54 protein-coding genes (2 of these 54 cut by a window edge) are annotated in these 57,671 nt (G+C 60.0%); 30 read left to right on the top strand and 24 right to left on the bottom strand.

What is annotated here, in order from left to right:
• Window positions 1-53: the 5' portion of a LysR family transcriptional regulator gene (locus FP026_RS07075; RefSeq protein WP_149633912.1), read on the bottom strand. Its footprint begins 850 nt before the window's first position; the window shows 53 of its 903 coding nt (coding positions 1-53); its start codon is at window positions 51-53; the stop codon falls past the left edge of the window.
• A 137-nt stretch (window positions 54-190) separates the two neighbouring features.
• Here FP026_RS07075 and FP026_RS07070 point away from each other — a divergent pair, with 137 nt between their 5' ends.
• The 6 genes from FP026_RS07070 to FP026_RS07045 all read left to right on the top strand — a co-directional run bounded on the left by FP026_RS07070 (window position 191) and on the right by FP026_RS07045 (window position 9,134).
• On the top strand, window positions 191-1,417 hold the full coding sequence (locus FP026_RS07070) for an HlyD family secretion protein (RefSeq protein WP_149633911.1): 1,227 nt from the start codon (window positions 191-193) through the stop codon (window positions 1,415-1,417).
• Window positions 1,418-1,494: 77 nt separating this feature from the next.
• Window positions 1,495-3,117, top strand: coding sequence for an MDR family MFS transporter (locus FP026_RS07065; RefSeq protein WP_149633910.1), 1,623 nt, complete (start codon window positions 1,495-1,497; stop codon window positions 3,115-3,117).
• A gap of 57 nt (window positions 3,118-3,174) precedes the next feature.
• On the top strand, window positions 3,175-4,359 hold the full coding sequence (locus tag FP026_RS07060; protein ID WP_246665286.1) for an adenylate/guanylate cyclase domain-containing protein: 1,185 nt from the start codon (window positions 3,175-3,177) through the stop codon (window positions 4,357-4,359).
• Between the two features lie 319 nt (window positions 4,360-4,678).
• Entirely contained in the window at window positions 4,679-6,241 is a 1,563-nt protein-coding gene (locus FP026_RS07055; protein WP_149633908.1) for a glycosyltransferase family 39 protein, read from the top strand.
• 791 nt (window positions 6,242-7,032) lie between these two features.
• The gene (locus tag FP026_RS07050) at window positions 7,033-8,082 is read left to right on the top strand and encodes a porin (RefSeq protein ID WP_149633907.1); all 1,050 of its coding nucleotides are present in this window, start codon (window positions 7,033-7,035) and stop codon (window positions 8,080-8,082) included.
• A 254-nt stretch (window positions 8,083-8,336) separates the two neighbouring features.
• Entirely contained in the window at window positions 8,337-9,134 is a 798-nt protein-coding gene (locus FP026_RS07045; RefSeq protein WP_149633906.1) for a creatininase family protein, read from the top strand.
• Here FP026_RS07045 and FP026_RS07040 read toward each other — a convergent pair.
• On the bottom strand, window positions 9,122-10,090 hold the full coding sequence (locus FP026_RS07040; protein ID WP_149633905.1) for a LysR substrate-binding domain-containing protein: 969 nt from the start codon (window positions 10,088-10,090) through the stop codon (window positions 9,122-9,124). The two genes, FP026_RS07045 and FP026_RS07040, sit on opposite strands and share 13 nt — an antisense overlap.
• A gap of 185 nt (window positions 10,091-10,275) precedes the next feature.
• On the opposite strand from FP026_RS07040, the gene FP026_RS07035 reads away from it, so the two are divergent.
• From FP026_RS07035 to FP026_RS07010, 6 genes are all read left to right on the top strand, one after another.
• Window positions 10,276-11,292, top strand: coding sequence for an ABC transporter substrate-binding protein (locus tag FP026_RS07035; RefSeq protein WP_149633904.1), 1,017 nt, complete (start codon window positions 10,276-10,278; stop codon window positions 11,290-11,292).
• 144 nt (window positions 11,293-11,436) lie between these two features.
• On the top strand, window positions 11,437-12,261 hold the full coding sequence (locus FP026_RS07030) for an ABC transporter ATP-binding protein (protein WP_149633903.1): 825 nt from the start codon (window positions 11,437-11,439) through the stop codon (window positions 12,259-12,261).
• The gene (locus tag FP026_RS07025; protein ID WP_246665276.1) at window positions 12,261-13,127 is read left to right on the top strand and encodes an ABC transporter permease; all 867 of its coding nucleotides are present in this window, start codon (window positions 12,261-12,263) and stop codon (window positions 13,125-13,127) included. The genes FP026_RS07030 and FP026_RS07025 overlap by 1 nt, the downstream gene beginning before the upstream one ends.
• The gene (locus FP026_RS07020) at window positions 13,127-14,440 is read left to right on the top strand and encodes a cytosine deaminase (RefSeq protein ID WP_149633902.1); all 1,314 of its coding nucleotides are present in this window, start codon (window positions 13,127-13,129) and stop codon (window positions 14,438-14,440) included. Before FP026_RS07025 ends, FP026_RS07020 begins: the two co-directional genes overlap by 1 nt.
• Before the next feature lies 1 nt (window position 14,441).
• Entirely contained in the window at window positions 14,442-15,851 is a 1,410-nt protein-coding gene (locus FP026_RS07015; protein ID WP_149633901.1) for an FAD-binding oxidoreductase, read from the top strand.
• Entirely contained in the window at window positions 15,848-16,429 is a 582-nt protein-coding gene (locus FP026_RS07010) for an NAD(P)H-dependent oxidoreductase (protein ID WP_149633900.1), read from the top strand. Before FP026_RS07015 ends, FP026_RS07010 begins: the two co-directional genes overlap by 4 nt.
• Window positions 16,430-16,445: 16 nt before the next feature.
• Here FP026_RS07010 and FP026_RS07005 read toward each other — a convergent pair whose 3' ends face one another.
• The 8 genes from FP026_RS07005 to FP026_RS30160 all read right to left on the bottom strand — a co-directional run bounded on the left by FP026_RS07005 (window position 16,446) and on the right by FP026_RS30160 (window position 21,001).
• Window positions 16,446-16,757: a type II toxin-antitoxin system RelE/ParE family toxin gene (locus FP026_RS07005; protein ID WP_149633899.1), complete on the bottom strand. Its 312-nt coding sequence runs from the start codon at window positions 16,755-16,757 to the stop codon at window positions 16,446-16,448.
• Between the two features lie 3 nt (window positions 16,758-16,760).
• On the bottom strand, window positions 16,761-17,030 hold the full coding sequence (locus FP026_RS07000) for a type II toxin-antitoxin system ParD family antitoxin (RefSeq protein WP_149633898.1): 270 nt from the start codon (window positions 17,028-17,030) through the stop codon (window positions 16,761-16,763).
• 130 nt (window positions 17,031-17,160) lie between these two features.
• Window positions 17,161-17,442 (bottom strand): type II toxin-antitoxin system ParD family antitoxin, encoded by a 282-nt coding sequence (locus FP026_RS06995; protein WP_149633897.1) that lies wholly within the window; start codon window positions 17,440-17,442, stop codon window positions 17,161-17,163.
• 183 nt (window positions 17,443-17,625) lie between these two features.
• The gene (locus FP026_RS06990; protein WP_149633896.1) at window positions 17,626-18,615 is read right to left on the bottom strand and encodes an NAD-dependent epimerase/dehydratase family protein; all 990 of its coding nucleotides are present in this window, start codon (window positions 18,613-18,615) and stop codon (window positions 17,626-17,628) included.
• A gap of 15 nt (window positions 18,616-18,630) precedes the next feature.
• Window positions 18,631-19,842, bottom strand: a complete 1,212-nt coding sequence (locus tag FP026_RS06985; protein WP_149633895.1) for a glycosyltransferase family 4 protein — start codon at window positions 19,840-19,842, stop codon at window positions 18,631-18,633.
• A 492-nt stretch (window positions 19,843-20,334) separates the two neighbouring features.
• Window positions 20,335-20,529 (bottom strand): hypothetical protein, encoded by a 195-nt coding sequence (locus tag FP026_RS06975; protein WP_149633894.1) that lies wholly within the window; start codon window positions 20,527-20,529, stop codon window positions 20,335-20,337.
• Window positions 20,530-20,589: 60 nt separating this feature from the next.
• Window positions 20,590-20,826 carry a 30S ribosomal protein S21 gene (rpsU, locus tag FP026_RS06970; protein ID WP_149633893.1) on the bottom strand — a complete coding sequence of 79 codons (237 nt, stop codon included), beginning with the start codon at window positions 20,824-20,826 and terminating at the stop codon, window positions 20,590-20,592.
• A 28-nt stretch (window positions 20,827-20,854) separates the two neighbouring features.
• Window positions 20,855-21,001 (bottom strand): hypothetical protein, encoded by a 147-nt coding sequence (locus FP026_RS30160; RefSeq protein WP_188112523.1) that lies wholly within the window; start codon window positions 20,999-21,001, stop codon window positions 20,855-20,857.
• Window positions 21,002-21,437: 436 nt separating this feature from the next.
• Between FP026_RS30160 and FP026_RS06965 the strand changes: the two genes are divergently transcribed.
• Together FP026_RS06965 and FP026_RS06960 are read left to right on the top strand one after the other, a co-directional pair.
• Complete coding sequence (locus FP026_RS06965) at window positions 21,438-22,340, top strand: alanine--tRNA ligase-related protein (RefSeq protein WP_149634110.1); 903 nt, start codon at window positions 21,438-21,440, stop codon at window positions 22,338-22,340.
• A 227-nt stretch (window positions 22,341-22,567) separates the two neighbouring features.
• Window positions 22,568-23,725 carry an MFS transporter gene (locus FP026_RS06960; protein ID WP_149633892.1) on the top strand — a complete coding sequence of 386 codons (1,158 nt, stop codon included), beginning with the start codon at window positions 22,568-22,570 and terminating at the stop codon, window positions 23,723-23,725.
• A 158-nt stretch (window positions 23,726-23,883) separates the two neighbouring features.
• Here FP026_RS06960 and FP026_RS06955 read toward each other — a convergent pair whose 3' ends face one another.
• Window positions 23,884-25,167: an epoxide hydrolase family protein gene (locus FP026_RS06955; protein WP_149633891.1), complete on the bottom strand. Its 1,284-nt coding sequence runs from the start codon at window positions 25,165-25,167 to the stop codon at window positions 23,884-23,886.
• Window positions 25,168-25,683: 516 nt separating this feature from the next.
• Window positions 25,684-26,193, bottom strand: a complete 510-nt coding sequence (locus tag FP026_RS06950) for a cytochrome P460 family protein (RefSeq protein WP_149633890.1) — start codon at window positions 26,191-26,193, stop codon at window positions 25,684-25,686.
• Between the two features lie 234 nt (window positions 26,194-26,427).
• Between FP026_RS06950 and FP026_RS06945 the strand changes: the two genes are divergently transcribed.
• Complete coding sequence (locus FP026_RS06945) at window positions 26,428-27,177, top strand: 2OG-Fe(II) oxygenase (protein ID WP_149633889.1); 750 nt, start codon at window positions 26,428-26,430, stop codon at window positions 27,175-27,177.
• A 21-nt stretch (window positions 27,178-27,198) separates the two neighbouring features.
• Here the strand turns inward: FP026_RS06945 and FP026_RS06940 are convergent, their stop codons facing one another.
• Window positions 27,199-27,960, bottom strand: a complete 762-nt coding sequence (locus FP026_RS06940) for a helix-turn-helix domain-containing protein (RefSeq protein WP_149633888.1) — start codon at window positions 27,958-27,960, stop codon at window positions 27,199-27,201.
• Between the two features lie 169 nt (window positions 27,961-28,129).
• On the opposite strand from FP026_RS06940, the gene FP026_RS06935 reads away from it, so the two are divergent.
• Both FP026_RS06935 and FP026_RS06930 read left to right on the top strand, forming a co-directional pair.
• Window positions 28,130-30,388, top strand: a complete 2,259-nt coding sequence (locus tag FP026_RS06935; RefSeq protein WP_149633887.1) for a marine proteobacterial sortase target protein — start codon at window positions 28,130-28,132, stop codon at window positions 30,386-30,388.
• A complete protein-coding gene (locus FP026_RS06930) occupies window positions 30,385-31,005 on the top strand; it encodes a class GN sortase (RefSeq protein ID WP_149633886.1) in 621 nt (206 codons plus the stop codon). The genes FP026_RS06935 and FP026_RS06930 overlap by 4 nt, the downstream gene beginning before the upstream one ends.
• A 396-nt stretch (window positions 31,006-31,401) precedes the next feature.
• On the opposite strand, the gene FP026_RS06925 is transcribed toward FP026_RS06930, so the two are convergent.
• Window positions 31,402-32,877 (bottom strand): mannitol dehydrogenase family protein, encoded by a 1,476-nt coding sequence (locus FP026_RS06925; protein WP_149633885.1) that lies wholly within the window; start codon window positions 32,875-32,877, stop codon window positions 31,402-31,404.
• The gene (uxuA, locus tag FP026_RS06920) at window positions 32,874-34,091 is read right to left on the bottom strand and encodes a mannonate dehydratase (protein ID WP_149633884.1); all 1,218 of its coding nucleotides are present in this window, start codon (window positions 34,089-34,091) and stop codon (window positions 32,874-32,876) included. Before uxuA ends, FP026_RS06925 begins: the two co-directional genes overlap by 4 nt.
• 190 nt (window positions 34,092-34,281) lie before the next feature.
• Between uxuA and FP026_RS06915 the strand changes: the two genes are divergently transcribed.
• The 8 genes from FP026_RS06915 (at window position 34,282) to FP026_RS06880 (ending at window position 43,012) form a co-directional block, all read left to right on the top strand.
• Window positions 34,282-34,929: a GntR family transcriptional regulator gene (locus tag FP026_RS06915; RefSeq protein WP_281408581.1), complete on the top strand. Its 648-nt coding sequence runs from the start codon at window positions 34,282-34,284 to the stop codon at window positions 34,927-34,929.
• A gap of 99 nt (window positions 34,930-35,028) precedes the next feature.
• Window positions 35,029-36,066, top strand: a complete 1,038-nt coding sequence (locus FP026_RS06910; protein WP_149633883.1) for an L-idonate 5-dehydrogenase — start codon at window positions 35,029-35,031, stop codon at window positions 36,064-36,066.
• 41 nt (window positions 36,067-36,107) lie between these two features.
• Entirely contained in the window at window positions 36,108-37,544 is a 1,437-nt protein-coding gene (locus FP026_RS06905; protein ID WP_149633882.1) for an MFS transporter, read from the top strand.
• A 185-nt stretch (window positions 37,545-37,729) separates the two neighbouring features.
• Window positions 37,730-39,202, top strand: coding sequence for a nucleobase:cation symporter-2 family protein (locus tag FP026_RS06900; RefSeq protein WP_149633881.1), 1,473 nt, complete (start codon window positions 37,730-37,732; stop codon window positions 39,200-39,202).
• A gap of 243 nt (window positions 39,203-39,445) precedes the next feature.
• The gene (locus FP026_RS06895) at window positions 39,446-39,742 is read left to right on the top strand and encodes a type II toxin-antitoxin system HigB family toxin (RefSeq protein ID WP_149634108.1); all 297 of its coding nucleotides are present in this window, start codon (window positions 39,446-39,448) and stop codon (window positions 39,740-39,742) included.
• Window positions 39,742-40,128 carry a helix-turn-helix domain-containing protein gene (locus FP026_RS06890; RefSeq protein WP_149633880.1) on the top strand — a complete coding sequence of 129 codons (387 nt, stop codon included), beginning with the start codon at window positions 39,742-39,744 and terminating at the stop codon, window positions 40,126-40,128. Before FP026_RS06895 ends, FP026_RS06890 begins: the two co-directional genes overlap by 1 nt.
• A 142-nt stretch (window positions 40,129-40,270) precedes the next feature.
• The gene (locus FP026_RS06885) at window positions 40,271-40,651 is read left to right on the top strand and encodes a hypothetical protein (protein ID WP_149633879.1); all 381 of its coding nucleotides are present in this window, start codon (window positions 40,271-40,273) and stop codon (window positions 40,649-40,651) included.
• A 264-nt stretch (window positions 40,652-40,915) separates the two neighbouring features.
• Entirely contained in the window at window positions 40,916-43,012 is a 2,097-nt protein-coding gene (locus FP026_RS06880; RefSeq protein ID WP_149633878.1) for a carboxy terminal-processing peptidase, read from the top strand.
• Window positions 43,013-43,049: 37 nt separating this feature from the next.
• On the opposite strand, the gene FP026_RS06875 is transcribed toward FP026_RS06880, so the two are convergent.
• A complete protein-coding gene (locus FP026_RS06875; protein WP_149633877.1) occupies window positions 43,050-43,925 on the bottom strand; it encodes a helix-turn-helix transcriptional regulator in 876 nt (291 codons plus the stop codon).
• Between the two features lie 112 nt (window positions 43,926-44,037).
• Here FP026_RS06875 and FP026_RS06870 point away from each other — a divergent pair, with 112 nt between their 5' ends.
• The 5 genes from FP026_RS06870 (at window position 44,038) to FP026_RS06850 (ending at window position 50,765) form a co-directional block, all read left to right on the top strand.
• The gene (locus FP026_RS06870; RefSeq protein ID WP_149633876.1) at window positions 44,038-45,492 is read left to right on the top strand and encodes an MFS transporter; all 1,455 of its coding nucleotides are present in this window, start codon (window positions 44,038-44,040) and stop codon (window positions 45,490-45,492) included.
• A 181-nt stretch (window positions 45,493-45,673) separates the two neighbouring features.
• A complete protein-coding gene (locus FP026_RS06865) occupies window positions 45,674-46,168 on the top strand; it encodes an Lrp/AsnC family transcriptional regulator (protein ID WP_149633875.1) in 495 nt (164 codons plus the stop codon).
• A gap of 120 nt (window positions 46,169-46,288) precedes the next feature.
• On the top strand, window positions 46,289-47,785 hold the full coding sequence (locus FP026_RS06860) for an NAD-dependent succinate-semialdehyde dehydrogenase (protein ID WP_149633874.1): 1,497 nt from the start codon (window positions 46,289-46,291) through the stop codon (window positions 47,783-47,785).
• A 31-nt stretch (window positions 47,786-47,816) separates the two neighbouring features.
• Window positions 47,817-49,196 carry an aspartate aminotransferase family protein gene (locus FP026_RS06855; RefSeq protein ID WP_149633873.1) on the top strand — a complete coding sequence of 460 codons (1,380 nt, stop codon included), beginning with the start codon at window positions 47,817-47,819 and terminating at the stop codon, window positions 49,194-49,196.
• A 138-nt stretch (window positions 49,197-49,334) separates the two neighbouring features.
• Window positions 49,335-50,765 (top strand): PLP-dependent aminotransferase family protein, encoded by a 1,431-nt coding sequence (locus FP026_RS06850; protein ID WP_149633872.1) that lies wholly within the window; start codon window positions 49,335-49,337, stop codon window positions 50,763-50,765.
• Between the two features lie 118 nt (window positions 50,766-50,883).
• On the opposite strand, the gene ehuA is transcribed toward FP026_RS06850, so the two are convergent.
• The 8 genes from ehuA to eutB all read right to left on the bottom strand — a co-directional run.
• A complete protein-coding gene (gene ehuA, locus FP026_RS06845; RefSeq protein ID WP_149633871.1) occupies window positions 50,884-51,648 on the bottom strand; it encodes an ectoine/hydroxyectoine ABC transporter ATP-binding protein EhuA in 765 nt (254 codons plus the stop codon).
• Window positions 51,645-52,337: an ectoine/hydroxyectoine ABC transporter permease subunit EhuD gene (gene ehuD / locus FP026_RS06840; RefSeq protein WP_149633870.1), complete on the bottom strand. Its 693-nt coding sequence runs from the start codon at window positions 52,335-52,337 to the stop codon at window positions 51,645-51,647. The genes ehuA and ehuD overlap by 4 nt, the downstream gene beginning before the upstream one ends.
• On the bottom strand, window positions 52,334-52,999 hold the full coding sequence (gene ehuC, locus FP026_RS06835; RefSeq protein WP_149633869.1) for an ectoine/hydroxyectoine ABC transporter permease subunit EhuC: 666 nt from the start codon (window positions 52,997-52,999) through the stop codon (window positions 52,334-52,336). Before ehuC ends, ehuD begins: the two co-directional genes overlap by 4 nt.
• 93 nt (window positions 53,000-53,092) lie before the next feature.
• Window positions 53,093-53,950 carry an ectoine/hydroxyectoine ABC transporter substrate-binding protein EhuB gene (gene ehuB, locus FP026_RS06830; protein ID WP_149633868.1) on the bottom strand — a complete coding sequence of 286 codons (858 nt, stop codon included), beginning with the start codon at window positions 53,948-53,950 and terminating at the stop codon, window positions 53,093-53,095.
• A gap of 103 nt (window positions 53,951-54,053) precedes the next feature.
• Entirely contained in the window at window positions 54,054-55,073 is a 1,020-nt protein-coding gene (doeB, locus tag FP026_RS06825; RefSeq protein WP_149633867.1) for a N(2)-acetyl-L-2,4-diaminobutanoate deacetylase DoeB, read from the bottom strand.
• A 9-nt stretch (window positions 55,074-55,082) separates the two neighbouring features.
• Entirely contained in the window at window positions 55,083-56,261 is a 1,179-nt protein-coding gene (gene doeA, locus FP026_RS06820) for an ectoine hydrolase DoeA (RefSeq protein ID WP_149633866.1), read from the bottom strand.
• On the bottom strand, window positions 56,258-57,274 hold the full coding sequence (eutC, locus tag FP026_RS06815; RefSeq protein WP_149633865.1) for an ectoine utilization protein EutC: 1,017 nt from the start codon (window positions 57,272-57,274) through the stop codon (window positions 56,258-56,260). Before eutC ends, doeA begins: the two co-directional genes overlap by 4 nt.
• Window positions 57,271-57,671 carry the 3' end of a hydroxyectoine utilization dehydratase EutB gene (gene eutB / locus FP026_RS06810; RefSeq protein WP_188112522.1) on the bottom strand. 586 nt of this gene lie beyond the right edge of the window, so the window shows 401 of its 987 coding nt (coding positions 587-987); its start codon lies beyond the right edge, outside the window; its stop codon occupies window positions 57,271-57,273. Before eutB ends, eutC begins: the two co-directional genes overlap by 4 nt.

Here is a 57,671-nt window from a genome sequence, read left to right as displayed (position 1 = left end):
CCGCCGCAATCCACCACCCGGCCAAAGACTATCAGGCTGGTCAGCCGATCCATATCGTCCTCGGATTATCCGCTGTGAGTTGATGATCCTTCAAGATTTGGGGAGATTATCAGAAGGACCGTTCGGACGCATCTTCATCGCATCAAAAAGGGGCCTATGCAAACGGGCTCGATGCTGAAGGAAACGGACAATGGTCGAACTACCCCGCAACGAGGCGTTCAGAAACGCTAGCCAGGCCGATGCCGCACCGGCCGGCGAAGTGGCAAAGTCTCCAGCCGCGGAGGCGCCGCAAGGCCCGGCCGTCGGCGCCCCTGCCACCGCCGCTGCCCCCAAGGCGAGCCGCAAGCTGGTCAAGCGCGGCATACTTGCTGCTGCGCTGCTGGCCGGCGTCGCCTTCGGCGCCGATTTCGGCTATCGCTACTGGACAGTCGGACGCTTCATCGAATCGACCGACGACGCCTACGTGAAGGCTGACTACACGACCATCGCACCGAAGGTCGCCGGCTACATCAAGGAAGTGCTCGTCAACGACAATGATACGGTCAAGACCGGCCAGGTGCTTGCCCGCATCGACGACCGCGATTTCCAGGCTGCTCTTTCCCAGGCGAAGGCGGATCTCAAAGCTGCCGATGCGGCGATTACCAATATCGATGCGCAGATCCTGCTGCAGCAATCGCTGATCGGGCAGGCCAAGGCAACGCTCGACGCTTCGCAGGCTTCCCTGGACTATGCCCAATCCGATGCTGCCCGTCAGGCGCGGCTAATCAGCAATGGCGCCGGCACGCAATCGCGGGCCGAAGAGACACAATCGGCCAGCAAGCAGGCGGCCGCTGCCGTCGAACGCGACCAGGCAGCACTTGTCGCCGCCCAGAACAAGGTACCGGTGCTGCAGACGCAACGCGATCAAGCCGTCGCCCAGCGCGACCGTGCCGCTGCCGCGGTCCAGCAGGCGGAACTCAACCTCTCCTATACGAACATCGTCGCGGCCGTCGACGGCACGGTCGGCGCCCGTTCGATCCGCGTCGGGCAATACGTCACCTCGGGCACGCAGCTGATGGCGGTGGTGCCGCTGCACTCTGTCTATGTCGTCGCGAATTTCAAGGAAACCCAGCTGACCTATGTGCGCCCCGGCCAATCGGTCGAGATCAAGGTCGACAGCTTCCCCGATATCAATATCAAGGGTCACGTCGATAGCCTCTCGCCGGCAAGCGGGCTGGAATTCTCGCTGCTGCCGCCGGACAATGCGACGGGCAATTTCACCAAGATCGTCCAGCGCATTCCGGTGAAGATCGTCATCGATGATGAGCACCTGGCGGGGTTGCTGCGCTCCGGCATGTCGGTCGAGCCTGAAATCGATACCAAGGCGGTCCAATCCTCGACGGCCAATGCCGAGAAATTATCCAGTGACGCCGGATAACCCTTCCCTTCCTTTGTCGATTATCGCCTCAACACTGTCATGAGATTGTTCCGGCATCAGCCGGACGGAGAAACATCGTGGCCACTCTTCAGATCGCCGCAAACAGCAATTCCGCCGTACCCGCGAGCACCGTCGCCGCTCCGGCTGCCCGGCCCGCCATGAGCCCGCTGCGCATGTGGACCGCCGTGATCGGCTCCACGCTCGGCGCCTTCATGGCCGTTCTCAACATCCAGATCGTCAATGCCTCGCTTGCCGATATCCAGGGTGCGATCGGCGCCGGAACCGATGACGGCGGCTGGATCTCGACCTCCTACCTGATCGCCGAGATCGTCGTCATTCCCCTTAGCGCCTGGCTGGCGCGCGTCTTTTCGGTTCGCATTTATCTGCTGACCAATGCCATCCTCTTTCTCATCTTCTCGGTCGGCTGTGCCTTTGCCGCAAACCTGCAGCAGATGATCATCCTGCGCGCCATACAGGGCTTTTCCGGCGGCGTGCTGATCCCCATGGCCTTTACCATCATCATCACGCTGCTGCCGAAGCCCAAGCAGCCGATGGGTCTTGCCCTCTTTGCCCTTTCCGCAACTTTCGCGCCAGCCATCGGCCCGACCATCGGCGGCTATCTCACCGAAAACTGGGGCTGGGAATACATCTTCTATGTCAACCTCGTGCCCGGCATGCTGATGGTCGGCATGCTCTGGGCCTCGCTCGACCGCGCGCCGATGAACCTCTCGCTGCTCGCCAAGGGCGACTGGCCCGGCATCGTCACCATGGCCGTTGGCCTTGCCGCGCTGCAGACCGTGCTTGAAGAAGGCAACAAGGATGACTGGTTCGGTTCCCCGTTCATCGTCCGCCTCTCCGTCATCGCCGCCGTCTCTTTGACGCTCTTTCTCGTCATCGAGCTGCGCGCCGCCCATCCGCTCCTCAACCTGCGCCTGCTGGCGCGCCGCAATTTCGGCTTCGGTATCGTCGCCAACTTCCTGATGGGCGTCGCCCTCTATGGCTCGGTCTTCATCTTGCCGATCTATCTGACCCGCATCCAGGGCTATAATTCCGAGCAGATCGGCATGGTGCTTGCCTGGACCGGCATTCCGCAGCTCATCCTCATTCCGCTCGTGCCGCGGCTGATGAAGCGCATCGATGCCCGACTGCTGATCATCGCCGGCTTCGCGCTCTTTGCCGCTTCGAACTTCATGAACATCTACATGACGAGCAACTATGCCAGCGATCAGCTGTTCTGGCCGAACATCGTGCGTGCCGTTGGCCAGGCACTCGCCTTCACACCGCTGACGGCAATCGCCACCGCCGGCATCGAGCAGGAAAATGCCGGTTCCGCCTCGGCGCTCTTCAACATGATGCGCAATCTCGGCGGTGCGGTCGGCATTGCCGCGCTGCAGACCTTCCTCACCAAGCGCGAGCAGTTCCACTCCAACATCCTCACGAATTCGGTCTCGGTATTCGAAGAGGCTACCCGCGCCCGTGTTGCCAATCTCACCAATTATTTCATGAACCATGGGGTCAGCGACCAGGCGCTTGCCGCGCACAAGGCAATCGTCGCGGTGGCAGGCAGCCTTCGCAAGCAGGCCAACATCATGGCTTTCAGCGACACGTTCTTCCTGCTCGGCGCAGCACTGGTCATTGCCCTCGCCGCCAGCCTGCTTCTCAAGAAACCCGGTCAACTTTCCGGCGGCGGCGCGCACTGAGCGCCGCCTCTCGAAGAGGAGGAGATAATCATGACCTTGCTGCACGACATGCCGAAGATGGTAACCGCAGCCCCCGGAACGGCGCGCAGCGGCATCAATACCGGGGCAACCCTGAACCTCATCGAATGGCTGACCGGCGACGAATGCCACGCCCTCGATGAAGCGGGCCTTGTCGCAGGTCTTGGGCGCCGCCTGCAGGCGCTTGGTCTTCCCGTCGACCGGCTGACGCTGCATCTGACGACGCTGCATCCTGAATTCATCGGCCGCACCTTTGCCTGGGCGCCGGGTGAGCCGGTCGAGATACATGATCGAGAGCATGGCGCACGCCTCGCCTTGGCCAATACGCCGCTCGTGAAGGCGCAGGACATGCGCGAAACGCTGGTCGTCGGCCCGGGCGAGAGCCCGCATGGGCGCTGGCAGCATATCGATATCTTTTACGGTCGCGGATTGGTTCAACTCATCGTGGCGCCGCTCTGCAATGCGGACGGGCCGATCAGCACCGCCGTCTTCGGCACGCGCCGCCCCGGCGGTTTCACATCGGCCGAGCAGGACTTTATCGAACGCATTCTGCCGGCATTGCGCAACACCTGCGAGCTGCGTGTTCTCCGGCAATGCGAACTCAGCCTTCTCGATACTTATATCGGCCCGATGACGGCAAGCCGGATCCTTGCCGGACATATCCGCCGCGGCGAGATCGAATCCATGGAGGCGGCGCTGCTCCTCTGCGATCTGCGCGGCTTCACCGAACTTTCCAACCGGCTGCCCGGCAGCACCGTCCTCGGTCTCCTGAACGCCTATTTCGACAAGGTGGTGCCCGCAATTACCCGCGAGGGCGGCGAAGTCCTGAAATTCATGGGCGATGCCGTCCTCGCCTTCTTCCCGGGCGCCGATGCGGCCGGCGCCTGCGGTTCGGCACTGGCTTCGGCGAAAACAATCCTCGATGAAATAGGCGGCTTCGAGTATGACGGCATCCGCGTCAAGGTCGGCATCGCGCTGCACTATGGCGAAGTCAGCTATGGCAATGTCGGCTCCGGCAACCGCTTGGACTTCACCTTGATCGGCCCCGACGTCAACATCGTCAGCCGCATACAGAGCATCTGCAGCGAAAGGGGCGAAGCGCTTCTGACCTCGGCCCCCTTCCGGCAAAAAGCGAAAATCCCGGATGCAATCTTGATCGGACAGCAGCAATTAAAGGGCTTCGCCGAAGCGATGGAGCTTTTTGCGCTCTCGCGCACAGAGTGATCTTGTCTTAGTCGAAGACAATGATCGACACGCGCCGTTACATCCGCTGTTATTTCCAAAGGCGGCAGTCGCCGATCCCACTTCGGTAGCGGCGACGAGGCCCTTCGAGCGACATAGTTGAAATCATTCAGCAAAAATCCCGTCGCACACTTGCCGTAGAATTCCTGCGCAGCCCGCGAATCTCTGCGGTCATTCAGTAAATTATTGAAACTAAACGATAAATATTTCTGAGATCACGATAGCCTTATGAAGGTGATCCGCCCTGAGCATGGTTGACAGATGCGCCTGGGACGCGATAGCCGATAGCATGGAGAGTTGAATGAGCATTTTGCCTAACGTCTTTTCTTCGCGCTTCGCCGCCCGAAGAGCATCCGCCGCGACCAGCCAGTCATCCGATGAATTTCGGTGGGTGACGTGGATCCTTGCGATATATTTCGCGGTGCAGACAGCGGTGCGGATTTCTCTTTCGAGTTCGGTGCGGATAGACGAAGCGCAGCAATTCGTGGTCAACCAGTGGCTGGCCTGGGGATATGACGCTCAGCCGCCGCTCTACAATTGGATTCAATACGGGGTGTTTGACATCTTCGGCACAAGCGTCGCATCGCTCGCCGTGGTGAAGAACATCCTGCTTTTCCTTGTCTATTTCGCCTATCATCAACTGGCGCGACTTCTTTTGGAGGACAAGCGCCTGGCGGCGGTCGCCACGCTATCCCTTCTGACCATCCCCCAAATGTTCTGGCAGGCGCAGCGGGACCTGACGCACACTGTCGGCACGCTTCTCGCGGTGACCGCTTTCATTTATTTCGTCGTGAAGACCATTCGCAAGCCAACGCTCATCTCCTATGCCATGATGGGCCTGTGGGCGGGGCTTGGGATGCTCACGAAGTACAATTTTGTGCTGATCATCGCGAGCGTCTTGGTCGCGGTCGTTTTTCATCCGCAGGGGCGCTCGAGGCTGCTGGACAAGCGCTTTGTGGTGACGCTGGCCCTCGCCGTTCTTGTATTCCTGCCCCACGCGGTATGGATGGTATCGAACATGGATCAGGTTCTCACATCCACCGTCGCAACCATGTCGGAACGTGGTCAAGGCGGAAAGCTTTCGGATATCGGCTATGGTGTTGTCGAACTGATCAAGACCAGTGTCGTCATTATTGCGCCAACGACCGTGATCTTCCTGATCGTTTTTCGCCGGTCGTTTCTGCAGTCGCTTCGGTTCAAAAGCGAATGGGTGAATTTCTTTGAAAAAATATTCGTGAGCACCGCAGCCATATTGTTCGCTTTGATGCTGGTCACGACGCTCACGGAGTTTCGCGACCGCTGGCTTCTGCCCTTTCTGTTTTTGATGCCGCTCTACTTTTGTCTGAAGCTTGAGGCCGCCGGCGCACAAAACCCGTCCGACATCAAGAGATCCTTCTATCTGCCTTTCGGCCTGATGATCGCCCTCCCCCTCATCCTGACGGCAAGCACTGTCTTTCCGAAGCTGTTCGATTCATATCAGCATCTGAATACGCCCTACGGCGCGTTTCTGAACAAGACGATCGCCGCGGAAGGCAAGCGACCGGTGGCGGTCGTGACGACAGCATGGCTCAAGGCGGGCAACATCCGCGCCAATATGCCGGATACGGCCGTAATATCCACGGCATATCCCGCATCCGATCTTGATCGCCAGGCTTTGGGGAACGGGCCGATTCTGCTGGTCTGGAACGAGCGTGACGGACACGCTTCGTCCATGCCCGACGAACTCAAGCGGTGGCTGACGGCGAAATTCGGCAGCTCGATCACCTTGCCGGCGCAGAACGATGCCGCCATTCCCTATTACTACGGGAAAGATCCGGATCGCTTCCATTTCGGCTATGCGTGGTTCTATCCGACCGCGGGATAGAGTTTTCCAGGAAAAGTGCACAGCGGTTTTTCCGTCCAGAATGCGTTGGGAAACAAGAAGATGGAGCGCTTTCGCGATTCGAAGAAAAGCGGAAAATGCTCTAGCGGAACGCGCCCTGCCCATTTCTCAGACCGGCGCCTGGAATACATAATCTTTCATGATTGCCGATAGCCTCGATCGCGTCGCGAGGGCGACGACGCGTATGCGCGGGGTTGGGCCTCCTCATAATGACTTCCAATGCTCGCCCTCCCCCAGGGACGGTCACGGATGACGTCACGGGACGTCCACGGCAACTTCTCCCAGCCAATCGAAGCCTTTCTCCAACCCATCGATGCGAGGCCGCGCCGTCAATTTGAATGCAGCCGCTAAATGCGCCGTTCCGCAATCATCGCTGGCGGATCGCTTGCTCTATCCGACAGGTCCCGATTTCTTGCAGCCGAAGGACCGAATCGAGGGACAAATCAGTATAGTTTGTAATATAGACTTACTATATGGCCGATTTTTAGGGGAAATAACATACATCTCGGATGTTTATTTAGTATATCCTACCAACGTACTCATGAATGACTCGCCTATATTGATAGATTCTGATGTATTTTTGCATCTATGACGCTTTTATGTCTGGATTTACAGAAAAATTCGAAACTATTGTATTTCGACCCAGGCGTGGCCTCGCTAGTTTGCGTGCGCGGACATCCTGTGATGTTCCGCAAGAGGGAACAGCCGGATAGATGGAACGTGTCGGGTAGTCACCGACGTTGTTCTGATCCGGCAAAGCGATTGGAGAAAAAATGAATATCAAGAGCCTTCTTCTCGGCTCCGCTGCTGCGCTCGTAGCAGTTTCCGGTGCCCATGCAGCTGACGCTATCGTTGCTGCCGAGCCGGAGCCCCTGGAATACGTCCGCATCTGCGATGCTTTCGGTGCTGGTTACTTCTTCATCCCGGGCACTGAAACCTGCCTCAAGATCGGCGGCAAGGTCCGTACCGAAGGCAAGTGGTACGACGCCTACGACCCGGACAGCCACTATGGCACTCTCTGGCACACTCGTGCTGAGCTGCAGCTGCAGACGGCAACGGACACCGAATACGGCCCGCTGAAGACCAACACCGAAATTCGTTGGGATTGGAACGACGGCAACGCCACCAAGACCAACCTGCTGCACGCAAGCATCAGCCTCGGCGGCTTCCTTGTCGGTAAGGAAGACTCGCAGTTCAACGTCTTCACCGATTATGCCGGCGACGTCATCAACGACGACGTGATCGGCGATGGTCCGTACGAACTGAACCAGATCACTTACAACTACGACGCCGGCAACGGCTTCACGGCTGTGATCTCGGTTGAAGACAGCAATTCGGGCACGGGTGCAACCGGTTCTAACGGCGAAGACAGCCACAACCACTACGCTCCTGACGTTGTCGCAGGTGTTGGCTACAAGGCCGGCGCATGGGGCTTCAAGCTCGTTGGCGGTTACGACTCGATCGTTGAAGAAGGCGCCATCAAGGCTCGCGTAGACGCTGACTTCGGCGTATTCTCGGCCTTCTTGATGGGTGGCTGGAACACCGACGGCGACAAGCTGAACAAGTATGCCAATGGCGATTCGATCGGCCAGAGCTGGGGTGACTGGGCAGTTTGGGGCGGCGTTGGCGTTCCGATCAACGAAAAGCTGAAGTGGAACCTGCAGCTCGCCTACACCGACAACAAGACCTTCGCGGCAACCACGAACGTCAAGTGGAACCCGGTCAAGAACCTCCTGGTTCAGCCGGAAATCTCCTACACCAACTGGGACAACGTCAATCAGGACCAGTGGGCTGGTATCCTGCGCTTCCAGCGCAGCTTCTAAGCCTATTCAGATCTACCTGATCTGAAATAGACCTCCGATCAGAATGGGAAGAAGGTCCGGTTTCCCTCCGGACCTTCTTTCTTTTGCATTCTAAAAATCATGATATCTCCGGCTGCCTCTTCGAAGCCGGCCCCTTTCCAGAGCGCGCAGGCGCACTCAAAAAGGCAGCGGCATGGCCGCAAATTGATGCTTTCCACCGCCATCAACCTTGCCGTATCCGTTGAGCGAAGAGACGCTGACGAGAGGATATGGCCATGGTGAAGCCCTTCTATTGGAATGAACTCAACACATATGATTTCGCCGATCTCTCGGCCGACACCACGATCGCGATCCTGCCGATTGCCTCGACGGAACAGCACGGCCCGCATCTGCCGATCGCAACCGATGTCGCGATCGCTGCGGGCATGCTAGCGGAGCTGAAGGTCCAGCGTCCCGGCGATCTCGATTTCCTTGTGCTGCCAATCCAAGAAATCGGCAAGGCCAACGAACATATCTACGGTCCCGGCACGCTTTCGCTCAGCGCGGAGCTGTTGATCCCGGTGTGGACCGCAATCGGTGCGAAGGTCGCCGAGGCCGGTATCCGCAAGATGGTCATCGTCAACTCCCATGGCGGCAATCTCGATATTATGGGCATCGTCGCGCGCGAGTTGCGCGTGCGTCACCGGATGGCCGTCGTCGCCACGCAGTGGAGCCGATTCGGCACGCCTGACGGCATGATCGACGACCATGAGCAGCGCTTCGGCATCCATGGTGGCGATGTCGAGACCTCCCTCATGCTGCATTTCCGGCCCGAGCTCGTGCGGATGGACAAGGCCGAGAATTTCGCCTCCAGGGCGGAATGGATGAAGGAACATTCCAACTATCTGCAGCCGCTGCCGCCGCATTCGCTCGCCTGGATCGCGCATGACCTCAATCCGAACGGCGTCGTCGGCAATGCCGCGGCCGGCACGGCGGAAAAGGGTGCACTCATCTGCCGGCATCAGATCGCCGGCTTCATCGAGATGCTAGGCGACCTGCGCGACTATCCACTCTCCAACCTCTATTCGAAATAGGCATCCGAACGGCGGCGCTCGGAGGGCGCGATGATATGCCCCTTCGCGTGCAGCTCCTCCACCATTCCAGCAAGCTCCGCCAGCAGGTACTCGGCGAAAAGGCTGGTGGCGGCATCGAGCGGCGCCCGCGTGCGGGCAAAAAGCTTCATGGGTTGGGGCCGCGAATGGGGCTCGGCGATCGGCCGGAAGACCAGCTCGCCGCGGCGACACTCGGTGATGACGTCAAGCGGATTGAGCAGCGTCACCCCTGCCCCGCATTTCACCAGTTGCTTGAGCATTTCCGACGCATTGCTCTCCAGCACCGGCTCGACCTGCACGGAAAGGCGCGCCAACGTCAGATTGATGATCTCGCGCAGGCTGCTTCCAGGCTGCGCCAGCAGCAGCCGCTCCTCGACGACATCGGCAAGATTGATCGGGCCCGGTCCGATCAACGGGTGACCGGGAGGCAGCACGACGCCGATCGGTATGTCGAAATTGCCGAGCGAGCGGATGCCGGGTGTCGCCGGTATGTTGAAGCCAAGTCCGATATCAACTTCTCCGGCGACCACCGACGCGATGGTGGTCGAGCCGGCATCGTTGCGCAGCTGGATGAAGACCCTTGGATGTTCCAAGAGGAAGCGGGCGATAATCTCGGGCAGAGGTCCGGCGGCAAGGCCGACCGTCGCGACGATCCTGACCTTGCCGGCCTGCTGCATCTTGAGACTGCGAATGCGCCCCTCCAGCCGCTCGTAATTCTTCAATACCTCGCGGATGTGCTCGATGCAGAGCTCGCCCGCCGCCGTCAGCCGCAAGCCACGCGGCAGACGCTCGAAGAGCGGCGCGCCCATTTCCTCCTCCAGCGCCAGAATTTGCCGGTTGATCGCCGATGACGCCACGTTGAGCCGTGCCGCCGCCTTGCGGATCGAGCCGCAGCGGGCAATTTCATTGATGTAGAGAAGCCGTCTCGAATGCAGCATGTTGCGTTCCCATTGCTTAATTTTTGCCCAGGCCGCACAATTTAGGCACAGACCTGGGAAGAGATGCCGAAAAGGCATCAATGCGCACGAATTTTGCTGCTTTTCAAAGCGCAAGGCAATCGCTCAAATGCGGGAAATGGGCTTCAACAATGACGTCCCATGGCAGATAAGGGGAACAGTCAGCGATGTATAATGCATTGAAGATAAAATCATTTTTCGCCGCCATGGGTCTGGCCGCCGCAATCGTCGCGGCTGAGCCCGCAAATGCTCTCGACAAAGTCAGCTATGGCACCAACTGGCTTGCCCAAGCAGAGCACGGCGGCTTTTACCAGGCCATCGCCGACGGCACTTACAAAAAATATGGCCTTGATGTCACCATCGTCCAGGGCGGCCCCAATGCCGCCAATTCGGCTTTGCTGATTTCCGGCAAGCTTGATTTCTACATGGGCGGTCCGCAGCAGGAGATCGATGCGGTCAAGCAGGGCATTCCGATCGTCGATGTCGCGGCGATCTTCCAGAAGGACCCGCAAGTGCTGATCGCCCATCCGGATGCTGGCGTGGAGAAGTTCGAGGATCTCGCCAAGCTGCCGACGCTGTTCCTCAGCAAGGACGGCTATATCACCTATTTCGAGTGGATGAAGGCGAATTTCCCGGGCTTCAAGGACGAGCAGTTCAAGCCCTACAATTTCAGCCCGGCGCCCTTCCTCGCCGACAAGCAGTCGGCGCAGCAGGGATACGTGACCTCGGAACCCTATGAGATCGAGAAACAGGCCGGCTGGAAGCCGAAAGTCTTCCTGATCGCCGATGCCGGCTATTCGCCCTATTCGACGATGATCACCGCGCAGAAGGCGCTGGTCGACAAGAATCCCGATCTCGTGCAACGCTTCGTCAATGCGTCGATCGAGGGTTGGTACAACTATCTCTACGGCGACAACAAGGCGGCCAACGAGCTGATCAAGAAGGACAATCCCGATATGACGGATGGCCAGATCGCCTATTCCATCGCCAAGATGAAGGAATATGGCATCGTTGAATCCGGTGAAGCTCTCGACAAGGGCATCGGCTGCATCACCGAGGCGCATTACAAGAAGTTCTTCGACGAGATGGCGCAGATCAAGCTCTTCGATGCCGATATCGACTACAAGAAAGCTTTCGACACGCAGTTCGTCTGCAAGGGCGTCGGCATGTCGCTGAAGAAGTAACATTGGCACCTCCCCCTCGAGGGGGAGGTCGCCGCAAAGCGGCGGGTGGGGGTGATAGCCTGAGATTCCAACAGATCACCCCGCCCCGGAGCTTCGCTCCGACCCTCCCCTCAAAGGGAGGGTGGATCAACAAAGAGCCGAGCCATGCCAGTGTCTGAAGCCACAAAATTCACCCAAACGGAAATGCGCAAGCGGCCGCTCGTCGTCATGGAGCAGGTCTCCAAGATCTTCTCCAATGGCACATTGGCGCTATCGGGCATGTCGCTCCATGTGGAGAGCGGTGAGTTCATCAGCCTGCTCGGCCCTTCCGGCTGCGGCAAGTCGACGGCTTTGCGCATCATTGCCGGCCTCGGCGGCGCTTCGAGCGGCAGGATCGATTGGCCGAGCTCGCGCATCAACGCCAAGGGCCTGCCGGAGGGCGATATCGGCTTCGTCTTCCAGGAGCCGACGCTGCTCCCCTGGAAAACGGTGTTCGGCAACGTCCACCTGCCCCTCAAGCTAAGGGGAATTTCGAACGTTGCGGCGCACGAACAGATCATGGGTACATTGGCCACGGTCGGCCTGCAGGACTTCGCCGATGCCTATCCGCGGGAGCTGTCCGGCGGCATGAAGATGCGGGTTTCGATTGCCCGGGCGCTGGTGACGAAACCGAAGCTGCTGCTAATGGACGAGCCCTTTGCCGCGCTCGATGAAATCACCCGCCAGAAACTCAATGACGACGTGCTGCGCCTCTGGCAGACCACAGGCATCACCGTCATCTTCGTCACGCATTCCGTTTATGAGTCCGCCTATCTCTCCAACCGCATCGTCGTCATGAAGGCACGGCCGGGCCGCGTCCACACCGACTTCCCCTTGCAAACCAGCGGCGAACGCGATCCGCTCTATCGCTCATCGGAAGAATACCGGCAGGTGTGCGAAAAAGTGTCCCGTTCCCTGATCGAGGCCATCGGCTGGCCGGAGGCCCATTGATGAGCGACAGCACCAGCCTGCCCGCCACTCTTTCCGCTGAAACAGTCGATGCGCCGGCTATCCCCGCTGTCAGACAGCGCAGTTTAGAACGCGCGTTCGGCGTCTTCGTACCGATCCTGACCGTTTTCGTGCTTCTCATCCTCTGGCAGCTTCTCGTCATCGGAACCGGCATTCCGCAATATATCCTGCCGAGCCCGATCGCGGTCGCCAAGGCGCTTGTCTCCGATTGGGGCATTCTCTGGCCGGCGCTGTGGGTGACGACCGAAATCACGTTCATATCCCTGGTCCTGGCGCTGATCGGCGGCGTCGGCTTCGCCATCTTCCTCGTGCAGTCCCGCTGGATCGAGCTCGCCTTCTATCCGCTCGCCGTCATTCTTCAGGTGACGCCGATCGTCGCGATCGCGCCGCTGATCCTGATCTATGCGCCGACACGCGAGGCGGCGCTGCTGATCTGCGGCTTCCTCGTCGCCTTCTTTCCGATCCTGTCCAACATGGTGCAGGGATTGAAAAGCGTCGACCACAATCTGCTTAATCTCTTCGATCTCTACGGCGCCTCGCGCTGGCAGGCGTTGCTGCATCTGAAGCTGCCGGCAGCCCAGCCCTATTTCATGACGGGCTTGAGGATCGGTGGCGGCTTATCGCTGATCGCATCGGTCGTCGCCGAGTTTGCCGCCGGCTCCGGCGGTCCGAATTCGGGCCTGGCGTTCCGCCTGCTCGAAGCACAATACCGCCAGAACATGCCGCGGCTCTTTGCGGCGCTGCTGCTTCTGTCGGCGCTCGGCGTCGCCATCTTCGCCTTCACCTCCTTCATCTCATGGCTGAGCCTGCATCGCTGGCATGAGAGCAGCCTCAAGCGGGAGAACTGATGTCCCACGCCTTCATGTCACCGCCGAATGCCGCCCGCTTCGTATTGAGCAATGCCACTGTACCCGCCGTTGCGCTGTCCGGCTTTCCAGCGCCCTCCAGCGAGGGCCTTATCAAGGCCGATATCGTCGTTGCTGACGGCCTCGTCAGGGATATCCGCGCACCCGGCACCGCGCCGGTGGAATATGCCAAGGTCGATATGAGGGAGGGCATGGTCTGGCCGACTTTCGCCGACATGCACACCCATCTCGACAAGGGCCACATATGGGAGCGCCGCTCCAACCCCGACGGCAGTTTCATGGGCGCGCTCGATGCTGTCCGTACCGACCGCGAGGCCAACTGGTCGGCCGAGGACGTGCGCAAGCGCATGGAATTCTCGCTGCGCTCGGCTTACGCCCATGGTACCGGCCTGATCCGCACCCATCTGGATTCGCTGGCGCCGCAGCACCGCATTTCCTTCGACGTTTTCACCTCGGTCCGCGAAGCCTGGAAAGATAAGATCGCGCTGCAGGCCGTCGCCCTCTTTCCGCTCGACACCATGGTGGACGACACCTTTTTTGTCGACCTACTCCGCGTCGTCCGCGAAGCCGGCGGCTTGATGGGCGGAGTCACCCAGATGAATCCGGACCTCGACGCCCAGCTCGACAAGCTGATCCGCGCCGCCGCCGACAATGGCCTCGACATCGATCTGCATGTCGATGAGACCGAAGACAAACAGGTATTGACGCTGAAGGCGATCGCAGAAGCCGTGCTTCGCAACGGTTTCACGGGCAAGGTAACGGCCGGCCATTGCTGCTCGCTTGCCCGGCAGGATGAAGATGTGGCCCGCGTCACCATCGATCTCGTCGCCAAGGCCGGGATCTCCATCGTCTCGTTGCCGATGTGCAACATGTACCTGCAGGACCGCCATGCTGGGCGCACGCCGCGCTGGCGAGGTGTCACGCTACTGCACGAGCTTGCCGCCGCCGGTGTTCCCACAGCCGTTGCCTCCGACAATACCCGCGACCCGTTCTACGCCTATGGCGATCTCGATCCGGTCGAGGTGTTCCGGGAAGCCGTACGCATCCTGCATCTCGACCATCCGCTGGATACGGCCGCAAGGGTCATAACCACCTCGCCCGCAAAGATACTTGGCCGCCCGGATATCGGGCGTATCGCCGTCGGCAACCCGGCAGATCTCGTACTTTTCAGCGCCAGGCGCTGGAGCGAATTCCTTTCCCGTCCGCAGTCCGACCGCGTCGTCCTTCGCAAGGGCAAGGTGATCGATCGCAGCCTGCCGGATTATCGTGAACTCGACAGCGTCATTGGAGCCTGACATGCCGGATTATCAGCGCATCAAGAAAGAACTCGAAGGTATCGCCGTCGAAGACAATCCGGCGCTCGTGCGCCAGAAAAGCCGCGACTTCTATTGGTATTCACCGATCCTGAAGGCGCAGCTCGACAACGTGACGGCCGATCTCGTGGTCACCCCGAAAACCGAAGAAGAGGTGATCCGCACCTTGAAGGTCGCCTACGCGCATGACATACCCGTCACGCCGCGCGGCGCCGGCACCGGCAATTACGGCCAGGCGATGCCGCTCTCCGGCGGTATCGTGCTCAATCTCGCCGCGATGAACAGGATCAAGAAGATCCATTCCGGCCGCGTCGTCTGCGAACCCGGCATCGTCATTGCCGAGCTTGACCGCCAGACCAAGGCCCATTCGGGCCAGGAATTGCGCTTCCATCCTTCGACGGCGCAGATGGCGACGATCGGCGGCTTCATCGCCGGCGGTTCGGGTGGCGTCGGCTCGATCACCTGGGGCGGCCTGCGCGATCTCGGCAACATCCTGCGGCTGCGCGTCGTGACGATGGAATCAGAACCCCGCATTCTCGATCTCACCGGCTGGGATCTGACCAAGGTCAGCCATGCCTACGGCACCAACGGCATCATCACCGAGATCGAAATGCCGCTGGCGCCGGCCTATGATTGGGTCGACGTGCTGGTCGGCTATGACGACTTCATGGATGCCGTGCGCTTCTCCGATGCGCTCGCCAAGTGCAACGGCATTCTGGTCAAGGAAATCGCCCCGATAGCAGCTCCCATTCCGCACGAATACTTCACCCGCCATAAGCCCTATATTCGTCAGGGGCAATCGATCGTGGCGCTGATGATTGCGCCGCATTCGATGGATCCTTTCGTCGCCTTCACCTTGCAGCAGAAGGGCGAAATTACCTTCCGCTCCGACAAAGTGGAAAGCATGAAGGGCATTCCGCATGCCTATGAGCTCGCTTGGAACCACACGACGCTGCGCGCCATCAAGGTCGATCCGTCGATCACCTATCTGCAAGTGCAGTATCCGGGACCGGACCACGTCGCCAAAGTGCAGAAGATGGTGGAGATCTTCGGCGACGAAGTGCCCGGCCATCTCGAATTCATCAAGTTCGACGGCCAGATCCAATGCTCAGGCCTGCCGCTGGTGCGCTATACCTCCGAGGCGCGGCTTGAGGAGATCATCAAGATCCATCAGGATCATGGCTGCCCGATCTTCAACCCGCACCGCTATACGCTGGAGGAAGGCGGCATGAAGCAGACGGATGCCGTGCAGCTTGCCTTCAAGAAGGAAACAGACCCGAAGGGCCTGCTCAACCCCGGCAAGATGATTGCCTGGGACGATCCGAATTTCGACTTCAAATCCGGCAAGAACTACCTCTTCCCCGGCCTTGCGGCGCTGATGGAGGCTTCATGAAGGTTCTCGTCCTTCATTCCCATCCCGTTGAGGAAAGCTATGGCGCCGCGCTGCACCGGCAAACCATCGAGAGCCTGAAGAGCGCCGGCCACGAGGTCGACGATTGCAATCTTTACGCAGAGGGTTTCGATCCCGTCCTGTCACGCCAGGACCGGGTGATCTACCATGACTATCCCGACAACACCGAGACCGTAAAATCCTATGTCGAACGGCTGCAGCGCACGGAAGGCCTGGTGATCGTCACGCCGGTCTGGAATTTCGGCTTTCCTGCGATCCTCAAGGGTTATTTCGACCGGGTCTGGCTTCCCGGCGTCTCCTTCGAACTCGTCGACGGCAAGGTCCGCTCGAAGCTGCAGCACATCCGAAAGCTCGGCGCGGTGCTGACCTATGGCGCAGACCCATTCCGCGCCTTCATTGCCGGCAACCCGCCGAAGAAGATCGTCAAGCGTGTGCTGCGGGCCCAGATCAAGCCGTTCTCCCCGGTCGTTTTTCTCGCTCACTACGACATGAACCGCTCGACCGACGAAACGAGAGGGCTTTTCCTTGACAAAGTAAAGCGGGAAATGGCGCGCTTCTGAGATTGAGATGCGCTTGTTATAGCCGGTTTCTAAGCATATCCGCGGTGACGTTCCGGCCGCGCCGGAAAACACCCAAAACCGTTACCTGATCGCCTTCGACGACGAAAGCAATCGATGCTGTGCGGCGGTAGCCGATAATACGCAGGCCCAGCACCGGCCCTTCACGAACGGTCCCGCGCTCGGCAAATGTCGCAAGCCCCTCAATAAGCTCATAAATACCGCCGACATAGTTGCCGGCGATCGCCGGCCCGACATTGGCGGTCATGTCGTCAAAAATCTGATCAAGCTCAGCCTCAGCAAGCTTATGCAGCCGGATGTAGTAATCCATCCACTATTTGGCTTTCGCCAGTGCATCGCGATGCTTGCGTTCGAAGCGCACCTTTGCTTCCTCGAACGGAACCGCTTTGGACGGATCACGCTTTAGCTCCGCGTAACGGCTGGGAATTTCGTCGTGAACCCAGCGAGCGAGACCATCTTCAAATTCCTCCAGCATGCGCAAGCCGGCGTGAATGACCTCGTTACGATCGTTGTAACGACCAGATTCAAGCTGGCGCTGGATGAATTGCTCGTCATGGTCGGTTAAGGCTTGGCGGTTGCGCATTGTGGTCTCCTTGCCTTGATTATGGGGTGGCAACCGGATTTCCGCAATGGCTTTGCTGCACCGGCAAACCATCGAGGAAGTCGATGATTGGAATCTTTGGCTTCGGGCGAAAGGATGACTTCGCGTCGGATCACTTGCGATCTTTCATGCGCTCTGCGTGGCGATCGCGGACGGAAGCAAAGGCTGCGTCGACAGACACGCCACGTGTAGGATCGGCTTTCATGGCATCATATGATGCCGCGACCTCACCGTTGAGCCAGCGTTCAACAGCCTCGTCACGTTCCCGCAAGGCTCGCAGGCCTGCGCGGATGACTTCGCTCGCGGATGCATAATCGCCCGCCTTCACCTTCGAGTCCACGAAAGCCGCCTGATCGCTAGGTAGGCTGATTGTTCTTTTTTCAATGTTGGCCATGGAACACCTCCAAGCGCATGATATCGCAAGGTATGAATAATTCATACCTGCTTCATATAACTTTAGATGACAAAAGCGTCGCTATTCTTTGTTCGAGCCCGCCATAGGATCGACCCGGCGGTGATATCGTCGAGGCGATTTTTCCACGCCGACATCCGCCACATTGAACCGATTGCTCATCACTTACATGGCGAGCGCATATGATGCCTCTTCCACCCGCAGATGCTCAAGCATCCGCGCGATCCCCTCCTCCAGGCTGATCGAGGGGGTTAGTCCGTAGGAGCGTTGCAGGGCCGTATCGCCACAGCGGTAGAAAACGCCTTCCGGATGGCTCGATCGTCCGATGACGTCCGGCTGCCAGCCGACCTGCCGGCTGATGGTCTCGGCCAATTCGATGAAGGAGGTGGCGGTGCCGGTCGATAGATTGAGGCTTGCGCCGTCGGGCAGCAATTCCCGCGTCTGCCAGATGAATTCGATGCAGTCGGAAATATGGATGAAATCACGGCATTGACGGCCCGAGCCCCAAACGAAGACTTCAGCCGCGCCCTTTTCCGCCAGCAACCGGCGACAGATCGCCGGGAAAGGATAGGCAAGATCCTGATCTTCGCCATAGCCGCTGAACGGCCTGTAAGCGATGGCCCGTCGGCCATAGCGCTCGACATAGAGTTTCATCAGATATTCGCCGGTAAGCTTCGCCCATCCATAGCTGAGGTCGGGCACGCCGACGACGGCGTCGAAATTGATCATGTCCTCCGTCAGCAGCCGGTGATTGTCGACGGTCTGCAGCGAGACCGGATAGGCCGCACTGGAACTGAAGAATATCACCGAACCCGGCTTGGCCCGCGACGCCCACTGCCATAGTTCCGCATCGACGGACAGATCCTCGGCGACGTCGAGAGCCCGGGTTTCCAGCATCACACGGCCGCCGACCAGCGCCGCCAGGTGGAAGACATAGTCAAAATGCTCCGGCGGGCGCGTAAAGAAAGTGCGGCAGTCCTCCTCGCAAAAGTTGAAGCGGGAACGCGGCAGACGCTGCCACAGATCAGGATGAAGCGCCCCTGTCCCCGCAACCAATGAATCAACGCAGACGACGTCCAATCCTTCGGCAAGGAGCCGCTGGATCAAATGTCGGCCGACGAAGCCGCAACCGCCAGTCACCAACGCACGCACCATTGTCCATCCCCCCAACTAATGTGCAGAAAAACCAGCTCGCCCCATATAGATGTCCACCATGCGGCGTCCCCATTCCGCTCTGCTCGGCGCGATATGCTGGCCGAGGGCCAATGCCCCTTCACTCAGCCGCCGCATCAGCTGGTCGTCATCGGTCTGCGCCAATTTCTCCGCCAGCGACACCGCATCGCCGCTCGTGAAAACCAGACCCGCGCCATGCTTCTCGACTTCTCCGGCAATCAGCGCATTGCTGCTGACGATGACCGGGATGCCCGACATCAAGGCTTCGGCGGCAACCAGGCCATAGGGCTCGGGCATGCGCGACGGCATGACGAAAACACGCGCTTCGCCCGCGATCCTCGCGACCTCTTCGTCGCTCAGCCAGCCAGGCACGAAGCAATGCGGCAGCGCGCGCTGCATCTCCTCAAGCAATGGTCCCCGCCCGATGAGTGTCGCGGTTCTGCCGGTGTTGTTGAGGGCATCCGCCAGCGTCCGCACCCCTTTTTCCCAGCACATGCGGCCGAGAAAAACGGTGCGGTGGTTGCGCCAGGCTTCAACCGGCGTACGCGTCAACGGCTCGGTCGGCGTGCGCAATGTCGTGAAATGCTGCAAGGGGCCGGTGCGCAGATGCGCCTCCATGTTTTCATGGGCCAGCACAATACCGACGCGGCCCCAGAACTCCTCACCCACACCCTGCTGCGTTAGGGTGCGGCGGAAACGCCAAAGCTTGTGGAAATAATTGCGCTTGTCGCAATTGGTCGTCAGACACGCGGCAGACAATGGCTTGATATCGCAAACGTTGCCGCTGTGGAAATTGATAAGCCCCCCGTTCGGGCAGTTCAGGAAGAAGTCATGCGCCGTGACGATGACTTTGACCTCATGCTTGGCAAGCGCATAAAAGATCGACGGCGATAGGATTTGGGACCAGCCATGCACGTGGACGACGGTCTCCTCATCCGACTCCCGAAGCAAACCCTCCATCGCCTCGTGAGCGCGCCGATTGTAGTTTTTCGCAAGGATATCCCCGAACACCGGGCCTTCCCGAAGGGGCCGTTCGCCAAGCGCAACCGTGCGGATACCGGCGAACCGCGGCTTGAGGCCTTCCCCGTCGTCGCCAACCAGTATGGCGCAGGTCAGGCCCGCATCCCTGCTTGCATCGAGACATTGCAACGCCACCTTGGTGGCGCCACCGCGAACCGTCGAGACATCATTGACAAGGATGAGACGCATGAGATCGGCAACTCGTCCGCTTGTGTTATCCGCGTTGAACGAAGAAACCGCCCTCTCCCGTTCACACCCGATACATAAAACGCCCTAACACAACGACTTTTCAATTCATCCATTCGCACGAGGACATCCCGCTTTCAGATTGAATCCACAGGATTTCATCCCTTGAAAGGATGGAGATCAGGCTAGCGGGCGCTTACCATTGCGCTCCGCACTGCTGAGTTGTTCGCACCTGCGAAAGGATAGCGGGATTGATTGACGGCCACCCCCCGCGTGGAAGCACATGACCACACGCTTAACCAACTCGCGATCACCCTTGGAGACGCCAATCGGTGTCGGGAAAAAGCCCAAAGAGCAAACTCGCGAGAGGGCGCGGGATTTCTGGAGAAAATGTCGTCGGCAGGATCGAAATCCGCCGGAAGGTCTTCAGATACTCAACGAGGCTCGGGCGGTCTTCACGGATCGCCCTTCTTGCTTCCTCCGCCTCGTCAGCTCCTAGTGGACGCTGGGCGTCTTCACGACTGCGGCGAAATCCTCCGCCACCAGTTCGCTGATCGCGATCAGAACCTCTTCGGCCGTGAAGCCGGCGGCGATCGTGCCGTCTATCAAATCGCGCAGATCGGGCTCGATGATGTCACGGCAATCTTCGAGCCGCTCGTCGGAGACCGTTATATTGTTCAATTCTTCCATCTCGCGCCCTTTTCAAAAGATATTCGCGGCCGGCTCGATACACCGGCCGCCATTCGGTGATTATCGAGCCGAAGCCCGGCGCTTGGCAGCCGGCAAAAGCCCCTCGCGCTGCAGCTTCTTGCGCACGGCCTTGCGCTGCCGGGCAACGGCTTGCGCTTTCTCGCGAACCCGGCGCTCGGAAGGCTTTTCATAAGCGCGACGCTCCCTCATTTCCCGAAAGAGACCTTCGCGCTGCATCTTCCTCTTCAAGGCGCGCATGGCCTGTTCGACATTGTTGTCTCTGACGATGACCTGCATCTTTTTCTCCTTGTTGTCGTTGTTGAATTCAGCCGAGCTGATCGGCAATGATGGCTTGAAGCTCCTGTCTCGTGAGAAGGCAGGGATATGGCTTCCAGTTCTTGTCCGGCCGTTTGACGGCTTCGCCGCGCTCACGCAGCTTTACCGCCGCCAATACGGCGGTGTCGTTTTTCATGTTCAATCGAAATCCTTGGCCGCCCGAGGCGGCGAGTTAGCTCGGCAGCGCTTGACGCACAAAATTATCGACGTCCTTGAAACGTCTGCCGCAGCCGCGTGTAAAATTTGGGTGATGGCCAAAAGATAGGAAGCAGGCGGTCGTATTGCAAGGCAAGGCACGCAATGCGGTTTGAAAGCGGGTGGGAGAAACCGCATCCGCGGCAGAAAGTCTATGATGCTTGCGCGGTCTCACTCGCGGCGAACCACCGTTTGTTCAGCTGTACCGTGGCGACCCCGCTGCGAGTTCGGACTTTACACCCGCAGACTACGCGCCAGCCATTTCTCCCGGGTTTTTTGTCCGATCAGCATTGCCGCGACGGCCGAAGATCGCGATCTCAGGCTCAACTCGGACATGATCCGGCATATACGGATTGCCGTCAGCGCCATATGACACTATCTTTCAGCCTGGCACATTTACCACAAAGGAGGTTGCCTATGTCATCGCGGGACGCCTGATTCAGCAATACCAAAACTTCTGCCTTTCCAAAGGCATCGACTTTACACGCATAGAATCCGTACGGCCGCACGATAATACCACGCTCTTCTGCAGCGCCGGGATGCAGCAGTACAAACAGCTCTTCTCCGATCCCTCCCACATTGGAACCGTTGCCAACGTCCAGGCCTGCCTGCGAATGGGCGATCTCGACGAAATCGGGGACGGGACACATTTCCTTCATTTCACGATGCTTGGTCTTTTCTCTTTTCGGGAATTGACGGTCGGTGACGCCATCGATTTCTGGATCGAGTTTCTCGGGACGCTTGGGCTCGTGCCAGACCATGTCACGATCCATCCGGACCGCTTGGAGGAATGGTCACCGCTTTATCGAGACCGTATCCCCATCGTACCGGATGCCGAATGCATCTGGAGCGACGGCAGCATCAGCGGCTACTGCACCGAGTTCTACAAGAACGGCATCGAGATCGGGAATATCGTAAATCCGCTCGGGAGCTGTATCGACGTCGGTTTCGGTGCCGAACGCCTTGACATGATCTTGAACGGCACGCCGCCCAGCGATGCGCTCGCCACGCTAAGCGACACCGTCATGAAGATCGTCGAGAGTGGCTACAAGCCGGGAAACAAGGAGCAAGGATATGTGCTGCGAAAACTCCTTCGACGTATCCATGTGCTCGGCGGAACGCTGGACCATCCTTATTTCGAGCAGGAAGCCGAGCGCCAGGAACGCTTGCGATCCAAATATCTGCACCTTCACGACAAGTATCCTGAGATGAGTCCGGAATGGTGGTTCGATACGCATGGGATCGACCTTTCCGACATGCAGGCAAGCAGATCAAGCTAGACTGATCGTTGAAGCGGCGAAGGAGATCACGTGGATGGTTTCATCGCCGCTCCATCGCCTCCCACAGCAGGCCAAATACAGGCCACGTCGGCACACGGCGGAAATGGTCGGAGGAAAAGCCGCCAATTCGTACGATCATTTAGGATGCGCTTGTATTGCCAGCACTGGTTGCTTTGCGATAGACCCATTCTATCTCACCTGTGTTCAGATTCTCCGGAGCATTTAAAATGCGTCTTGAACCGCAGCAGCGAATTTATGTCTGCTTTTTCCTCTTTGCGGTATCGATAGGCGCATTGCTGTCGCGCCTTCCCGATCTTCAGGACGCCTTGCAGATCAACAAGTCCGAGCTTGGTCTGACGCTGATCGGCGCGGCCATCGGCGCATTGATATCACTGACGTTGGCGTCACCGATCGTGGCGCGCCTTGGCGCGCGCAAAACCGCGTTCGTTACCGTGCTCGGAACATCGGCCCTGCTGGCGCTCGTGCCATGGATGGGTGCAGCGCCTCTTGTCTTTGCCGTTCTGTTTTGCGAAGGCATGCTGGCGGGCGCTCTCGAAATCAATCTCAACGTCGAGATCGATCGCATCGAGGCACAGCTCGGCCGAGGAGTGATGAACCGGGCGCATGGCTTCTGGAGTCTCGGCTTTTTCGTCACCGCCCTCATATCCTCGGCAGTCCGGCAGGCAGGTGTCCCGATGCAGCTGCATCTTGCCCTGACATTCGCCTTTGTCCTCATCGTCGGCACCATCACGATCGCCGGCATGCGGAATGCACCCGCGCGCGCGACGCATGACCATACGGACGCAGGCCATATGGCGCTTCCGACGCTTGGCCTGCTGCCCCTGTGCGTGATCGGGATTGCGGCATTCCTGGTCGAGGGCGCCGGCATCGACTGGTCGGCGATCTACATGCGCGACGTCTTTCACGCCGAGCCGTTCATCGGGGGTCTCGGCCTGACGCTGTTTACCTTCTTCATGGCGCTGGCGAGATTGTTTGCGGATCCGTTTGTCGATCGCTACGGCTCCAGGGCCGTTGCGCTCTTCCTGCTGCTTCTGTCGACCGCCGGGCTTTGCGCCGTCTGGCTCGCCCCCCACCCCAATGTGGCTCTCGTGGGATTTGCCTTCATGGGCGCCGGTTGCAGCGCGGTCTATCCGCTGGCGGTTTCAGCCGCCGCACAACGCACGGATCGCCCAGCACATGTCAATGTTGCCGCTCTCGGGCAAATGTCTTTCGTCGTCTTCTTCCTGGCTCCGCCGCTGCTTGGTTTCGTTGCGGAGCATGCAGGCATTCGCACGGCCTATCTCGTGTGCATCCCCGTCATTCTTGCCGCTTTGATGGGTGTCGGCTCGCTTTCAGCGCGCCGCAGCGCCTTTGCGACCTCTTAAAACTCGCGCGGATCAAATCAGGCATCGGCTTCACAAGTTCGACCTGCGAAGCCGGCTGTCTGTTAAGGGGATACGCCATACGGTCTCCCCTCGCCCGCAGGCGAGCTTGGGGCATCGCTCGCCTGCGAGGCTTTCACCAACCAAGAGGCCGGAGCCCCCTAACGCAGCGAGCGGAATGCCGCCCTGACTTCGTTGGCGAAAATCGCCGGCTGTTCCCAGGCGGCAAAATGCCCGCCATTGTCGGCCTCATTGAAGTAGATCAGGTTGCCATAGCAACGCTCGGTCCAGGTCTTTGGGGCCTGGTAGATTTCGCCGGGAAAGACACTGACGGCAACCGGCAGCGTTGGAATCTGGATGGCGTTGAAGTTGTTGGAATGGTCTTCCCAATAGATCTGGGCCGCAGACGTTCCGGTTTCCGTGAACCAGTAGAGAGAAATGTCATCCAGCATCTCGTCGCGGCTCAAAACCTTTTCCGGCTGCTTGTTACTGTAAGTCCAGGTGACAAACTTATCGTAGATCCAAGCGGCCAGGCCGACCGGCGAGTCGACGAGCGAATAGCCGATGGTCTGCGGGCGGGTGACCATCATATTGGCGTAGCCCGAGCTGTCGCGATAGAACTCCGCCAGCTTGTCGAAGCAGGCGCGCTCCTTGTCCGTCAGATCAGCCGGAGCGGGATCGCCGGCTGCAAGAATGTGGGCAATCTCCTTGGGGACGATGCCGGGCATGTTGAGATGGATGCCGAGCAATCCCGGCACATTCTGGAGCGCCATGCGCTGCGAGATGACCGAGCCGCAATCGCCACCCTGCGAGACGAACCGCTCATAGCCAAGGCGATGCATCAGCGTGCCCCATGCCCGGCCGATATGGTCCGAACCCCAGCCCCTCGTCGTCGGCTTGCCTGAGAAGCCGAAGCCGGGGATCGACGGCACGACCAGATGAAACGCATCTTCGGCCTTGCCACCGTGGGCCGTCGGGTTCGTCAAAGGATCGATCACCTTGAGCATTTCCAGGATCGAGCCCGGCCAGCCATGGGTCATGATCAGCGGCATTGCGTTTTCGTGCGGAGAGCGCACGTGAATGAAGTGAATATCGAGCCCGTCGATTTCCGTGATGAACATCGGAAGGGAATTGAGCTTCTGCTCCACCTTCCGCCAATCATAGCCGTCGGCCCAATATCCAACGAGATCGCGCAGGCGCTCGAGCTGCACGCCCTGGGAATCATCGGCAACATTTTCCTTGAGCGGCCAGTGTGCCGTCGCAAGCCTCTGCTTCAAATCGGCAATCGCACTGTCGGGGATATGAACCTTGAACGGCTTGGCGCCATCGGGCAAGGCCTCAGAGCCGGCAAAGGACATCGCAGGCTTGAGCAGCGCCGCTGCACTGGCGACAGCAGCTGCGGTGACGAAGGCTCGTCGATTCAATGAGAAGGATGAAGGCGACATCAGGAGCTCCATATATTTGGTAGGTTTGTTGAATGCCGCGAAGTTCTGCTTTCCGCGTGTATCCCCGTTGTGTCGTCAACCGCATCGAATTGTATCCCTCGGTATCAAGACCGAGGAAGGCTACGATGGATTACAAAGGCCGCGTTTTCAGAGTCTGCCGGTAAGGGTGAAAAGCACACAAGACGTGGTGCCTCCGGCCAGATAGGCGAGCGAGAAAGGACGCGCCGCCGTACATGGCCTAGTGGCAAGTATCAGGTTTCGGTGGAGAACAAGACGTAGCAGCGGGAATGCCAAAGCCCGCAAGATCATCGACCCGTGTGGGCTTGCTGCCGCATTCCATAATAACGGAAAAGGCCCGGTGGCTGCGCGCCAGGAGCGATGGGGCGATACCAATGATCCAACCGGTTTAAAAGATGGGGGCGGCTATCCCGGCGGGAGGAGGAGACCATGGATAGCCGGCCGGCCGGATGTGAAGAATCGGGCCGGCAATTTCCAACTGCGTAACGTTGCCGAGCCTTATGGTGCATAGCGAGTGAAGACGTAGTCATGGTCCTTCACGTTGCCGACATGGCAGCTGAGACAGGTCTCATGTTGCGCAATATCGACCGGCTTGCCATCGATGAACCGTCCGAAGCCCCAGCCGTGGCTGTCTGGATATTTCTTCGAATCCTTCACCATGACCTGCACCGTCGTCGGCGCTCCTGGCACCGTTGCCGGAGCAAACTCGCTGGATTGCTTTCGCTTGTAGGCCAGCTTGACAAGGATGGAACCGTCCGGGAAAGGCAGGGTACCCTTCTTGTAGGCTTCGACGGCAATATCGTTGCCGAGCACCGCGCGAAGCTCGTCGAGCGGCGGGGCTTCCTGCGCCGGCGCGATGAATTTCCAGTCTCTGTAGCCTTCCGGGATAGTCACGCCATAGATCGGCGAGGCGTTTTCGGGCGGCGTTGCGGGACCTGCCGACTGCGAAGCGGCAACGCCGACAGCAAGGCTTGAGACGGCAAATGCGCCAAGGAATGCGAATTTCATTTTAGACTCCTGCCCGACCGATGATCTGACAGGAAGATCGCGCCGGATTGTATCTGCGAGATTTCAGGAAAGAACCCGATTGTATCGAAGTGTAGCCTCAAGGGAGATTCATTCATGTGAGCGGCTCATCGTAAATCGGGTGGCGATCGTCGCAGTTTGGAAGTTAGGATTCGAGCTCTCGCGGCGCCCGGCAGCATCGAAGCCACCTGAAACCGCCCAGACCGAGGACATGACATGAACACACCGACATCCATTCTCGCTTCGGCCTCCATCGAAAGCTCCGTCGAGGCACGCGTCGACGCCTATGATTGGAAAGCCCTCACCGGAGAGCTCGACAGCTTCGGCTGCGCCGTCCTCCCGCAGCTGCTCGCGCCCGAGGAATGCCATGCGATCTCGAGCCTATACCCGCAGGAGCACCACTTCCGCAGCCATATCATCATGGCGCGCCACGGTTTCGGGAGGGGTGAATACCGCTACTTCAGCTATCCATTGCCCGGGCTTCTCAGTGGATTGCGCACTGCGCTCTATCCTCATCTGGCCGGCACCGCCAACGGATGGAACGAACGCATGGGCATCGAGGAACGCTATCCCGATGAGCATGCTTCGTTCCTGAAGCAATGCCATGCGGCCGGCCAGACACGCCCGACACCACTATTGCTGCAATATGTGCCCGGAGACTTCAATTGCCTGCACCAGGATCTCTACGGTGAGCTTGCCTTTCCCATCCAGTTGGCAACCCTGCTTTCCGAGCCGGGACGGGATTTTACCGGAGGCGAGTTTGTTTTGACCGAGCAGCGGCCGCGCATGCAAAGCCGTGTGGAGGTCGTGCCGCTCCGCCAAGGCGATGCTGTCGCCTTCGCGGTTCATAACCGCCCCGTGCGGGGAGCCAAGGGGAGCTACCGTGTCAATCTCCGCCACGGGGTCAGCCGTGTCCGCTCGGGCATGCGTCACACTGCCGGCATCATCTTTCACGATGCCCGATAATGGCTATGCCGACAGCGTGTCTCAGCCCACGAATCCGGCATAGCTCTCGCCAGTAATCCTGCGCATTATCGCTGTATAGGCCTCGTGATTTTGATCTCCCGCCGAAACGCGCCCCAGCGACGGTTGCGCGAAGGCGGCGAGCGGCAGCAGGGCGAGCGGCGTCGAGACAGGCGTCAGATGCGAACCCTGACCAGCGCGCAAGGTCGTCAGCAGGCCGAACATCTCGCCCGTGATGCTGGGCCTCGACAAGATCGCCATGCGGTATTGGCCGGACGAATTCGTCACGAGGTAGATGTGCCCCGACAGATGCGGAACGGAGACCGAGCCCTGCTGTGAAAACGAGGCATCGATGCGCTCCCGTTCCCGGAAGCTCAGACAGGTGCGCTCTCCATCCCAGGCGATCTCGGTGCAATAGGCGAAAATCGCATTCGGATCGCCGAAGGACGGGCGCAGCGTCAGGTAAGTGCCCTCGAGCCATGAGACCGAAGCGCGGGAATAGGCACCGAGCTCCTCGGGTGCATGGCCGGGCTTGTCGTTGATCGGAGGCGACTGCGAACCGCCGGCATCACGCAGGACGACCCCCATCGCCTGCTCCAGGCGAATGAGGGTCGCAAGCGTGAAGGGCCGGTGCCCGGAAAGAGCCTTCTCCAATGTCGAAAGACTGATGCGCGCGTCGTTGGCAAGTCGCTGCCTGGAAATTCGCCGCCGGGCAATTTCCTCCCTCACCCGCTCAGCCACGGCACTGTTCTGATGATCGGATAGATACGGGTCGCCCTGGACCATTCACTCGTTTCCTGATTGCGTAATTTTCTTCACAATTCCACACATGGCCGTCACCGGCAAGACCGTTTGCGGCAAGATGCGGACGAAACAGGGCAAAGCTTACGCTGGCGAGAAAATAGCCTTTGTTCACAATGGCTTCAGTCATTCCACAGCGAACAAGGAGCCTGTCATGTCAGCCTCGCCAAGCCTTTCACGCAGCCGAAATCGGCACGCCGTCCTTACAAGCGTCGGCCTGTTACTATGGTTCAGCAATGCCATCCTGCTGCCGGTGCTTGCCGTCATTTTCGCACTGCTGCATCCCCTGGAATCACACGCGCAGCCGGCGGCCTTCGTCACCCCAAACGAAATGGGCGCGGGCAGCCTTCTTCTCCAGACGACGCAGGATGGGAAATATGTCGAGGCGCCCCGCCTTGCGACCGACGTCGATATCGACGTCAGCGGCCCGACGGCACGCGCGGTCCTGACGCAGGCCTTCGAAAACTCGACCGATAAATGGGTTGAGGCTCTCTACGTATTCCCTCTTCCGGAAGACAGCGCCGTCTATTCCCTGAAGATGATCGTCGGCAACCGGGTCGTTGTCGCCGATATCAAGGAGAAGCAGGCCGCACGCGCCATCTACGAGAAGGCGCGCAGAGAGGGGAAGAAGGCGTCCCTCGTCGAGCAGCAACGGCCGAATGTCTTCACCAATGCCGTCGCCAACATAGGCCCGCATGAAAAAATCGTCGTCCAGATCGAATATCAGCAGGCCATACACCTGGCCGATGGCCGCTTCTCCTTGCGGGTTCCGCTGGTCGTCGCTCCTCGCTATACACCGCAAAATGCGGAAGCCATCACACAGCAGGCAGACCTGAAGGCCGGCTGGGGTCAGAGCAAGCAAAACCCGTCGCGCAAGACCGGCGACACGCCCGTCTCGGCACCTCTGATGGTCCCCGACAGCACCCGCACCAATGCGGTCACGCTGAAGGTCAATCTCGATGCCGGTTTCCCGCTTGATGACGTCAAAAGTCTCTATCACACGATCAAGATCGACAGGCTGAACGACAGCGCGCGCCGGATCGTTCTGGACGGCGATGCAACGGCCGACCGCGATTTCGTGCTTGAATGGAGCGCGGTTGCAAGCAATATACCGAGCGTCGGTCTCTTCCGCGAGCACGTCAGCAAGGATGATTATGTGCTTGCCTATGTGATGCCGCCGGCTGTGGTGACACCGCAAAAGGCCGGCCGCGAAGTGGTCTTCGTCATCGACAATTCCGGCTCCATGGGCGGCACGTCGATCGAACAGGCAAGGGCGAGCCTCGATTATGCCCTGTCTCGGCTCGAGCCGAACGATCGCTTCAACGTCATTCGCTTCGACGACACGATGACCAAGTTCTTCCCGGATTCGGTCATGGCGACGGCCAACAATATCGCCTCCGCACGCCGCTTCGTCACCGGCCTGGAGGCTGCCGGAGGAACCGAAATGCTGCCGCCGCTCCATGCCGCGCTCGACGACAGCCATCAGGCCAATGGATTGCGTCAGGTCGTGTTCCTGACCGACGGCGAGGTCAACAACGAGCAGCAGCTTCTCGATGCCATCGCTCAATCGCGTGGACGCTCGCGCATCTTCATGGTCGGTATCGGCTCCGCGCCGAACACCTACCTGATGAGCCGTGCCGCCGAACTCGGCCGCGGCAGCTTCACCCATATCGGTTCGGTCGCCGAGGTGAATGAGCGCATGCGCGCCCTCTTCGACAAGCTGGAAAACCCTGCCGTCACCAATGTCGCGGCGGACTTCTCGGAAAAGAATGTCAACATCTCGCCCAACCTCCTGCCCGACATCTATCATGGCGAACCGCTGGTCCTGGCAGCACGCATGGGGAAAGCTGCTGGTACACTGACCGTCAGCGGCATGGTCGGTGACCGCCCGTGGACGATCTCCTTGCCGCTCGATCAGGCAAGCAATGCCAAGGGTATCTCCAAGATCTGGGCACGTCGCCAGATCGACGATGCCGAAGTCAATCTCACGCTCGGCAAGATCACGCAGACGGAAGCGGACAAGCGCATCCTGCACCTGGCGCTGGAGCATCATCTGGTGACGCGCCTCACGAGCCTCGTCGCAGTCGACAGCAGGCGCCTGCGCCCGGCAAACGTACCCCTGACTGCGGCCGATATCCCGCTGCAGTTGCCGGCCGGCTGGGATTACGACAAGCTCCTCGGCATCGATACGACGCGGGAAGCGAAGGCAGACACCAGGCACCACCAGGCGAGCGACACATCGCAAAGCGTCGAAACCGCCACAGATGCTCAGGAAATTTCGGCGTCGCCTTCCGCAAGCCCGCCCCTGCCGCAGACGGCAACGCCCGCAACGCTCCTTATCCTTCAGGGATTGCTTGCCCTGCTGTTCGGAACGTCGCTGCTGGTCTTCGTATCGAGAAGGAGCAAGGCATGAGTGCCGTCGCTCGGATCCAATCAATCGGGAGCGCACCGGCGCGCTCCCTTCTGTCCCTGGCCGCCGGCATTTTGATAGCCTCAGGCCTCTTCCTCGCTGCCCAGGGCGGATGGATCTACGCGAAAGCAGCCCTGGCTCAGGCTCTGCTGGAGCGCGCCCTTGCCGAGAGCATAGTGTCCGGCTTGCCGGTCAAGCCCTGGAGCTGGGCCGACACCTGGCCCGTGGCGCGGATAGAGGTTCCACGTCTCGGCGTTTCCGCCATCGCCCTCAATGGCGCCAGCGGCCAGGCATTGGCCTTTGGTCCCGGTCATCTCGATAATACGCCGGAGGCCGGCGAGAACGGTACGGCGGTTTACGCGGCGCATCGGGATACGCACTTCACCTTCCTGCGAAATATCAAGGAAAATGACCAGATCAGGATCGCGCGCCGCGATGGCCGGCTTTTCACCTTCCGCGTGACGCATATGGCCGTCGCACGCTGGGATGAGGCCGGGATCGACCCCGATGCACCTGGCGTTCATCTCGTTCTCGCGACATGCTTTCCCTTCGATGCCGTAACATCCGGTCCGCTACGCTATCTGGTCTATGCCGATCTGGAGGAGCGTGCCGCGCCGTGACGGTTTGCGTGAAGTGGCTCGGCTCTTATCCGAAGAGCGTGCCGCAGCAGCACCTTAGAGAAAACAAGGGCGAAGGCGGGGAAACCGGCCTTCGCCTCATTGAATACTGTTTGAAGTCTTAAGTCCCGGAACGTTCAAAACGAACCGTTCAGCCAAAGCATTGCCGGCGCACCCAGGATTACCACGGCAATTGCCACCGAAATCGCCATCTTGATTGCCTTGATGCGCCGTGTTCGGACGCCGCTCCAATCATAACTCACAACCACTAACCCTTACAAATCATTAGAGATTCGCAAACTAGAGCCGATCAGCCCTTCGACAAGGGAAGCATGTGATTCGTCCACAGGGGATATTTTGAAGACTTTGCTCGTCATCAGAGACGGCATCAGCCGTATGCTAATGCGCCAGTTCGGAAGCGACCGCTGCCTCCATCCCATCCGTCATCATCCTACCAAGGCGGGACGACACGGCATCCAGCCATTTGGGGTCGGAGCGAAGACGGTCAGGAAATAGCCCCGGAAGGGCATGCAAGGCCCTGGCTAGATCGGACGGCGAGCGGACGCCCGAAATGGCCTTGGCGATATCGGTCTCGCGCGGGTCGTTGAGGGCATAAGCCGTTCCGTCGTCCAGGCGTCCGAGACAATAGCGCATCCAGGCTGCAACGGCGAAGGCAATGGGCTCTGTGTCCGCGCTTTTGGCCAATAGCTCTACGGCCGGTGCCAGCAGGCGCTGCGGCAACTTCTCGGTGCCATCCATCGAAATCTGACGTGTTTCGTGGGCAATGGCGGGATTGGCGAAGCGGGCAAGAATATCCGCCGCATAGGCGTCGAGTTCTATGCCGGGCAGCGGCCGAAGCGTGGAAGCCGCAGTGCTCAGATGCCGCATGACCAAGGGGCGGAAGCCGGCCGGGCCGACCGTATCGCGGACATAGCGCCGGCCGGTCAGAAAACCGGCATAGGCCAGCATCGAATGCGATCCATTGAGCATGCGCAGCTTCATCGTCTCGTAGGGACGCACGTCATCGACAAACAATGCGCCGCCCGTCTCCCAGGCCGGGCGCCCGCCTGGAAAGCGGTCTTCGATCACCCATTGCCGAAAAGGTTCGGTTTCGATCGCGGCATGATCCACACAGCCCGTCATTTGCTGGGCATCGTCGAGCGTCCGCTGGGTTGCCGCGGGCGTAATGCGATCGACCATGCTTGACGGAAAGGCGACATCGGCTGCAATCCAGTCGGCAAGCGCAGGGTCGGATCTGCGAGCAAAATCAATGACCCCTGCCCGAACGAAAGCCCCATTGTCAGGCAGATTATCGCAGCACAGCACGGTAAAAGGCGCGGTGCCCGACGCGCGCCGACGCTTCAGTGCCTCCGTCAGCACGCCGAGCACGCCGCTCGGCTGTGCAGGTTTTGCCAGGTCCGCCGCGACGGCGGAATGGTTGAGAGCGACCGTCATCCTGGCACGGTCGATGCCGTAGGCCTTCTCGGTCACGGTCATCGACACGATGCGCGTCGCCGGGTCGACGAGCGCCTGCATCAGTGCAGCAGGCTCGCGGCTCGCGGCGATGACGCGTTCTACACTGCCGATGACCCTTGCACGTGCTCCGGCCGCATCGCGTTCGATCAGCGTGTAGAGGCCGTTTTGCGGATTAAGGGCGTCGGCAACATCATGGCCGCGAAGGCTCACGCCCACGACACGCCAATCACCGCCGCGAGCGGCAAGGGCCGCATCCGTGTAATCGGCCTGATGAGCGCGATGGAATGCGCCCACTCCCAGATGCACGATGCCGCGACCGTGACGGCCGGGCTCATAGCCGGGCCTTGACGCAGAACCGGCTATGTCGGCGAGCGAAGACAGGCGCTTCCGATCGGTCATGCCCGCAGCCCTGCCGAGGGGTGGGACAATGCCGTCTCGATGCCGCGCAGTTCGGCAAGGCCTTTGAGCCGCCCGATGGCGGGATAGCCGGGCTGACCTTCACGCTTGAGGTCATCGAGAATATCCTGTCCGTGATCCGGCCGCATCGGGATTTGCCAATCGACGCGCCCGCTGGCGGCACGGCGACGCTCTTCGCGCACGATGGCGGCAATCATCGCCACCATGTCGGTACCTCCCCCAAGATGCTCGGCTTCGTAGAAGGAACCGTAGACATCGCTGGATTCGCGCTTGACGTTGCGCAGATGCAGAAAATGCACGCGATCGCCGAGCCGTTCCATCATGCCGGGCAGGTCATTGTCCGGCCGGGCGCCCAGTGATCCGGTACACAGCGTGATGCCGTTTGCCGGGCTGTCGACGGCTTTCATCAGCGCCGCATAATCCGCCTCCGTCGACATGATGCGCGGCAGGCCGAGAAGCGCGAGCGGCGGATCATCCGGATGGCAGCATAGCCGCATGCCAAGCTCTTCCGCCACGGGAACGACTTCGGAAAGGAAATCTATCTGATGAGCCCGCAGCCGGTCCGCCGAGACATCATCATAATCCTCCAGATGGGCGCGCACATCCGCCAGCGTGAAGTTTTCAGCAGCACCTGGCAGGCCGCAGACGATATTGTTTGCCAGCGCCTGCCGTTCCTCCTGGCTCATGCCCGCATGCCGCTCGCGTGCCTGCTCCACTAGCCAGTCGGGCAGCTCCTGTGCAGCTGCGGCCCGGGCGAGGATAAACAGATCGAAGGCGGCAAAATCGACCAGATCGAACCGCATGCAGGTCGCGCCGTTGGGCAGGCGCCATCTCAGATGCGTTCTCGTCCAATCCAGCACCGGCATGAAATTGTAGCAAATCGTTTCGATGCCGGCATCGCGAAGATGGCCAAGGCTGAGCTTGTAGTTTGCGATATGCTCGCGCCACTCGCCTTTCTGCTTCTTGATATCTTCCGAAACGGGCAGGCTTTCGACCACGTCCCAGGCGAGACCGGAGGGGCCGCCATCCGTCATCCGGCTTATTTCGGCCTTGCGCTTCGTAATCTCGGCTGCGGACCACACGGCTCCGGTCGCGACGTGATGCAGCGCGCTGACAACACCCTGCACCCCAGCCTGCAGCATATCGTCGATCGAAACCTGATCCCGCGGCCCGAACCATCGCCAAGTCTGCTTCACGATATTATTCCCTTCGAGACGGCATGATTTGCATGTGCGACTGCATTAGCATGTAGGATTGTGATTGACTAGTATGGTAGTCCACTATATTGAATGCGCTATGGCGACGATCAACCACTCGACCCGAACAACAGCGCGACGCACGGACGAGACCCGGACGACCGCATGGTCGCTGGAACCGACCGCCCCCGTGGGACCGCAAATATATAAAGCGCTCCGCCGGCTGATTGTTCGAGGTGAGTTCAGTCCGGGCACGGCGATGTCGGAAGTGGACATTGCAGGGCGATTTGCCACGAGCCGCCAGCCGGTGCGCGAGGCCTTTATCAAGCTTGCCGAGGACGGTCTGCTCGAAGTCAGACCTCAGCGCGGTACCTTTGTCCGAAAGATCAGCATCGCTCAGGTGATCGATGCGCGTTTCGTGCGCGAAGCGATCGAAACCCATATCGTACGCGAGCTTGCGGCCAAGAGCGATGCCCGCCTGATCAAGCATCTTCGCCAGCAGCTGGAAGAGCAGGCAGTAATCCCGATCGACAGGCCTGATGATTTCATGAAATTGGACGAGCAGTTTCATTGGACCCTGGCCGACGCGGCGGGCCGGTCCTATGGCTGGAAGGTCATCGAGGACGTGAAGCTGCAGATGGACCGCGTGCGCCATCTCACATTGAGAAGCTTTCCGCAGCAAAAACTCGTGCGACAGCATACCGCCATCGTCGACAGCATCGAACGCTCCGCCCCGGACGAGGCCGAGCGCGAGATGAGACAGCACCTGCAGCTCATCCTGGAGGATCTGCCGTCGGTCGAGGCGCAATATCCCGATTTTTTCACGCCATCGACCTAGCCGTTTGGCAAATCGGCACAGCCAAGACAACGGCGGCTGATTGGCTGCTCAGCCCTGCTTGAGCGGAGATGGCCGTCCGAGACACACAGGAGGGAGCTCATGAAGACGAGAGCTTGCGTGCTTCACGCTCAAGGCGACATACGCATCGAGGAGCGAGAGATCGGCGCAGTCGGCGACAGACAAGTGCTGGTGCGCGTTGGAGCCGGAGGGATCTGCGGATCGGATATCCATTATTTCTGGGATGGCGGGATAGGCACGATCCGCGTTACCGAACCGATCATCCTTGGTCACGAGGTCGCCGGCACCGTTGAGGCCGTCGGCGCAAGCGTTGAAAATGTGAAGCCAGGGGATCGGGTGGCGCTTTGCCCGAGCCGGCCCTGCGGCCACTGCCGCTTTTGTCAGGCTGGACAGCAGCAGCATTGCCTGGAAATGCAGTTCTTCGGAAGCGCGATGCGCAAGCCGCACTGCGATGGCGGTTTTCGCGATCTCATCGTCGTCGACGATTTTCAATGCGAGCCCGTCGGCGAGGCAGGCCTGGACGAGGCGGCCTGCGCAGAGCCGCTCTCGGTCGGTCTTCATGCCATCAACAACGCCGGCAGCCTGCTTGGCAAGAGCGTGGCGGTCATGGGAGCGGGTCCGATCGGCGCCCTTCTGATCGGTGCTGCACGCATGGCAGGCGCGCGCGAAGTCGTTGCCGTCGACCTGGCGGAAGCCCCGTTGAAGGCGGCGGAGAAAATGGGAGCCGCCCTGACCATCAATGGTGGCGACGGCGACCGCCTCGCCAGCTATTCCGAAGACAAGGGATATTTCGATGTCGGTTTCGAATGCACCGGATCGGGCATCGCGCTGGGCAATCTGTTTCCTATCGTAAAGCCGCGCGGCACCATCGTCGCGGTCGGCGTCAGCAACGGCTCGCATATCCCGTTCAATGCCCTGGTCGGAAAGGAGATCCGGCTGGTCGGCACACATCGTTTCCATAGCGAGTATGCCCTCGCCGCCCGGATGATAGCGGAACGACGCATAGATGTGCGGCCGATCATCACGTCGACGGTACCGATGGAACATATCCGCGAGGCGTTCGATATCGTCCGCGACCGGACCACTCAAATGAAGGTGCAGCTCAGCTTCGCGACATAAGCAATCAAGGCGCAATGATAGACCATGTGGAGGAGGAGTGAATGGCAATTGATACTCATGATTCGGCAACCATTGATACTCATGATCCGGCAACCATACGGAAATTGTCGGATGAAGCGACGAGAGTCCTGTTAAACAAGCCCAATACGATATCCAGCACGCATGGCGGCTGGATGATGATCGCAACCATTCTCATCGAGGCCTGGGATCTCTATGCCATCGCCTTTGTGCTGATCTTCATCAAGACGGATTTCAATCCGACGGCGGCGCAGCTCGGTCTTGCCACCGCCGCCGTCCAGGGCGGCGCCTTGATCGGTGCGCTGCTCGGGGGAATCTTTGCCGACTATTTCGGACGAAAGAAGGTCTTCATCGGCACGATGATCCTCTTCATCATCCTGGCGATCGCGCAGGCTTTCGTACGCGACATATGGGAGCTGATCCTCATCCGCTTCCTGATCGGCATTCCGCTCGGCAGCGATATCTCCAATGGCTACGCCTACATCATGGAATCGATGTCCAAGGGCAAGCGCGAACAGATGGGCAGCCGCTGGCAGTTCATGTTCGGGCTCGGCGAGGTATTCGCCATTATCATCATCACGGTGATGTATGTCATCGGCATGGACCATTCGCTGCTATGGCGCATCGCTCTCGCACTCGGCGCCGTTCCGGCGGCGATCCTGCTGTTCTGGCGCCTCGACCTGCCGGAGACACCGCTTTCCCTGTTGCAGCGCGGCCATTTCAGAAAAGCCAAGGAGGTTTCCAAGCGGCTGTTCGACGATCCGCTCGACATGCTTCCGAACGAGGATGTGCAGCTCCCCAAACCCAGGCTCGGCGATTTCCTCAAGGTTATCTGGGCGGATCCGATCAAGAAACGGGCGACGATCTTCTCGTGGATTTCCAATGCATGCCAGGGAGCGGAATTTACCGCCTGGGGCTTCTACCTGCCGGTCATCCTGGTGCTGAGCGGCGTCGGCGTATCGAGCGACGGCAACATTACCGGCACGAACATGGTGACCGCCCTGATCTTCTGCCTTGCGACGATTTCCGGCTATGTGGCGCCCCTCATGCTGCCCAGAATCGGCCATCGCGGTGTTGCCATGTGGGGTTTCGGACTGGCATTCTTCGGCCTTATCCTAGGTGGCCTTGGCATACAGTATGATTGGAAGATCATCATCGTCGTCGGCGCCTGCATTCTCATGTGGGGCCATTATTGGGACGCGTCCAACGGCATGACGATATCGTCCATGGTCGCTCCAAGTCGTTTCAAGGCAACGGCCTCGGGTTTTGGCTATGTCTTCGTCAAGGGAGCGTCTTTTTTCGGTGCGTTCGTGTTCCCCATCCTCAGCGAGCAGTTCGGCAAGGCCGGCGCGACCTTCTCGGTGGCGATCCTGTCGCTGATCGGTTTTCTCGCGGCCAAGTTCATTTTGCCTGAGGTCTATGGATACGTCGAAACCGAAGAATTACCCGATTCCCAATAGAGGCTTCTGACGACGGATGCCACCGGACCTGAACATCTGGTGGCATCCGGTACAGGCCATGCCGGCCCCCTGCCCATCGGTAAGCTGTTTCGCATTTTTCTATAAAGTCATGCAGGGCCAGTCGCCGTAACTTATGCTGCTCATTTGGAGGAAATGAGAAACGCAAAGGTATGGAGGAGATTACCTTGGCAGCAACCGCAGAGGAAAATACCGCACCCCTTTCCCCCGAGGACGAAAAACTCGGCCTTGGCGCCAACCTGGCCTACGGCCTTCAGCATGTTCTCACAATGTATGGCGGCATCGTTGCCGTTCCGCTGATACTCGGTCAGGCATCCAGCCTCTCGCCAACCGACATCGGTCTGCTCGTAACGGCTTCCTTGTTTGCCGGCGGCCTGGCGACCATCTTGCAGACGATCGGGATACCATTCTTCGGAAGCCGCCTTCCCCTCGTACAGGGCGTATCCTTTTCCGGCGTCGCGACGATGATTGCCATTACCGGACATGGCGGCATCCAGTCCGTCCTTGGCGCGGTTATTGCCGCCTCATTCATCGGCCTTATCATCACGCCGGTATTTTCACGTATCACGCGCTTCTTTCCACCGCTTGTCACCGGCATCGTCATTACGACCATTGGGCTCACGCTTATGCCGGTCGCGGCAGGCTGGGCCATGGGCGGCAACAGGAATGCGCCGGATTTCGGCAGCCCGGCCAATATCCAGCTTGCGGCCGTGACGCTGGTGATCGTCTTGCTGCTCAGCAAGCTGGGAAGCGCCTCCATATCGAGGCTCTCCATCCTGCTCGCGATCGTCATCGGCACGGGCATCGCTTATGCCGTTGGCATTGCCGATTTCTCGCGGGTCATGACCGGTCCATCCGTCGCCCTGCCGCAGATCTTTCATTTCGGTTATCCCGTCTTCGATATGGCGGCGATCGTCTCGATGTTCATCGTCATCATGGTGACGCTCGTCGAGACTTCCGCGGATATTCTTGCCGTCGGCGAAATTGTCGGCACCAAGGTCGATGCCCGCCGGCTCGGCAACGGCCTGCGCGCCGATATGCTTTCCAGCCTCCTTGCCCCCGTCGTCGGCTCCTTCACGCAGAGCGCCTTTGCCCAGAATGTCGGCCTTGTCGCGGTGACCGGCGTCAAGAGCCGCTATGTCGTGGCGACCGGCGGGCTTTTCCTCGTCGCCTTCGGATTGCTACCGGTCGTCGGCCGCATCGTGGCGGCCGTTCCAAGTTCCGTGCTTGGAGGAGCGGGCCTCGTTCTGTTCGGAACCGTGACGGCGAGCGGGATCCGGACCCTCGCCAAGGTCGACTACGACAACAATATGAACCTCATCATCGTGGCGACGTCGATCGGGTTCGGGATGATCCCGATCTCAGCTCCGGGCTTCTATGAACATTTTCCTGCGTGGATCATCACCATTTTCCACTCCGGCATCAGTTCTGCGGCATTGATGGCGATCACCCTCAACCTTCTGTTCAACCATCTAAAGGCCGGCAACTCGGACCAGCAGTCGGTTTTCGTCGCGGGAACAGAACGTCTGATCCGCTTTCAGGACATCGCCATTCTCCATGACGGCGATTACTTTCTGAACGGCAGGCTCTACGACGCCAGCGGCGCGGAGGTTCCGCTGATCCCCACGGAAGCCCATTGACCGCCATATCTCTATCAATCGAGCCGCTTCATTTGAGTGGACATGAGACCTTCTCATGTCCGGAATTTTGTACATTCTCTCAGATGGATGGCGTTTATTCATGTTTGCTTTTTTGGCATAAAAAAGCAGCTCCGAGAAATCGCCATTGCTCTGAACTTCGATTGTTTCAAGAGAGGCTTTCCGGAGTTCCCGTTTTGGGAAATTTTCCTTGTTCCCGATATGGGAATGTGTTACACACTGCTCATGCAGATCATCGCTAAGTCTACATTGAGGAAGTTTTGGGGAATCCATCCCCAAGCTGAAACCCCATTAAGGACTTGGTACGCAGTGGTCGACAAGGCGATGTGGAACGGGCCTGCAGATGTCAAAATGATGTTCGGAGCGAATGTCGATTTCGTCAGCGATAACCGCATTATTTTCGATATTGCGGGAAACAAATTCCGTCCGATTGTCCACGTCGCTTATCCATACCAACGTGTGCTGATCAAATTTGTCGGCACTCATAAAGAATACGATAATATCAATCCGGAGGCCGTGTAATGGACAATATCCGCCCCATCAGGAACGATGAAGACCTTGCCTGGGCTATTGGCGAGGTTGAACAATACTTCGATGTGCCGCCCGATTTTGGCACCCCGCAGGCAGACCGATTCGATATTCTCTCCGCTCTCATCGAAGCCTATGAGGATCGTTATTACCCAATCGAGGCTCCAGAGCCGATAGAGCTGATCAAGGCTCACATGGAGATGATGGGCCGCAAGCAGTCCGATTTGGCCGATCTATTCAACTCTAAGTCTCGCGCCTCCGAGATACTTAACCGGAGACGCGCCCTTACGGTGGATATGATTCACAAACTGCACAAGGAATGGGGCATTCCAGCCGATTCCCTCGTGCAGCCATATCATCTTGTAACTGAGGCGGCTTGATAGCCGTCTTTGAAAGTCCGGTCCCGGGATTGACGGAAAGACGGAAATCACGACAGAGTGCGGCCACACACAGCCCTCTCCATCGAGTTGCCCTAACGTTGGAAGGGCCGACAGGACCTCGTAGCGAGCAGGAACGATCGCCATGGCTAAGCAGCTCCCCGATATGACGAAGCACCGCGGCTTTCCATCCGGCATGCCGGGGACGGGCATCCAATTCACCATTCGCCGCGCGAACCCCAGGGGCGTAACGCCGATCAAGCAGCTCCCTCGCCGTGCGCGATCGGGATCGCAGGAACACCGGATCGACGCGGCCTTCCTGCACGCGCTCTGGCATCAATTCGGAGCCGAACCTTTCGAGCGCGGCAACCTCGACGCGGCTCGCCTGAACCTGCTCTTTGGACGCGAGGTCGTGGCGGCGGACAAGGATTTCGATCCGATGTCCTATGAGGCGATGCTTGTGATCAACGAAAAGCTGGCACGTGAAAATTTTCCGGAAGCCTTCGAAGACGTCATGGAAGTCTAGCGAGACTCGGCGAGGATTTTCCGGAAATTGTGTCCTGCGCGGATCGTTCACGGCCTGCCTCCGCAGAGGCTGGCGCCGTTCGCGAATACCGTTCGGAATCAGCCCTGAACGGCATTGCAAAGACGTTGTCGGTTGGCTCTCCCGGCAGCATTTGGAAAAATGTTTCCGCAAGGAAAGCATCTGTCTGGTTGCCAAAAAACCATAATTGTTCCACCTAAGATCATACATTCAACACTCAACGATCCAGAAGCGGGCCAAGATTTGATGCGTATGAAATATGGTTTACTCTGCCTTTTCCTAGCAATTGCTCCGTCGGCATATGCTCTGGAAGCAGGTTCGCCGCCAATTTTGACGCCACTGCCGCAACAGGCGCAGGCCGCTCATTTGAGCGCCGAATTCCTCACCCGTTTCCATTACAGGCCTGTTCCCCTGGATGATGCTTTGTCAGCCAAGGTCATGAACCGGTTCATCAAATCCCTGGACCCAGACCGGATCATCTTCTCGCAGGCGGATATCGACAAGTTCATGGCCGGCAGCACCAAGATCGACGACGCCATCAACCAGGAAGACCTGAATATCCCGTTTTCGATTTTCAACACGTATGAGCAGCGGGTGGTCGATCGCATGAGCTATGCGCGCAGCCTGCTCAAGCAGAAGTTTGATTTCAGCGTGCAGGAAGACTATCCCTTGGTGCGCGACAAACAGCCTTGGCCGCAATCGGAAGCGGAGAGCAATGACCTGTGGCGCAAACGCGTCAAGAACGACTGGCTGCGCCTGAAATTGGCCGGCAAGGATGATGCCGCCATTCGCGACACCCTCGACAAACGCTATGAAAATTCGCTCGAACGTGCCTACAAATACAAGAGCGACGATGTGTTCCAGTCGTTCATGGATGCCTATACGACGTCGGTCGACCCGCATACCGACTATTTCGGCGCGACCGCCTCGGCTGAATTCGATATTTCCATGAAGCTCTCGCTGGTCGGGATAGGCGCGGTGCTGCAGGAAAGAGATGATTACACGACGATCCGCGAGCTCGTGGCGGGCGGCCCGGCGCAATTGTCCGGCAAGCTGGCGGTCGGCGACCGCATTGTCGGTGTCGGTCAAGGCGAGAACGGTGCGATCAAGGAGGTCGTGGGAACCCGTCTCGATGAAATCGTGCAGATGATACGCGGCGCGAAGGGTTCCGTCGTGCGCCTGGATATCCTGCCGGCGGATGCCGGCCCCGATGCCAAGCATCACGTGATCAGCCTGGTGCGTGACAAGATCAGCCTTGATAAGCAGGCTGCCAAGAAGACCATCCTGTCGGTCAAGGATGGCGATGCCACCCGGAAGATCGGCGTCATCACCTTGCCGGCCTTCTATGAAGATTTCGAAGCGCGGCGAAAAGGCGACAAGGATTACCGAAGCGCGAGCCGCGACGTCGCCAAGCTCCTCGACGAGTTGAAGCAGGACAAGGTTGAAGGCGTTCTGATCGACCTTAGAAACAATGGCGGCGGCTCGCTCTCCGAAGCGATCGACTTGACGGGTCTGTTTGTCGGCAAGGGTCCGGTGGTGCAGCAGCGCAATGCGGATGGCCAGGTGGAGGTCGAAAACGACGATCTTTCCACCCCCGCCTGGACCGGCGCCGTCGGTGTGCTGATCAATCGCGGTTCGGCCTCGGCTTCCGAGATTTTCGCCGCGGCGATACAGGATTATGGCCGAGGCGTGATTGTCGGCGAACCCAGCTTTGGCAAGGGCACGGTGCAAACCGTGGTTAATCTCGATCAGGTCGCCCACAACATCAAGCCGAAATTCGGCGAGCTGAAATTGACCGTGGCCCAGTTTTTCCGCGTCGATGGCGGCACGACCCAGCTGCGCGGCGTGACGCCCGACATTAGCCTGCCGGGTCTTTCGGATCCCAAGAGCTTTGGTGAATCAAGCTATGACAATGCCCTGCCGTGGACGCAGGTCAAGCCGGCAAAATATACGCCCGCCGGCAATATAAAGGCTTTGCTGCCGCAGCTGCAAAGCAGCCATGATGCGCGCGTGCAGAACGACAAGGATTTCCAGCGCTTTGTCGAAGACATTGCCGTGCTGAGAGCCCAGCGCGACAAGCAGGTTATTTCTCTCAACGAAACCGAACGCCGCAACGAAATGGCCGCCCAGGCAAACCGCCTCAAATCGCGCGACCAGATCAATGACGGCGTAGACACTGGCGAAGACGATGGCCTGCAGGCCAACGAGCGCAGTCTGAGTGCCGATATCGCCATCGAGAAAGCCCGCAAGAACGCAAAGGACGTGCTGCTGAACGAGGCTGCCGCGATCCTCGCCGATCAAGGGGACCTGCAGGCGGGGGCGCCGAAGACGGCGGCTCAGTAGGCGCCTTCCTGGCGAGCAAACCCAGCGGTCTTGCCCCTCAGCAGGCCCGCTTGCGTTTCATCATTGTTTTCAGCCTTTCGGCTCCGATCTCATCGACCGGCGTATAGACGATCATGCGGTCGTCATTGCTGGGGCTTGCCCACCAATTGTTGGATTGCAGGGCAAGGATCGTGCCGTCGGCAAGACGGAAGCGCTTGACGGCATTCTCGATGCCTTTGAGCTGGTAGCGATCCCATACGATACGGAACTGATCCGAGGCGCTCATGTAGCGCTGCAGCTGCCGCTCCCAGACAGGATCATCGAGATGTTCGGCCATGGAGGCGCGAAACAGGGCGGCCATGTTGGCCAGCATCTCGTCGGGGTCGGCCTGGCTTGCACGCCAGGCAGGATTGACGAGGGACAGATAGATGCAGTTCCGATCTTCAGCCGGGATGGCGTGGAGGTCCACTCCGACCAGACGGCGATAGGCCTCGTTGAAGCCGCGAATATTGTAACGTTGCGTCTGGATGAGAGCGGGATAGGGACAGAGTTGATCGAGAATGTGCTGGCTTGCGGCGGTCAGCGGCTTGCACACCTGGGGAGAATCGAGCCGCGGCGGGACGGGCAGGTTTGCCAGTCTGAACAGATGCTCCGTTTCAACCTCGTTGAATTCCAGCGCCTGCGCGACGGAAAGGAGCACGCGCGGCGACACGCGGATCGGCCGGCCCTGTTCCAGCTTCGTGTACCAGGTGATGCCGATATCGGCGCGCGCCGCCACTTCTTCGCGCCGCAATCCGGGTGTACGAACCCGCCCGGCGCGGCCGAGACCCAAGCGCCCCGGATCGAGCGTTTCCCGTCGCCTTCGCAGCATCTCGCCAAGTTCCTGGGCTCGCGACAGCATATGATGGGGAGCAATATCGAGTGTGCCGTGCATTTTCGTTCTCCAGCCTGGCACTTTTTATACCAGTCTAAATAGGTGTCTTGTACCAGTTTAACATGGGTGTAGAAGACTGTGGACTCTGTTTCGAAAATCCTTTGAGGTCTTCATGTCATCCGCACCAATCCGGCTCGGCCAAGTCGGCCTGATGATCCTGCTTGCCGGGCAATTGCTGCTGCAGCTCGATTTTTCCATCATCAATGTCGGCCTTGCCGCCATCTCCGCCTCGCTGCATGCCGGCGAGACCGAGCTCGAACTCTTCGTTGCCGCCTATGGCGTCGCCTTCGCCGTCTGCTTGGCCATGGGCGCGCGTCTCGGCGACAATTTCGGCCGCCGACGCATGTTCGGCCTTGCCGTCGTCATGTTCTGCCTTGCCTCGCTGCTCTGCGGTGTCGCGACCTCCGCCGCCTTCCTCATCGTCGCCCGAACGCTGCAGGGAATTGCGGCGGCGCTGATGGTGCCGCAGGTGCTGGCGACGATCCACGTCACGCTCACCGGACGCGACCATGCCCGCGCGGTTGCGCTCTACGGCGCAACCGGCGGCATCGCCTTCATTATCGGCCAAGTCCTCGGCGGCTTTCTCATCTCCGCCAATATCGCCGGCTCCGGCTGGCGCAGCATCTTCCTCATCAACCTGCCGATCTGCGTCCTGATGCTCTTCAGCATGTGGCGCCATGTTCCGGAGACACGCGGGCAAGGCAGAGTCCCGGTGGACTGGTCCGGCATGATCGTGCTGGCATTGCTGACGCTATCGGTACTGCTGCCAACGGCACTTGGTCCCTCCCTGCATTGGAACTACCTCTGCCTGCTCGGTTTCGCGCCGATCCTGCCGCTGGCGGCACTCCTCTGGCGCATCGAGCGGGCCAAGGAGGCGCGCGGCGCCTTCCCGATCCTGCCGCCCTCGCTGACCCGCATCTCCAGTATGCGCTTCGGCGGGCTGATCGCCATCATCTTCTTCACCTGCTGGAGCGGCTTCATGTTCGTCTTCGCCCTGACGCTGCAGGCGGGCGCCGGTTTGACGCCGCTGCAATCGGGCAACGCGCTGATTGCGCTCGGCGGTTCCTATTTCCTCTCCGCCGTCTTCGTCACGCGCCGGCTTGCCGGCATGCGCCGCGAGGCCATGTTGGTGACGGGCTGCCTCATCCAGATGACCGGGCTTACTCTGCTCATCGTGACGCTGGAAATGGTCTGGCCGCGGCCTGATGTCATCAACCTCATCCCCTCGACGATCCTGATCGGCTTCGGTCAGGCGCTGATCGTCAACTGCTTCTACCGCCTCGGGCTTGCCGATGTGCCGCATGAACATGCCGGAGCAGGCAGCGCCATGCTCGCCACCATGCAGCAGGTTTCGCTGGGCCTCGGGCCAGCGATCCTGGGAGCGGTATTCGCACAGGTCCTGCAATATAAAAGTTTCTATCTCATGGCGGGCGTGACGGCCATCGCCGTCGAGCTCGGACTGATGGCTATTCTGCTGCTGGCCACGCTCCTGCGCCTAGCTCGCCAGCGCGCCCTTCCGGAAGAAGCTGCCGAAATCGACGAGACGCTTGTCGTGGCGCCCGAATGAGGCTGCGATGAGGCTGCCGCTGCTGCGTGCCATCAGCAGCAGCGGCATCACGCCAGAAATGCTCCCATGCCGGATCTGCCGCTGGCGTAACTGATCACTCAATTCCGCTCAGCGCGCTTGTCAGTGCCGGTTTCGGATGCCATTGCTCTTGGAAGCTCGGATGACAGACAAGCAGCTTTAAATGAAACTGGATGCAATCGACCTGCGGATACTGGATGCCATTCAGCGCGATGGCCGCATCACCAAGCTTGCGCTCGCCGAAAAGGTCGGCCTTTCGCCGACGCCATGCTGGCTGCGCCTTCGCAAGCTGGAAAAGGCAGGCATCATCACCGGTTATCACGCGCGCCTGTCGCTGCGCCGGCTCGCCCCGATCGCCAATGTCATGGTCGAGCTTACGCTTGCCAACCATCGCCAGACCGACTTCGACCGCTTCGAGCGGGCAGTCGCGGCCATCCCGGAAATCGTTGCCTGCTGGGCCGTCGGCGGCGGCGTCGATTACATTCTGAAGATCATGGCGGCCAATATCGATGCCTATCAGCGCCTGATCGACGATCTCCTCGATCGCGATCTCGGTATCGAGCGCTATTTCACCTACATCGTCACCAAGACCGTGAAGGAGGAGACGGTGCTGCCTGTCACCGACCTGCTTTCTCCGGATGCCTCTCGCGACGAATAGAGAGACTCTCTACCGACGCCCTCCTCTTTAGGTCCTTTCTCTCTTCCAGCTGCCAGCATTGGACAATCTCTCGCGGTGTTCCATGAGACCATTGTGGCATCTGGAACGAGAGACCTAACCATGCCTGCGCTCCACGCCCGCGCCACCTATCATGAAGCCCTCTCGCGGCTGAACGACCGCCATCTGCTGCGAGACCTTTCCTATGTCGCCGGCCGTTGGGTCGCCGGTAAGGCCGGTCGCAGCTTCCAGGTCATCGATCCCGCAACCGCCGCAACACTCGCCTGGGTCACCAGCCTTGACCAGAGGGAAGCCTTCGAGGCCATCGACGCGGCAACGGATGCCTTTGCGGCCTGGCGCGCGCGCTTGCCCCAGCAGCGAGCGTCGATCCTGCGCAGGTGGTACGAATTGATGATCGAGGCGCGCGAAGATTTGGCGCTGATCATGACTCTGGAGCAGGGCAAGCCGCTTGATGAATCCCGCGGCGAGATCGACTACGCCGCAAGCTTTGTTGAATGGTACGCCGAGGAAGCCAAGCGGATCAACGTCGAAAGCGTGACCAGCCATCTGCCCGACACCGAAATGTTCGTCCGCAGGGAAGCCTTGGGCGTCGTAGGCATCGTCACGCCCTGGAACTTTCCCGCTGCCATGATCACGCGCAAGGCCGCCGCAGCGCTTGCCGCCGGCTGCACCGTCGTTGCCCACCCATCGTCGGAAACGCCATTGTCGGCGCTTGCGCTCGCGGAACTCGGCGAACGCGCCGGGCTTCCCGCCGGTGTCTTCAACGTGCTGACCGGCGATGCCGCAACCGTCGTCGGCGCCTTCTGCGACGATTCGCGGGTCAGGGCATTGAGCTTCACCGGCTCGACCGAGATCGGCAAGCTGATCGCCGGCCAATGCGCTGCGAGCATGAAGCGGCTGGTCATGGAACTTGGCGGCCATGCGCCGCTGATCATCTTCGACGACGCCGATTTTGATCGCGCCGTCGATATCGCCATCAATGCCAAATTCGCGACCTCCGGCCAGGATTGCCTGGCCGCCAACCGCATCTTCGTGCAGCGCCCGATCATGGAAGCCTTTGTCACGGCGTTTGCCAAGCGCATCGAAGCCCTGACGGTTGGAAACGGATTGGACGGCGCCGTCGATATCGGCCCGCTCATGCACGAGCGCGCCATTGCGAAGGTCGAGGAGCATGTCGCCGACGCGTTGAAGCACGGCGCACGGCTTGTGACCGGCGGCAAGCGGCACCATGCCGGCAAGCTTTTCTTCCAGCCCACATTGCTCGTCGAGCCCTCGCCGGATGCCCTGATCATGCACGAAGAAACCTTCGGGCCGGTCGCCGCCGTGACCGCTTTCGATAGCGAGGACGAGGTCGTCGCCCGGGCCAACGACACCGAATACGGCCTCGTCGCCTATGTCGTGACGACGAACGGCGCGCGGCAGATGCGGCTCGGCCGGGCGCTGGAGTACGGTATGGTGGCCGTCAACCGCGTGAAGATCACCGGCGGCCCGATCCCCTTTGGCGGCTGGAAGCAATCCGGTCTCGGCCGCGAAGGCTCCCGCCACGGCATCGAGGCTTTCACCGAGCTCAAATATCTCTGCGTCGACACGACAGCCTGACGCCGCGAATAGAAAAAGAAGGAACGATAATATGCTTGACAAGCGCAACGAACTGAACGCCTGGGACAGAGACCATTTCTTCCATCCCTCAACCCACATGGGAATGCACGCGCGCGGCGCGACGCCGACCCGCGTGATTACCGGTGCCGAAGGCGTTTACATTACCGATACCAACGGCAAGAAAAGCCTCGACGCCTTTGCCGGCCTTTATTGCGTCAATGTCGGCTATGGCAGGCAGAAGATCGCTGATGCGATCGCCGAGCAGGCAAAGAACCTCGCCTACTATCACGCCTATGTCGGCCATGGCACGGAAGCCTCGATCACGCTTTCGAAGATGATCATCGACCGCGCACCCGAGGGCATGAGCCGCGTCTATTTCGGCCTTTCCGGGTCTGACGCCAACGAGACCAACATCAAGCTCATCTGGTACTACAACAATATTCTCGACCGCCCGGAAAAGAAGAAGATCATCTCGCGCTGGCGCGGCTATCATGGCTCAGGCGTCATGACGGGCAGCCTCACCGGCCTCGAACTGTTCCACAAGGCCTTCGACCTGCCGCGCGCGCCCATTTTTCATACCGAAGCGCCCTACTTCTTCCGCCGGGCCGACCGGTCGATGAATGAGGAACAGTTCGCGCAGCATTGCGCCGACAGACTGGAGGACATGATCCTCGCCGAGGGTCCGGAAACGGTTGCCGCCTTTATCGGCGAACCGATCCTCGGCACCGGCGGCATCGTTCCGCCGCCGAAGACCTACTGGCAGAAGATCCAGGCCGTTCTCGACAAATACGACGTCCTGCTCGTGGCCGACGAAGTCGTCACCGGTTTCGGCCGTCTCGGCACGATGTTCGGCTCCGATCATTACGGCATGAAGCCGGATCTGATCACCATCGCCAAGGGCCTGACGTCTGCCTATGCGCCGCTTTCGGGCAGCATCGTCTCCGACAAGATGTGGCAGGTGCTCGTCCAGGGATCCGATCAGCTCGGCGCCATCGGCCATGGGTGGACCTATTCCGCGCACCCGATCTGCGCGGCGGCCGGCATCGCCAATCTCGAGCTGGTCCATGAACTCGGCATCGTCGAAAATGCGGGCTCCACCGGCGCCTATTTCCGCTCGGAACTTGCCAAGGCCGTCGGCGGCCACAGGCATGTCGGCGAGGTTCGTGGTGACGGGCTGATGGCAGCCGTCGAATTCGTCGAGGACAAGGATGATCGCAAGTTCTTTGACCCGGCGAAGAAGATCGGCCCGCAGGTGGCGACAGCGCTGCTTGAACGCGGTGTCATCGGCCGTGCCATGCCGCAGGGAGACATCCTTGGCTTTGCACCGCCACTGTGCCTGACGCGGGAAGAAGCCGATACCGTCGTCAAGGCGGCGGCCGGCGCCATCGAAAGCGTGCTTTCAAACCGCTAGCCGAAATCCTAGTTGAGAAGAGTACCCTTTATTTTGCGAGATGATTGCGCGACCTGTTGTTGACAATAGGCCGCGCGGTCATCGCTATCCGGCAATGAATGGTGTACATGGATCTTGAGAATTGTACCGGATCAATCCATGTATCGTCATGATTCAAAAGACCAGGACAATGGCGCCTGGAAACCCGTCCTTCAGCATCGCAAGGGCGTGACCAAGCACAAGCTGCTCACCGACAAGATCATCGCCGACATCGATGACGGCATTCTGCCGGTGCACGCGCAGATGCCGACGCATCGCGATCTCGCCCATGCGCTGGGGATTTCGGTGCAGACCGTGAGCCTGAGCTACAAGGAGGCGGAGCGCCGCGGCTATCTGCGTGGCGAGGTGGGGCGCGGCACCTTCGTGCGCAGCCGCGTCACCGAACGCGCCGACAGCTTCATGCTCGATCGCGATCCGAGCGGCAGCGCCGATCTCTCCATCATCCGGGCCGTCTACACCGAAGCCCATGAACGATCGGCCCGTGAACTCATGCAGGCGCTTGCCGAAAGCGACAATAGCAGCTTCATGCGGCCCTGCCGGCCGATCGCCGGCCTCGATGCCCATCGGACCGCGGCGCAGGTCTGGCTCTCAGGTCTGTCGGTGAAGACCGATCCCGACCGGATCCTGATCACCAATGGCGCGGCGCATGGCCTTTTCCTCGCCGTCGCCTCGGTCGTTCGGCCCGGCGAAGTTGTGTTGACCGAAAACCTGACCGATCACGGCATCATCGGTCTTGCCAATGTTCTCGGCTTCACGCTGCGTGGTCTTCCGACCGATCGCGAGGGCATTCTGCCCGAAGCCTTCGAGGCGGCCTGTGCCATCGGCGACGTGACGGCGCTCGTCATCGTTTCCTCGCTCGGCAATCCCACCAGCCACGTGATGGGGGCCGAGCGCCGGCGCGCAATCGCCGATATAGCCCGCCGGCATGGTATCTTCGTCATCGAGGACGAGGTCTACAAGCCGATGCTTCGCGATCCCCTTCCCTCCATGCCCGATCTCATTCCGGAACTCGGCTTCTTCGTAACCAGCTTCACGAAGTCCGTGATGACGGGATTGCGCATCGGCTATCTCGTCGTGCCCGCCCACTACTCGATCCGCGCCGCCTCGATCCTGCGCGTGACCGGATGGAGCGCCACCAATGTCGTTGCCGAAATGGCCTCACGCTGGGTGCTGGATGGGACGGCGGAAGCCCTGATTGCCGTCCAGAGAGGCGAGGCCGAAGCCCGGCAGGCGATCGTCTCCGAGGTACTGGCTCCGTTCGTTGCCGGCAGCCATCCGCTGTCGCTCTGCGCATGGCTGTCGGTTCCCGAACGCTGGACGGAGGAAGGTCTCGTGCGGGCGCTTGCCCGCAAGGGTGTCGCTGTCACACCGTCCGATCCGTTCGTCGCCGGTGGAGAGCGGCCGGTCGGCGGCATCCGCATCTGTCTCGGCGGCCGCCTCTCACACTCGGCCCTTCGCTCGGCGCTCGAAACCGTTCGCGGTACGTTCGAACAGCTGCCGCCCGTCTTCGACGTAGGCTCGATCGTTTAGAGCAATTCCAGGAAAAGTGCATAGCGGTTTTCCGTCCGGAATTGCGTAAAAATAAGAGGATAGAGTGTTTTCGCGATTCGAAGAAAAGCGGAAACGCGCTTGCCGCAGCTCAATCCCGTCAAAGGATGGAGCGCAGAAACTCCTTGGTGCGGTCTTCCTTCGGCGCGCTGAAGATATCTTCCGGCTTGCCCTGTTCGCAGATGCGGCCCTTGTCGAAGAAGCAGACACGGTCTGACACTTCGCGGGCAAAGCGCATTTCATGGGTGACCAGGAGCATGGTCAGATCATGTTCATGGGCGAGATCGCGGATGACGCCGAGCACTTCGCCGACGAGCTGCGGATCGAGCGCCGATGTCGGCTCGTCGAACAGCAGGACCCGTGGGCGCATGGCGAGCGCACGGGCGATCGCAACACGTTGCTGCTGGCCGCCGGAAAGCTGGCTCGGATAGTGATCCTTCTTCTCCGAGAGGCCGACCATGCGCAAAAGGTCGACGGCCCGGCACTCGGCTTCCGCTCGGCCCAGTCCGAGCACCCGCATCGGTGCCTCGACGACATTGCGCAGCACGGTCATGTGCGGAAACAGATTGAAGCTTTGGAAGACCATGCCGACATGGGTGCGGATCTGACGCAGATGCGCCTCACTGGCGAGGAACCGACCGCGGCCGTTGTCCTGATGATAGGACATGCCGGCCAGATGCAGGGTTCCCTCCTGAAAGGGCTCGAGCGTCATCAGGATGCGTAGGACGGTGGATTTTCCGGAGCCGGAGGGGCCGATCAACGTCACCTTCTCGCCGGGCGCGACGTCGAAGCAGAAATTATCGAGCACGGTGAGGTGGCCGTATCGTTTGGTCACATCTTGAAAGCGGATCAATGGTTGCGTCATTTGAGAGCAATTCCGTTTTTCGGCAACGCCTTTTCGAGCCAATGAATGGCCGCCGAGCAGACGAGCGTGAGGATGAGAAAGATCAGGCCGACGAGGGAAAGCGGCACCAGATACTCGAACGTCCGATCCCCGATGAGATTGGCGAGATTGAGCATGTCGACCACCGTCACGACGGAGAGCACCGGCGTCTCCTTCAGCATGGAGACGAGATAGTTGCCCATGGCCGGAATGATGCGGGGGATCGCCTGCGGGATGATGACATCCCAGTAGGTGCGGCCGCGCCCGAGATTGAGCGCCGTCGCCGCTTCCCATTGCCCGAGCGGCACGGCATCCAGGCCGCCGCGATAGACCTCCGACGTATAGGCCGAATATTGCAATCCGAGCGCCAGTGCGCCGGTCAGGAAGGCAGGCAGCACGATGCCGTAGATCGGCAGGACGTAATAGAGGAAGAAGAGCTGGACGAGCAGCGGCGTATCGCGCAGAAACTCGATGACGAAGGCCGTCGGCCAGGAGATCGCCACGAAACGGCTGCGCCTGAGCAAAGCGAAAACCAGGCCGAGAACCAGCGCGATCGCAAAACCCGCGGCTGCCGCCTCCAGTGTGACGATCAGGCCGATGCCGAGGATCGGCAGGATCGACAATGCAAAAGACAGCGTCGTCGACGTATCCCAGGTGAAGCCATACATCATGCCGGCGCCCTCCCCGGGAAGGCGACGCCACGGCGAAGGACCATCTCCAGCCAGCGCATGAAGGCAACAAGGATGAGCGCCATGATGAAGTATCCAATCAGCGTCAGCGAATAGATCGTCACGCTGTCGAGCGTGATGTTGCGCAATTGCTGCGCCTGGAAGGTGAGATCGCTGATCGAGATCAGCGAGACCAGTGCCGTATCCTTCAGGTTCTGGACGGCGAGATTGCCGAAAGCCGGCATCATTTCGACCACGGCCTGCGGCAGGACGATATGAAAGAGCGTCTGGCCCTGCTTGAAATTCAGCGCCCGCGCCGCCTCATGCTGCGTGTCGGGAACCGCCTGCAGCGCGCCGCGTACTACCTCTGCGCCATAAGCGCCGATATTGAGGCCCAGGCCGGCGATGCCTGTGGTGATAGGATCGAAGGAGATCCCGATCAGGGGCAGCGCATAATAGAGCCAGAAAAGCTGCACCAGAAGCGATGTGCCGCGAAAGATCTCGATATAGACGATCGCGATCGAGGACAGCAGGCGTCCTCCGGCAAAGCGCGCAAGGCCGGCCGCAAAGGCGAGGATTGCACCAAGAAACATGGAGGCGATGGCGATGAGCGCCGTCACCTCCGCGCCCTTCAGCAATGCCGGCAGATAATGTGTCCAGCTCATGTCCGGGTCACCTCCGTTCCAGAATGGGAGGGGCCGAACGGCCTGGCGATCGTCCGCAGACGGCCACCAGGTCGTTCTCGACTATCGATAGGCTCACTTGCCCGCGCACAGGTCTTCGGTGCTCTTCGTGCGTGCGGCTTCGACGCTTTCGGCGCTCAGACCATAGGAAATCAGGATCTTCTTGTAGTCGTCGGTCTTCTTGAAGGCTTCAAGAGCGGTATTGAAGGCCTTGTAGAGATCCTTGTCCTCGGGCCGGAAATCGAAGCCGCCATAGCTTCTGACGGACTTTCCGTTGATGACAGGGTCGGTGAACGGCTCCGCATGCTCGACATTCGTGCTGCCCTGAACGAGCTTGGCGACGGTCAGCTCGGTTGCCGCATAGGCGTCGGCACGGCCGGTCTGGATCGTGGAAAGCGCATCCGCATTCGCCTGGATCATGACGATCTGGGATTCCGGAATACCGAGACCATGGAAGAAATCGAGCTGATCGGCACCCGATACGATCGCGACCTTGAGCGACGGATCCTTCTTGATGTCCTCATAGGAATGCAGCTTCTTCGGATTGCCCTTCGGCACCAATAGGCCCTCGCCGTAGCTGGAATTCGGCGTGGTGAATTGAACCTGCTTGCAGCGTTCGGGCAGGATGTTCTGCTCGGCGGCAACGAAGTCGAAGCGCCTGGCCTTCAGGCCGGGGATCAGCGAGCCGAAGGGCGTCACGGTCCAGTCGACTTCCTTGACGCCCATCGACTTCAGAACGGCGGCGGCAACATCGGGACCGATGCCCTTGGCGGCGCCGCTCTCGTCCATATAGCTGTAAGGAACTTCGTTGGCGCTGGCGCCGCGGATATAGCCGTCCTTCTTGATCTGCTCGAGGCTGGCGGCGTTGGCGGATGCAGCCAGACCAATGGTCAGGCCCACGGCGGCAAGACTGCGGTATAAATTCGATTTCATGGTTCACTCCTCTGTGGTTGGATTCCGCCATCGGCCGTCCGGTTTTCCGGATCTTTGCCGTAGCGGGTTGGTAGTCCGCGCCGCGCTGCCGCGGCGCGGCAATTCAGGGGCCTCCCGTCAAGGTCGCAACGACGGCCAGGCAATCTCCGGTCTTGATGAGGCCGGGGAAATGACGTGCGGCGAGAACACCGTCCACCGCCGCTCGATGGTCTGACGGCACGGATCCCGTGCGGCCGATCGGATGGATACGGGCGATGATTTCTCCCCGAGAAACCTTCTCACCCAGGTCCTTGAGCGGCTCGAAAAGGCCGTCGGCCTCGGAAAAGACGAAGCAATCGGAAGACGGCATGTCGAGCCATTGCGTCGCTTCGATCTCCGGGGTGCCGGAAACGATCCCCGCATGCTTCAGCACATTCAGAACGCCGCGCTTGGCGATGGAAGCCGTACGCGCCGATATAGTTCCACCGCCCGAAAGCTCGGTGGTCACAAAGATCTTGCCCATCTCCTCGGCCGTGGTGTCGTACATGCCGACGGCATCGATCTCGATCATCCGCATGGAATAGGGCGCGGAAAACGCGGCAACACCATCGAAGCAGGCTTTCTCCTGACTCTTATCCAGCAGAGCATGCGCTGCGGCATAGGGCAGGAAATCGAGGGTACGGCCGCCCGAATGAAAATCGAGCACGATGTCGGCAAGCGGCAGCAGGTAGCGGGTAAAGTAATCAGCGATCTTCTCGGTCACGCTACCGTCGGGTCGACCGGGGAAACTCCGGTTGAGGTTTCCCTTGTCGATCGGTGAAGTGCGCGTCGCCGCCCGGAAGGCGGGGTAATTCATCGCGGGTACGATGATGACCCTGCCCTTGATCTCCTCCTGCTTCAGTGTCCGGGCGAGATCGAAGAGTGCCACTGGGCCTTCATATTCATCGCCATGATTGGCGCCCGTCAAAAGCGCCGTCGGCCCCTCGCCGTTCCTGATGACGCAGATGGGGATCATGATCGATCCCCAGGCGGAATCGTCGCGCGACCAGGGAAGGCGCAGATGGCCGTGCTGGATGCCGTCGCGATCGAAGTCGACTGACGGCGTGATCGGTGATGGGCGTATGGATATGCTCATGCTGTTCATCTCAGGCAATCACTTCACGACAAGCTGCCGGGGCACATAGGACAAGCACTCGACGCCGCTCTCGGTGATGACGATGCTTTCGGTGATCTCCATGCCCATGTCTTCCAGCCAGAGACCGGTCATGAAATGGAACGTCATGCCGGGCAGGAGCACGGTACGGTCGCCGGGGCGCAGGCTCATGGTCCGCTCACCCCAATCCGGGGGATAGGAAAGGCCGATCGGGTAGCCCGTGCGGTTGTCCTTGACGATCCCGTATTTCTTCAGCACCGCGAAGAAGGCATTGGCGATATCCTCGCAGGCATTACCGGGCTTGGCGGCGGCAAGGCCGGCCTCCATGCCCTCGAGCGTCGCCTTCTCCGCATCGAGGAAGGCCTGGGTTGGCTTGCCGAGAAAGACGGTGCGCGACAGCGGGCAGTGATAGCGGCGATAGCAGCCGGCGATCTCGAAGAAGGTGCCCTCGCCGCTCCTCATCGGCTTGTCGTCCCAGGTCAGGTGTGGGGCGGAAGCATCCGCGCCTGAGGGCAGCAGCGGAACGATGGCCGCGTAATCGCCGCCAAAACCATCGACGCCGCGAATGCCGGCATCGTAGATTTCGGCGACGAGATCGGATTTGCGGATGCCGGGCTCGACCTTTTCGACGATCCGCTGGTGCATGGCTTCGACGATGCGGCCGGCCTTGCGCATATAGTCGAGCTCGGTGGGGCTTTTGACGGCGCGCTGCCAGTTCACGAGCCCTCTCGCATCCTTGAAACGGGCATTCGGCAAGTGCTTAACGAGCGAGGCATAGGCTGCTGCGGTGAACCAGTAATTGTCCATCTCGACGGCGATCGAGGCATTGGCCCAACCGCGTTCCTCGATGATCTTCGAGAGCAGATCCATCGGATGGCGCTCATTCGACTGCACGTAGTGATCCGGATAGCCGATGATATTGTCGTGGGCGAGATAGGCCGTGCGCTTGGCGCCATTGGCATCCTGGCCGCGCCCAAACCAGATCGGCTCGCCGGCGTCAGGCACCAACACGCATTGATGCACGTAGAAGGACCAGCCGTCATAACCGGTGAGCCAATGCATGTTGGAGGGATCCGTCACGATGACGAGATCGACACCGGCCTTTTCCATGGCGCGGCGCGTCTTTTCGAGCCGCTCGGCATATTCGGCGCGGGTGAAATTGAGGGTCGGTTCGCTCACGCTGGGTCTCCTGATGCTTTTGTCGTTTCAATCGCTTGGCCCACGCCCGCCAAGACGGCGCGGCGATGGGCAAGCGTGGCAATGGCGGTGTCCTGGACGCCCGTTCCGGTCAGATCGCAAAGCGTGATCGCCTCGCGCAACCGGCGGCCTTCGGCCTGGCCCGAGATGATGACGCCGAGTTCGAGAAAGTCGTTGGCCTCGCTCACAAGCCCTGCGGCGATCGCGTGATGAAGCTCGCCCAGCCGCCGCGTCTGCTTCAGGCTGTCAGCGACGTAGGGTGCGGCCTTCAGGATGGCGGCCGGGTCGATCTCGTTCTTGTGCTCGGCGTCGGAGCCCATGGCGGTGACATGCTGGCCCGGCTGTAGCCAGGCGGCATCGAGGATCGGCGTGTCCGACGGCGTGGTGGTCACGATGATGTCAGCGCCACGGCAGGCCTGCTCGGCATCCGGCTCCACCACGACGGGAAAGCCGAGTTCCGCCGTCAATTCCCGAGCGAGCCTTTCGGCCTTCGCCAGATCGCGCGCCCAAATCCGTGCGGCCTCGATCGGCCGGACCAGCGTGAGCGCGCGCAATTGCAAGCGAGCCTGCATGCCCCCACCGAGAATTGCGGCGATACGGGCATCCGGGCGGGCAAGGTGGCGTGCGGCCACGGCACCTGCCGCAGCAGTGCGCACGTCCGTCAGATAGCCATTATCGAGCAGGAGCGCCTCGACCAAGCCGGTGCGCGCCGACAAGAGCATCATCAATCCGTTGGTGCTCGGCAGCCCGAGCGACGGATTGTTAAAAAAGCCGGGGCTCACCTTGATCGCAAAACTATCGAGATCGGGAACATAGGCCGTCTTCACATCGACCTCGCCGCGATGGGCGGGGATATCAAGCCGCATGATCGGCGGCATCTCTACGGCCTTTGTCGCCAGCGCCACAAAGGCCTGTTCGACGCAATCGACGGCATCATTGTCGAGCTGAACGATCTTGCGAAGGTCGGTTTCGGTGAGGATCAGTACACGCGTCATGGCGCCACCTCCGCCTTGAAATCATCGACGATTGCCCGATGGACCGCCGGATCGATATTGCCCCCGGAAACGACAATCACGGTCGGGCCATCGGGCCGGATCTTGCCGGCAAGCAAGGCCGCAATGCCGACCGCACCCGCACCTTCGACGGTTTCGCCCTCGATCCTGGCCGCATGGCGAATGCCCGCAGCAATCTCGTCTTCGCTGAGCAGGATCACATCATCGAGAAGCGAACGGCACATCGGAAAAGTCAGGCGATTGTTGAGCCCGATGCCGCCCCCGAGCGAATCCGCAAGGGTCTCTACCTCCTGCACATCGATCGGCCGCCCAGCTGTGAGACTTGCGGCCATCGCCGCACCGCGCTCCATCGACACGCCGATGACTTTGGCGGCCGGCA

This window comes from Martinezella tropici, from assembly GCF_008370325.1.
Classification (GTDB): Bacteria; Pseudomonadota; Alphaproteobacteria; order Rhizobiales; family Rhizobiaceae; genus Rhizobium; species Rhizobium tropici_B.
Note: the sequence above shows the minus strand (reverse complement) of the source record. Positions and strands in the feature narration are given on the sequence as shown.

Coding starts and splice junctions, on each gene's coding strand:
- FP026_RS07070 (WP_149633911.1), top strand. CDS start 191: ATGGTCGAACTACCCCGCAACGAGGCGTTCAGAAACGCTAGCCAGGCC.
- FP026_RS07060 (WP_246665286.1), top strand. CDS start 3,175: ATGGTAACCGCAGCCCCCGGAACGGCGCGCAGCGGCATCAATACCGGG.
- FP026_RS07055 (WP_149633908.1), top strand. CDS start 4,679: ATGAGCATTTTGCCTAACGTCTTTTCTTCGCGCTTCGCCGCCCGAAGA.
- FP026_RS07050 (WP_149633907.1), top strand. CDS start 7,033: ATGAATATCAAGAGCCTTCTTCTCGGCTCCGCTGCTGCGCTCGTAGCA.
- FP026_RS07045 (WP_149633906.1), top strand. CDS start 8,337: ATGGTGAAGCCCTTCTATTGGAATGAACTCAACACATATGATTTCGCC.
- FP026_RS07040 (WP_149633905.1), bottom strand. CDS start 10,090: ATGCTGCATTCGAGACGGCTTCTCTACATCAATGAAATTGCCCGCTGC.
- FP026_RS07035 (WP_149633904.1), top strand. CDS start 10,276: ATGTATAATGCATTGAAGATAAAATCATTTTTCGCCGCCATGGGTCTG.
- FP026_RS07030 (WP_149633903.1), top strand. CDS start 11,437: ATGCCAGTGTCTGAAGCCACAAAATTCACCCAAACGGAAATGCGCAAG.
- FP026_RS07025 (WP_246665276.1), top strand. CDS start 12,261: ATGAGCGACAGCACCAGCCTGCCCGCCACTCTTTCCGCTGAAACAGTC.
- FP026_RS07020 (WP_149633902.1), top strand. CDS start 13,127: ATGTCCCACGCCTTCATGTCACCGCCGAATGCCGCCCGCTTCGTATTG.
- FP026_RS07015 (WP_149633901.1), top strand. CDS start 14,442: ATGCCGGATTATCAGCGCATCAAGAAAGAACTCGAAGGTATCGCCGTC.
- FP026_RS07010 (WP_149633900.1), top strand. CDS start 15,848: ATGAAGGTTCTCGTCCTTCATTCCCATCCCGTTGAGGAAAGCTATGGC.
- FP026_RS07005 (WP_149633899.1), bottom strand. CDS start 16,757: ATGGATTACTACATCCGGCTGCATAAGCTTGCTGAGGCTGAGCTTGAT.
- FP026_RS07000 (WP_149633898.1), bottom strand. CDS start 17,030: ATGCGCAACCGCCAAGCCTTAACCGACCATGACGAGCAATTCATCCAG.
- FP026_RS06995 (WP_149633897.1), bottom strand. CDS start 17,442: ATGGCCAACATTGAAAAAAGAACAATCAGCCTACCTAGCGATCAGGCG.
- FP026_RS06990 (WP_149633896.1), bottom strand. CDS start 18,615: ATGGTGCGTGCGTTGGTGACTGGCGGTTGCGGCTTCGTCGGCCGACAT.
- FP026_RS06985 (WP_149633895.1), bottom strand. CDS start 19,842: ATGCGTCTCATCCTTGTCAATGATGTCTCGACGGTTCGCGGTGGCGCC.
- FP026_RS06975 (WP_149633894.1), bottom strand. CDS start 20,529: ATGGAAGAATTGAACAATATAACGGTCTCCGACGAGCGGCTCGAAGAT.
- rpsU (WP_149633893.1), bottom strand. CDS start 20,826: ATGCAGGTCATCGTCAGAGACAACAATGTCGAACAGGCCATGCGCGCC.
- FP026_RS30160 (WP_188112523.1), bottom strand. CDS start 21,001: ATGAAAAACGACACCGCCGTATTGGCGGCGGTAAAGCTGCGTGAGCGC.
- FP026_RS06960 (WP_149633892.1), top strand. CDS start 22,568: ATGCGTCTTGAACCGCAGCAGCGAATTTATGTCTGCTTTTTCCTCTTT.
- FP026_RS06955 (WP_149633891.1), bottom strand. CDS start 25,167: ATGTCGCCTTCATCCTTCTCATTGAATCGACGAGCCTTCGTCACCGCA.
- FP026_RS06950 (WP_149633890.1), bottom strand. CDS start 26,193: ATGAAATTCGCATTCCTTGGCGCATTTGCCGTCTCAAGCCTTGCTGTC.
- FP026_RS06945 (WP_149633889.1), top strand. CDS start 26,428: ATGAACACACCGACATCCATTCTCGCTTCGGCCTCCATCGAAAGCTCC.
- FP026_RS06940 (WP_149633888.1), bottom strand. CDS start 27,960: ATGGTCCAGGGCGACCCGTATCTATCCGATCATCAGAACAGTGCCGTG.
- FP026_RS06935 (WP_149633887.1), top strand. CDS start 28,130: ATGTCAGCCTCGCCAAGCCTTTCACGCAGCCGAAATCGGCACGCCGTC.
- FP026_RS06930 (WP_149633886.1), top strand. CDS start 30,385: ATGAGTGCCGTCGCTCGGATCCAATCAATCGGGAGCGCACCGGCGCGC.
- FP026_RS06925 (WP_149633885.1), bottom strand. CDS start 32,877: ATGACCGATCGGAAGCGCCTGTCTTCGCTCGCCGACATAGCCGGTTCT.
- FP026_RS06910 (WP_149633883.1), top strand. CDS start 35,029: ATGAAGACGAGAGCTTGCGTGCTTCACGCTCAAGGCGACATACGCATC.
- FP026_RS06905 (WP_149633882.1), top strand. CDS start 36,108: ATGGCAATTGATACTCATGATTCGGCAACCATTGATACTCATGATCCG.
- FP026_RS06895 (WP_149634108.1), top strand. CDS start 39,446: ATGCAGATCATCGCTAAGTCTACATTGAGGAAGTTTTGGGGAATCCAT.
- FP026_RS06890 (WP_149633880.1), top strand. CDS start 39,742: ATGGACAATATCCGCCCCATCAGGAACGATGAAGACCTTGCCTGGGCT.
- FP026_RS06885 (WP_149633879.1), top strand. CDS start 40,271: ATGGCTAAGCAGCTCCCCGATATGACGAAGCACCGCGGCTTTCCATCC.
- FP026_RS06880 (WP_149633878.1), top strand. CDS start 40,916: ATGCGTATGAAATATGGTTTACTCTGCCTTTTCCTAGCAATTGCTCCG.
- FP026_RS06875 (WP_149633877.1), bottom strand. CDS start 43,925: ATGCACGGCACACTCGATATTGCTCCCCATCATATGCTGTCGCGAGCC.
- FP026_RS06870 (WP_149633876.1), top strand. CDS start 44,038: ATGTCATCCGCACCAATCCGGCTCGGCCAAGTCGGCCTGATGATCCTG.
- FP026_RS06865 (WP_149633875.1), top strand. CDS start 45,674: ATGAAACTGGATGCAATCGACCTGCGGATACTGGATGCCATTCAGCGC.
- FP026_RS06860 (WP_149633874.1), top strand. CDS start 46,289: ATGCCTGCGCTCCACGCCCGCGCCACCTATCATGAAGCCCTCTCGCGG.
- FP026_RS06855 (WP_149633873.1), top strand. CDS start 47,817: ATGCTTGACAAGCGCAACGAACTGAACGCCTGGGACAGAGACCATTTC.
- FP026_RS06850 (WP_149633872.1), top strand. CDS start 49,335: ATGTATCGTCATGATTCAAAAGACCAGGACAATGGCGCCTGGAAACCC.
- ehuA (WP_149633871.1), bottom strand. CDS start 51,648: ATGACGCAACCATTGATCCGCTTTCAAGATGTGACCAAACGATACGGC.
- ehuD (WP_149633870.1), bottom strand. CDS start 52,337: ATGATGTATGGCTTCACCTGGGATACGTCGACGACGCTGTCTTTTGCA.
- ehuC (WP_149633869.1), bottom strand. CDS start 52,999: ATGAGCTGGACACATTATCTGCCGGCATTGCTGAAGGGCGCGGAGGTG.
- ehuB (WP_149633868.1), bottom strand. CDS start 53,950: ATGAAATCGAATTTATACCGCAGTCTTGCCGCCGTGGGCCTGACCATT.
- doeB (WP_149633867.1), bottom strand. CDS start 55,073: ATGAACAGCATGAGCATATCCATACGCCCATCACCGATCACGCCGTCA.
- eutC (WP_149633865.1), bottom strand. CDS start 57,274: ATGACGCGTGTACTGATCCTCACCGAAACCGACCTTCGCAAGATCGTT.